At 72.0% G+C, this 54,725-nt stretch carries 60 protein-coding genes and 4 pseudogenes (2 of these 64 running past the window's edge); 24 read left to right on the top strand and 40 right to left on the bottom strand.

Annotation, left to right across the window (positions count from 1 at the left end):
* From FIV43_RS20850 to FIV43_RS04995, 6 genes are all read right to left on the bottom strand, one after another.
* Positions 1–296, bottom strand: partial view of a heme-dependent oxidative N-demethylase family protein gene (locus tag FIV43_RS20850; RefSeq protein ID WP_231123699.1) — the start only. Its footprint begins 787 nt before the window's first position; only the first 296 of its 1,083 coding nucleotides appear in the window; the start codon lies at positions 294–296; its stop codon lies beyond the left edge, outside the window.
* The gene (locus FIV43_RS05015) at positions 293–1,243 is read right to left on the bottom strand and encodes a PDR/VanB family oxidoreductase (RefSeq protein ID WP_141013250.1); all 951 of its coding nucleotides are present in this window, start codon (positions 1,241–1,243) and stop codon (positions 293–295) included. Before FIV43_RS05015 ends, FIV43_RS20850 begins: the two co-directional genes overlap by 4 nt.
* Positions 1,240–1,785 carry a dimethylamine monooxygenase subunit DmmA family protein gene (locus FIV43_RS05010; RefSeq protein WP_141013249.1) on the bottom strand — a complete coding sequence of 182 codons (546 nt, stop codon included), beginning with the start codon at positions 1,783–1,785 and terminating at the stop codon, positions 1,240–1,242. The genes FIV43_RS05015 and FIV43_RS05010 overlap by 4 nt, the downstream gene beginning before the upstream one ends.
* Positions 1,785–2,168 carry a cupin domain-containing protein gene (locus FIV43_RS05005; RefSeq protein WP_141013248.1) on the bottom strand — a complete coding sequence of 128 codons (384 nt, stop codon included), beginning with the start codon at positions 2,166–2,168 and terminating at the stop codon, positions 1,785–1,787. Before FIV43_RS05005 ends, FIV43_RS05010 begins: the two co-directional genes overlap by 1 nt.
* A gap of 118 nt (positions 2,169–2,286) precedes the next feature.
* Positions 2,287–3,024, bottom strand: a complete 738-nt coding sequence (gene eutC, locus FIV43_RS05000; RefSeq protein ID WP_141013247.1) for an ethanolamine ammonia-lyase subunit EutC — start codon at positions 3,022–3,024, stop codon at positions 2,287–2,289.
* On the bottom strand, positions 3,021–4,421 hold the full coding sequence (locus FIV43_RS04995; RefSeq protein ID WP_141013246.1) for an ethanolamine ammonia-lyase subunit EutB: 1,401 nt from the start codon (positions 4,419–4,421) through the stop codon (positions 3,021–3,023). The genes eutC and FIV43_RS04995 overlap by 4 nt, the downstream gene beginning before the upstream one ends.
* Before the next feature lie 75 nt (positions 4,422–4,496).
* On the opposite strand from FIV43_RS04995, the gene FIV43_RS21975 reads away from it, so the two are divergent.
* Genes FIV43_RS21975 through FIV43_RS04985 form a run of 3 tightly spaced genes read left to right on the top strand, consistent with a single transcriptional unit; the run spans position 4,497 to position 5,901 of the window.
* Entirely contained in the window at positions 4,497–5,063 is a 567-nt protein-coding gene (locus tag FIV43_RS21975) for an alpha/beta hydrolase (RefSeq protein WP_231123698.1), read from the top strand.
* Complete coding sequence (locus tag FIV43_RS21970; RefSeq protein ID WP_231123697.1) at positions 5,039–5,482, top strand: alpha/beta fold hydrolase; 444 nt, start codon at positions 5,039–5,041, stop codon at positions 5,480–5,482. The genes FIV43_RS21975 and FIV43_RS21970 overlap by 25 nt, the downstream gene beginning before the upstream one ends.
* Before the next feature lie 44 nt (positions 5,483–5,526).
* Positions 5,527–5,901 carry a DUF4267 domain-containing protein gene (locus tag FIV43_RS04985; protein ID WP_141013245.1) on the top strand — a complete coding sequence of 125 codons (375 nt, stop codon included), beginning with the start codon at positions 5,527–5,529 and terminating at the stop codon, positions 5,899–5,901.
* 29 nt (positions 5,902–5,930) lie between these two features.
* Here the strand turns inward: FIV43_RS04985 and FIV43_RS04980 are convergent, their stop codons facing one another.
* The 4 genes from FIV43_RS04980 to FIV43_RS04965 are packed head-to-tail and all read right to left on the bottom strand — an operon-like array spanning position 5,931 to position 9,195.
* Positions 5,931–6,716 carry a sulfite exporter TauE/SafE family protein gene (locus FIV43_RS04980; protein ID WP_141013244.1) on the bottom strand — a complete coding sequence of 262 codons (786 nt, stop codon included), beginning with the start codon at positions 6,714–6,716 and terminating at the stop codon, positions 5,931–5,933.
* A complete protein-coding gene (locus tag FIV43_RS04975; RefSeq protein ID WP_407938883.1) occupies positions 6,713–7,840 on the bottom strand; it encodes an SPFH domain-containing protein in 1,128 nt (375 codons plus the stop codon). The genes FIV43_RS04980 and FIV43_RS04975 overlap by 4 nt, the downstream gene beginning before the upstream one ends.
* Positions 7,841–7,845: 5 nt before the next feature.
* On the bottom strand, positions 7,846–8,352 hold the full coding sequence (locus FIV43_RS04970) for an NfeD family protein (RefSeq protein WP_141013242.1): 507 nt from the start codon (positions 8,350–8,352) through the stop codon (positions 7,846–7,848).
* A 48-nt stretch (positions 8,353–8,400) separates the two neighbouring features.
* Complete coding sequence (locus FIV43_RS04965; protein WP_141013241.1) at positions 8,401–9,195, bottom strand: ABC transporter ATP-binding protein; 795 nt, start codon at positions 9,193–9,195, stop codon at positions 8,401–8,403.
* Between the two features lie 45 nt (positions 9,196–9,240).
* Between FIV43_RS04965 and FIV43_RS04960 the strand changes: the two genes are divergently transcribed.
* Positions 9,241–9,993 (top strand): hypothetical protein, encoded by a 753-nt coding sequence (locus FIV43_RS04960; RefSeq protein ID WP_141013240.1) that lies wholly within the window; start codon positions 9,241–9,243, stop codon positions 9,991–9,993.
* An 11-nt stretch (positions 9,994–10,004) separates the two neighbouring features.
* The gene (serB, locus tag FIV43_RS04955) at positions 10,005–11,225 is read left to right on the top strand and encodes a phosphoserine phosphatase SerB (protein WP_141013239.1); all 1,221 of its coding nucleotides are present in this window, start codon (positions 10,005–10,007) and stop codon (positions 11,223–11,225) included.
* A gap of 75 nt (positions 11,226–11,300) precedes the next feature.
* On the opposite strand, the gene FIV43_RS04950 is transcribed toward serB, so the two are convergent.
* Complete coding sequence (locus FIV43_RS04950; protein WP_141013238.1) at positions 11,301–11,798, bottom strand: SixA phosphatase family protein; 498 nt, start codon at positions 11,796–11,798, stop codon at positions 11,301–11,303.
* 67 nt (positions 11,799–11,865) lie between these two features.
* On the opposite strand from FIV43_RS04950, the gene FIV43_RS04945 reads away from it, so the two are divergent.
* Positions 11,866–12,552, top strand: coding sequence for a YwaF family protein (locus FIV43_RS04945; RefSeq protein WP_141013237.1), 687 nt, complete (start codon positions 11,866–11,868; stop codon positions 12,550–12,552).
* A 24-nt stretch (positions 12,553–12,576) separates the two neighbouring features.
* Here the strand turns inward: FIV43_RS04945 and fabI are convergent, their stop codons facing one another.
* The 3 genes from fabI to FIV43_RS04930 all read right to left on the bottom strand — a co-directional run bounded on the left by fabI (position 12,577) and on the right by FIV43_RS04930 (position 14,514).
* Positions 12,577–13,356: an enoyl-ACP reductase FabI gene (gene fabI, locus FIV43_RS04940; RefSeq protein WP_141015748.1), complete on the bottom strand. Its 780-nt coding sequence runs from the start codon at positions 13,354–13,356 to the stop codon at positions 12,577–12,579.
* A gap of 13 nt (positions 13,357–13,369) precedes the next feature.
* A complete protein-coding gene (locus FIV43_RS04935; RefSeq protein WP_141013236.1) occupies positions 13,370–14,080 on the bottom strand; it encodes a beta-ketoacyl-ACP reductase in 711 nt (236 codons plus the stop codon).
* A gap of 218 nt (positions 14,081–14,298) precedes the next feature.
* Positions 14,299–14,514 carry a dodecin gene (locus FIV43_RS04930; RefSeq protein WP_141013235.1) on the bottom strand — a complete coding sequence of 72 codons (216 nt, stop codon included), beginning with the start codon at positions 14,512–14,514 and terminating at the stop codon, positions 14,299–14,301.
* 26 nt (positions 14,515–14,540) lie between these two features.
* On the opposite strand from FIV43_RS04930, the gene FIV43_RS04925 reads away from it, so the two are divergent.
* From FIV43_RS04925 to FIV43_RS04915, 3 genes are all read left to right on the top strand, one after another.
* Complete coding sequence (locus FIV43_RS04925) at positions 14,541–14,843, top strand: DUF3099 domain-containing protein (protein WP_141013234.1); 303 nt, start codon at positions 14,541–14,543, stop codon at positions 14,841–14,843.
* Positions 14,833–15,027 (top strand): acetone carboxylase, encoded by a 195-nt coding sequence (locus tag FIV43_RS04920; RefSeq protein WP_141013233.1) that lies wholly within the window; start codon positions 14,833–14,835, stop codon positions 15,025–15,027. The genes FIV43_RS04925 and FIV43_RS04920 overlap by 11 nt, the downstream gene beginning before the upstream one ends.
* 185 nt (positions 15,028–15,212) lie before the next feature.
* Positions 15,213–16,127, top strand: coding sequence for a type IV toxin-antitoxin system AbiEi family antitoxin domain-containing protein (locus tag FIV43_RS04915; protein ID WP_141013232.1), 915 nt, complete (start codon positions 15,213–15,215; stop codon positions 16,125–16,127).
* Positions 16,128–16,221: 94 nt separating this feature from the next.
* Here FIV43_RS04915 and moaA read toward each other — a convergent pair whose 3' ends face one another.
* The gene (gene moaA / locus FIV43_RS04910; RefSeq protein WP_141013231.1) at positions 16,222–17,232 is read right to left on the bottom strand and encodes a GTP 3',8-cyclase MoaA; all 1,011 of its coding nucleotides are present in this window, start codon (positions 17,230–17,232) and stop codon (positions 16,222–16,224) included.
* Between the two features lie 35 nt (positions 17,233–17,267).
* Here moaA and FIV43_RS04905 point away from each other — a divergent pair, with 35 nt between their 5' ends.
* Positions 17,268–18,188, top strand: a complete 921-nt coding sequence (locus FIV43_RS04905; RefSeq protein ID WP_231123696.1) for an SURF1 family cytochrome oxidase biogenesis protein — start codon at positions 17,268–17,270, stop codon at positions 18,186–18,188.
* Here the strand turns inward: FIV43_RS04905 and FIV43_RS04900 are convergent.
* From FIV43_RS04900 to glpK, 3 genes are all read right to left on the bottom strand, one after another.
* Positions 18,074–18,850, bottom strand: a complete 777-nt coding sequence (locus FIV43_RS04900; protein WP_141013230.1) for an SDR family oxidoreductase — start codon at positions 18,848–18,850, stop codon at positions 18,074–18,076. The genes FIV43_RS04905 and FIV43_RS04900 overlap by 115 nt on opposite strands.
* 10 nt (positions 18,851–18,860) lie before the next feature.
* Positions 18,861–20,624, bottom strand: coding sequence for a glycerol-3-phosphate dehydrogenase/oxidase (locus FIV43_RS04895; RefSeq protein WP_141013229.1), 1,764 nt, complete (start codon positions 20,622–20,624; stop codon positions 18,861–18,863).
* Between the two features lie 62 nt (positions 20,625–20,686).
* Entirely contained in the window at positions 20,687–22,210 is a 1,524-nt protein-coding gene (gene glpK, locus FIV43_RS04890) for a glycerol kinase GlpK (RefSeq protein ID WP_141013228.1), read from the bottom strand.
* 123 nt (positions 22,211–22,333) lie between these two features.
* On the opposite strand from glpK, the gene FIV43_RS04885 reads away from it, so the two are divergent.
* The 4 genes from FIV43_RS04885 to FIV43_RS04870 all read left to right on the top strand — a co-directional run bounded on the left by FIV43_RS04885 (position 22,334) and on the right by FIV43_RS04870 (position 27,638).
* On the top strand, positions 22,334–23,125 hold the full coding sequence (locus tag FIV43_RS04885) for an SDR family NAD(P)-dependent oxidoreductase (protein ID WP_141013227.1): 792 nt from the start codon (positions 22,334–22,336) through the stop codon (positions 23,123–23,125).
* Position 23,126: 1 nt separating this feature from the next.
* Positions 23,127–24,203: an S-adenosylmethionine:tRNA ribosyltransferase-isomerase gene (locus FIV43_RS04880; RefSeq protein ID WP_141013226.1), complete on the top strand. Its 1,077-nt coding sequence runs from the start codon at positions 23,127–23,129 to the stop codon at positions 24,201–24,203.
* A gap of 67 nt (positions 24,204–24,270) precedes the next feature.
* Entirely contained in the window at positions 24,271–25,089 is an 819-nt protein-coding gene (locus tag FIV43_RS04875) for an ABC transporter ATP-binding protein (protein ID WP_141013225.1), read from the top strand.
* 8 nt (positions 25,090–25,097) lie between these two features.
* On the top strand, positions 25,098–27,638 hold the full coding sequence (locus FIV43_RS04870; protein ID WP_141013224.1) for an ABC transporter permease: 2,541 nt from the start codon (positions 25,098–25,100) through the stop codon (positions 27,636–27,638).
* 83 nt (positions 27,639–27,721) lie between these two features.
* Here the strand turns inward: FIV43_RS04870 and FIV43_RS04865 are convergent, their stop codons facing one another.
* Positions 27,722–29,320: an ABC-F family ATP-binding cassette domain-containing protein gene (locus tag FIV43_RS04865; RefSeq protein ID WP_141013223.1), complete on the bottom strand. Its 1,599-nt coding sequence runs from the start codon at positions 29,318–29,320 to the stop codon at positions 27,722–27,724.
* 94 nt (positions 29,321–29,414) lie between these two features.
* Here FIV43_RS04865 and ypfJ point away from each other — a divergent pair, with 94 nt between their 5' ends.
* On the top strand, positions 29,415–30,368 hold the full coding sequence (gene ypfJ / locus FIV43_RS04860) for a KPN_02809 family neutral zinc metallopeptidase (protein ID WP_141013222.1): 954 nt from the start codon (positions 29,415–29,417) through the stop codon (positions 30,366–30,368).
* Positions 30,369–30,371: 3 nt separating this feature from the next.
* Here the strand turns inward: ypfJ and FIV43_RS04855 are convergent, their stop codons facing one another.
* The 4 genes and pseudogenes from FIV43_RS04855 to FIV43_RS23690 form a co-directional block, all read right to left on the bottom strand.
* Positions 30,372–31,277 (bottom strand): phosphotransferase, encoded by a 906-nt coding sequence (locus FIV43_RS04855; protein WP_141013221.1) that lies wholly within the window; start codon positions 31,275–31,277, stop codon positions 30,372–30,374.
* 11 nt (positions 31,278–31,288) lie between these two features.
* On the bottom strand, positions 31,289–32,947 hold the full coding sequence (locus tag FIV43_RS04850) for an ABC transporter permease (protein ID WP_141013220.1): 1,659 nt from the start codon (positions 32,945–32,947) through the stop codon (positions 31,289–31,291).
* On the bottom strand, positions 32,944–33,474 hold the full coding sequence (locus FIV43_RS23695; protein WP_407938882.1) for an AAA family ATPase: 531 nt from the start codon (positions 33,472–33,474) through the stop codon (positions 32,944–32,946). Before FIV43_RS23695 ends, FIV43_RS04850 begins: the two co-directional genes overlap by 4 nt.
* A pseudogene (locus tag FIV43_RS23690) lies at positions 33,472–33,819 on the bottom strand (ATP-binding cassette domain-containing protein); the annotation flags it as partial. The pseudogene FIV43_RS23690 and the gene FIV43_RS23695, both read right to left, overlap by 3 nt.
* 87 nt (positions 33,820–33,906) lie before the next feature.
* Between FIV43_RS23690 and FIV43_RS04840 the strand changes: the two are divergent.
* Positions 33,907–34,440 carry a GNAT family N-acetyltransferase gene (locus FIV43_RS04840; protein WP_141013218.1) on the top strand — a complete coding sequence of 178 codons (534 nt, stop codon included), beginning with the start codon at positions 33,907–33,909 and terminating at the stop codon, positions 34,438–34,440.
* On the opposite strand, the gene FIV43_RS04835 is transcribed toward FIV43_RS04840, so the two are convergent.
* The 12 genes and pseudogenes from FIV43_RS04835 to FIV43_RS04780 all read right to left on the bottom strand — a co-directional run bounded on the left by FIV43_RS04835 (position 34,400) and on the right by FIV43_RS04780 (position 43,285).
* Positions 34,400–35,050 carry an acVLRF1 family peptidyl-tRNA hydrolase gene (locus FIV43_RS04835; protein ID WP_141013217.1) on the bottom strand — a complete coding sequence of 217 codons (651 nt, stop codon included), beginning with the start codon at positions 35,048–35,050 and terminating at the stop codon, positions 34,400–34,402. The genes FIV43_RS04840 and FIV43_RS04835 overlap by 41 nt on opposite strands.
* Before the next feature lie 93 nt (positions 35,051–35,143).
* Positions 35,144–35,668 (bottom strand): ASCH domain-containing protein, encoded by a 525-nt coding sequence (locus FIV43_RS04830; RefSeq protein ID WP_196780980.1) that lies wholly within the window; start codon positions 35,666–35,668, stop codon positions 35,144–35,146.
* Between the two features lie 10 nt (positions 35,669–35,678).
* Entirely contained in the window at positions 35,679–35,957 is a 279-nt protein-coding gene (locus FIV43_RS04825) for a metal-sulfur cluster assembly factor (RefSeq protein ID WP_231123927.1), read from the bottom strand.
* Between the two features lie 133 nt (positions 35,958–36,090).
* Positions 36,091–36,561: a Fe-S cluster assembly sulfur transfer protein SufU gene (gene sufU, locus FIV43_RS04820; RefSeq protein ID WP_141013215.1), complete on the bottom strand. Its 471-nt coding sequence runs from the start codon at positions 36,559–36,561 to the stop codon at positions 36,091–36,093.
* 2 nt (positions 36,562–36,563) lie between these two features.
* Positions 36,564–37,831, bottom strand: a pseudogene (locus FIV43_RS04815) (cysteine desulfurase).
* Between the two features lie 79 nt (positions 37,832–37,910).
* On the bottom strand, positions 37,911–38,672 hold the full coding sequence (sufC, locus tag FIV43_RS04810) for a Fe-S cluster assembly ATPase SufC (protein ID WP_141013214.1): 762 nt from the start codon (positions 38,670–38,672) through the stop codon (positions 37,911–37,913).
* The gene (locus FIV43_RS04805) at positions 38,669–39,004 is read right to left on the bottom strand and encodes a Rieske (2Fe-2S) protein (protein WP_141013213.1); all 336 of its coding nucleotides are present in this window, start codon (positions 39,002–39,004) and stop codon (positions 38,669–38,671) included. Before FIV43_RS04805 ends, sufC begins: the two co-directional genes overlap by 4 nt.
* Complete coding sequence (gene sufD, locus FIV43_RS04800) at positions 39,005–40,183, bottom strand: Fe-S cluster assembly protein SufD (RefSeq protein WP_141013212.1); 1,179 nt, start codon at positions 40,181–40,183, stop codon at positions 39,005–39,007.
* A gap of 53 nt (positions 40,184–40,236) precedes the next feature.
* Positions 40,237–41,655, bottom strand: coding sequence for a Fe-S cluster assembly protein SufB (sufB, locus tag FIV43_RS04795; protein WP_141013211.1), 1,419 nt, complete (start codon positions 41,653–41,655; stop codon positions 40,237–40,239).
* Positions 41,652–42,389 carry a helix-turn-helix transcriptional regulator gene (locus FIV43_RS04790; protein WP_181407765.1) on the bottom strand — a complete coding sequence of 246 codons (738 nt, stop codon included), beginning with the start codon at positions 42,387–42,389 and terminating at the stop codon, positions 41,652–41,654. Before FIV43_RS04790 ends, sufB begins: the two co-directional genes overlap by 4 nt.
* 109 nt (positions 42,390–42,498) lie before the next feature.
* A complete protein-coding gene (locus FIV43_RS04785; RefSeq protein ID WP_141013209.1) occupies positions 42,499–42,927 on the bottom strand; it encodes a hypothetical protein in 429 nt (142 codons plus the stop codon).
* Positions 42,920–43,285, bottom strand: a complete 366-nt coding sequence (locus tag FIV43_RS04780) for a hypothetical protein (protein ID WP_141013208.1) — start codon at positions 43,283–43,285, stop codon at positions 42,920–42,922. The genes FIV43_RS04785 and FIV43_RS04780 overlap by 8 nt, the downstream gene beginning before the upstream one ends.
* Positions 43,286–43,358: 73 nt before the next feature.
* On the opposite strand from FIV43_RS04780, the gene FIV43_RS21965 reads away from it, so the two are divergent.
* The 4 genes from FIV43_RS21965 (at position 43,359) to FIV43_RS04765 (ending at position 46,058) form a co-directional block, all read left to right on the top strand.
* Positions 43,359–43,613 carry an ATP-binding cassette domain-containing protein gene (locus FIV43_RS21965; RefSeq protein ID WP_231123694.1) on the top strand — a complete coding sequence of 85 codons (255 nt, stop codon included), beginning with the start codon at positions 43,359–43,361 and terminating at the stop codon, positions 43,611–43,613.
* Positions 43,613–44,302, top strand: a complete 690-nt coding sequence (locus tag FIV43_RS04775) for an ABC transporter ATP-binding protein (RefSeq protein WP_231123693.1) — start codon at positions 43,613–43,615, stop codon at positions 44,300–44,302. Before FIV43_RS21965 ends, FIV43_RS04775 begins: the two co-directional genes overlap by 1 nt.
* Positions 44,303–44,348: 46 nt before the next feature.
* On the top strand, positions 44,349–45,059 hold the full coding sequence (locus tag FIV43_RS04770) for an ABC transporter permease (RefSeq protein WP_331251045.1): 711 nt from the start codon (positions 44,349–44,351) through the stop codon (positions 45,057–45,059).
* Positions 45,060–45,140: 81 nt separating this feature from the next.
* Positions 45,141–46,058 (top strand): COX15/CtaA family protein, encoded by a 918-nt coding sequence (locus FIV43_RS04765; protein WP_231123692.1) that lies wholly within the window; start codon positions 45,141–45,143, stop codon positions 46,056–46,058.
* Positions 46,059–46,080: 22 nt separating this feature from the next.
* On the opposite strand, the gene FIV43_RS04760 is transcribed toward FIV43_RS04765, so the two are convergent.
* Positions 46,081–47,061, bottom strand: a complete 981-nt coding sequence (locus FIV43_RS04760) for a heme o synthase (RefSeq protein ID WP_141013207.1) — start codon at positions 47,059–47,061, stop codon at positions 46,081–46,083.
* A gap of 123 nt (positions 47,062–47,184) precedes the next feature.
* Between FIV43_RS04760 and tkt the strand changes: the two are divergent.
* From tkt to pgl, 4 genes and pseudogenes are all read left to right on the top strand, one after another.
* A pseudogene (tkt, locus tag FIV43_RS04755) lies at positions 47,185–49,278 on the top strand (transketolase).
* A 49-nt stretch (positions 49,279–49,327) separates the two neighbouring features.
* A complete protein-coding gene (gene tal, locus FIV43_RS04750; protein WP_141013206.1) occupies positions 49,328–50,434 on the top strand; it encodes a transaldolase in 1,107 nt (368 codons plus the stop codon).
* Positions 50,435–50,463: 29 nt separating this feature from the next.
* Positions 50,464–52,132, top strand: a pseudogene (gene pgi / locus FIV43_RS04745) (glucose-6-phosphate isomerase).
* Positions 52,129–52,881: a 6-phosphogluconolactonase gene (pgl, locus tag FIV43_RS04740; RefSeq protein WP_141013205.1), complete on the top strand. Its 753-nt coding sequence runs from the start codon at positions 52,129–52,131 to the stop codon at positions 52,879–52,881. Before pgi ends, pgl begins: the two are co-directional and overlap by 4 nt.
* 58 nt (positions 52,882–52,939) lie before the next feature.
* On the opposite strand, the gene FIV43_RS04735 is transcribed toward pgl, so the two are convergent.
* The 4 genes from FIV43_RS04735 to FIV43_RS04720 form a co-directional block, all read right to left on the bottom strand.
* Entirely contained in the window at positions 52,940–53,299 is a 360-nt protein-coding gene (locus tag FIV43_RS04735) for an RNA polymerase-binding protein RbpA (RefSeq protein WP_141013204.1), read from the bottom strand.
* A gap of 62 nt (positions 53,300–53,361) precedes the next feature.
* A complete protein-coding gene (gene secG / locus FIV43_RS04730) occupies positions 53,362–53,598 on the bottom strand; it encodes a preprotein translocase subunit SecG (RefSeq protein WP_141015743.1) in 237 nt (78 codons plus the stop codon).
* A 50-nt stretch (positions 53,599–53,648) separates the two neighbouring features.
* A complete protein-coding gene (gene tpiA / locus FIV43_RS04725) occupies positions 53,649–54,461 on the bottom strand; it encodes a triose-phosphate isomerase (RefSeq protein WP_231123691.1) in 813 nt (270 codons plus the stop codon).
* A gap of 2 nt (positions 54,462–54,463) precedes the next feature.
* Positions 54,464–54,725 carry the 3' end of a phosphoglycerate kinase gene (locus tag FIV43_RS04720; RefSeq protein WP_141013203.1) on the bottom strand. Its footprint extends 944 nt past the window's final position, so only the last 262 of its 1,206 coding nucleotides appear in the window; its start codon lies off the right edge, out of view; its stop codon occupies positions 54,464–54,466.

Here is a 54,725-nt window from a genome sequence, read left to right as displayed (position 1 = left end):
GGCAGCACCGCGTGTCGGCCGGGGTCGCGACGCAGGATGGCGGCGCGTTCGGCCAGCTCGGCGCGGTACTCGACGTCGACCTCGACGACAGCGGCTCCCCACTGTCCGGCTGGGGTGGGCACACTCGTCCCGGCCGGCTCGACGTTGGTGCTGTAGCGGTAGCGGTCCGCGACGAAGGGGAACGGGAAGCCGGCGATCAGCGCGTCCTGGTGCGGCGTCAGCGCGGCCTCGGCGGATGCTGCGCTGGTCGGCGTGCTGGTCCGCGTGCTGGTCGGAGTGGCCGGTGCGGTCGTCACAGGGGTACCTCCAGGGTCGGGCCGAGGGAGCGCGAGACGCAGGCCATCACGGCGTCGCCGGCCCGTCTCTCCTCGTCGGTCAGGAACAGGTCGCGGTGCAGCGGGGTGCCGGCGGTGACCGGGATCCGGCACTCGCCGCAGACGCCCTGCCGGCACAGCCGGGGCACCGCGACACCCGCGCCGTCCAGGGCGTCGAGCAGGCTGACCCCGCTGGGGACGTCGACGGTGCTGCCGGAGCCGGTCAGCGTCACCGAGAACGGCTCACCCGGGTCGAGCGCGTCGACGCCGAACCTCTCGGCGTGGAGCCGGGAAGCCGGCCAGCCACCCGCCTGGGCCGCCGCGAGCACGGCGTCGATCATCGCGCCCGGCCCGCACACGTAGAGATGGGTGCCGAGCGGCTGGGTGCCGAGCACCTCGCCGAGCCGGCCCAGCAGGGCGGCCCGGTCGGAGAGCAGCTCGACGCAGCCGCCGGGCAGGGCGGCCACCAGCTCCTCGACGTCGGCCACGTGGGCGCCGTACCCGTCCCGGAACGCGTAGAGCAGCTGCACCCGGCGGCCCCACCGCCGGGCGGCGTGGAGGTGGGAGAGCATCGGCGTGACGCCGATGCCGCCCGCGATCAGCAGGTGCTTGGTCGCCGTGGCGACCGGCGCGAACGCGCTGCGCGGCGGCAGCGCACTGACGGTGTCACCCACGCCGAGGTCGTGGATCCATCGGGAGCCGCCGGCACCGTCGGGGACCCGCAGCACCGAGATCCGGTAGTGCTCGGGCAGCACTCCGTCACTGACCAGGCTGTAGGCGTTGGCCGGCCCCTCGCACTCCACGACCAGGTGGCTGCCCGGCACGAAGGACGGGAGCTCGCCACCGTCGGGGGTCGCGAGGGTGACCGTGCGGATGTCCCGGGCGGCGTCCTCGACCGCGGTCACCACCAGCTTGAGCGTGGCGATCATCGAGCGACCTCCTCGGCGTCGACCTGGAAGCCCAGGAAGCGACCGGTCCGGCGGGACACGTGGTGGTAGACGAGCAGCGATCGGTCGCAGCCCATGCACGGCACCACGTCGTCGATGGCGGCCGCGACGCGGGTCAGAGCACCGCAGTGGCAGCAGTGCACGTCGATGACGCCGCCGAAGACCGGAGCGACCTGCAGCTCGTCGTCCTCGATCCCGGCGCCCAGGGCGGTGCCCCGCAGCGTCAGGCAGTCCCCGACGGGCCCGGTGAGCGCCACCCGCACCCCCACCGAGGCACGACCCAGCGCCTCGGCGAGGCTCGCGGAGGCGCTGGCGGCGTCCGCAGCGGTGATCAGCCGGGCCGGCCGGGGTGCCGCCTGCGCGACCCAGGCCCGGGCCCGGCCCGCCGCCGGGCCGTCTGGAGGCCCGACAGCGACCACCAGGTACGACGCACCCGACCCGTCGAGCGCGGCCGCAGCATCCCCGGGGCCGGTCTGGTCCGGGACCGCCCAGCCGGGGACGCTGGTGTGCTCCAGCGCGGGCATCAGAGCAGGGTGGCGTCGCGGTGACCGGCGTAGAAGGCCAGCGCGTAGGAGGGGGTGCTGAAGTAGATCGTGGAGCCCTTCGGGAAGAAGATCGCGTCCTTGGCCCGGGCCGTCATGACCTGACCGGTCTCCCGGTTCTCCAGCAGGAACTCACCCTCGAGCACGACCTTCATCTCGTCGTACTCGTAGTGGTAGCGCAGCGGGGCGTCGGTGTGCTTGAGCTCGAAGTAGCCGCTGCACATCACGCTGCCCGCGGGGTTCTCGAAGACGTCGCCGATGAACCCCTCGGTGCCGGGGTAGTCGGCGTCCGGCATCTTCGGGAGGTCCTGCCACGCTCCCGGGACGACGTGGAACGGAGCCTGCGTGGTCGTCGTGCTGTCCATGGTCCAACCGTTCTCTGAGAGTTGACTCTGCCAACTCCTATGAAACAGTCGCGGTGTTTCGGCCGTGTTGAACCCACGTGCCGATCACGAGAAGCGAGCCGGCTCAGGCCGGACCGGCTCAGTCCAGCTCGTGGGAGCCGGCCTTGAGTCGCACCCCGGTCGCGCCCAGGGTGCGCGCACCGACGATGAGCGCGGCGATGGTGCGCGCGGCCTCGGCATGGCCGAGGCCGTTCGGCGGACGGATGTTGGACACGCAGTTGCGCGCCGAGTCCTGGATCCCGGGACGCGGGTGCCAGGTGAGGTAGGCGCCGAGGCTGTCGCTGGCCGAGAGACCGGGCCGCTCCCCGATCAGCACCAGGCACATCCGGGCCCCCAGCGCCGCACCCACGTGGTCGCCGAGCGCCACCCGCGCCTGGGTGGCCACCACCGGCGGCGCCACGACCGTGGCGGCGTCCAGGCGGGGCACCAGCTCCCCGAGCAACGGGACGGCATGCGCCTCCACGGCGGCGGAGGAGAGGCCGTCCGCGACGACCACCACGAGGTCCGGCCGGGTCTCGCCGGGCTCCGGCAGCGCGTCGAGCGCACCCGCCTCCGGCACCCGCCCCAGGTCCGGCCGGGTCAGGTACGTCGTCCGGTCGGGTGCCGCCGACCGCAGCACCGTGGCGCGGCCGAGCCCGAGCGCGGCCAGGTCGCCGGTGAGCCGGTCGACGTCCAGGGCACGGTGCACCGCGTCGCGGGCCACCGCGTGCGCGGCGCCGGCGGCGAGGAGCGCCTCGGTGCTGGTCGCGTTGCCGCGGCGCCCGAGACCGATCCGGGCGGGGGTGGTGGCGCGCAGCGGGGACCAGAAGTCGCTCATGCCAGCGCTCGCAACGGGCTCGTCGCAGGATCCACGGCGCGCACGCCGCCGTCGCCGTCGAGCATGCCGAGACCGTCCAGCCAGGCCTCGAACTCCGGTGCCGCGCGCAGCCCGAGCACCTGTCGCGTGGTCAGCGCGTCGTGGAAGGAGGTCGACTGGTAGCCGAGCATCACGTCGTCCGCGCCCGGCACGGCGATCACGAACGTGCACCCCGCCACCCCCAGCAGGGTCAGCAGCGTGTCCATGTCGTCCTGGTCGGCCTCGGCGTGGTTGGTGTAGCAGACGTCGACCCCCATCGGCAGTCCGAGCAGCTTGCCGCAGAAGTGGTCCTCCAGGCCGGCCCGGAGGATCTGCTTGCCGTCGTAGAGGTACTCGGGACCGATGAAGCCGACCACGGTGTTGACCAGCAGCGGATCGAACCTCCTGGCCACGCCGTACGCACGGGTCTCCAGGGTCTGCTGGTCCACCGGAGCGCCGTCGGTGCCCCGGTGCGCGTCCGCGGAGAGCGCGGAGCCCTGACCGGTCTCGAAGTACATCACGTTCTGCCCGACCGTGCCCCGCCGCAGCGAGCGGGCCGCCTCGTCCGCCTCGGCCAGCATCGCGAGCTCGACGCCGAAGCCGGCGTTGCCGCCCTGGGTGCCGGCGATGGACTGGAAGACCAGGTCCACCGGGTGGCCGGCGGCGATCAGGTCGGTGGTGGTGGTCACGTGGGTGAGCACGCACGACTGGGTCGGGATCGCGTAGCGCTCGCGGACGTCGTCGATGAGGTGCAGCAGGCGCGCCACGGTCCGCGGGTCGTCGGAGGCCGGGTTGACGCCGATCACCGCGTCCCCGCAGCCGAGCAGCAGCCCGTCCAGCATCGCCGCCGCCACCCCGGTGGGGTCGTCCGTGGGGTGGTTGGGCTGCAGCCGGGTGGCGAGGCGTCCGGGCAGGCCGAGCGTGGTCCGGAACGCGCTGTGCACCCGGGTCGCGGCCGCTACCGTGATCAGGTCCTGGTTGCGCATGATCTTCGAGACCGCCGCGACCATCTCCGGGGTCAGCCCCGGCGCCACCCCGGCCAGGACCCCACCGGCGTCGGCGCCGACGGCCGCCTCGAGCAGCCACTCCCTCAGCCCCCCGACCGTCAGGTGGGCGACGGCGGAGAACGCCTCGGCATCGTGGTCCTCGAGGATCAGCCGGGTGACGTCGTCGTGCTCGGGCGGCACCACGTGCTCGTGGAGGAAGGTGGCCAGCGGGAGGTCGGCGAGGACGAACCGGGCCGCCGCCCGCTCCGCGTCGGACGCTGCCGCGCAGCCTGCGAGGACGTCGCCCGAGCGCAACGGGGTGGCCTTGGCCAGCACGTCGACCAGGCCGGAGAACTCGTACGTGTGCCCGTGGAGGGCCTGGCGGTACTTCACGCGGCCGACCCTAGCCGCGAAATGTTTCGTCACCGTGGCTCCGGCAGCGCCGCCGGTTGCGGCACACTGGGATCCGTGACGAACGAGCCCTCCACCCCGGTCACCGACGTGCTCGGCGAGCCGTGGACCGCAGAGACGATCACGTTGGCCCCCGACGAGGAGGGGCAGGTGGTGGCGACCCTGGTCCACGCTCCCTCGGTGGGCGGGAGCGAACGCGCCGTGCTGCACGTGCACGGCTTCTCCGACTACTTCTTCCAGGCCGACTTCGGCCAGTGGTGGCTGGATCGCGGTCACGACATGTACGCCCTGGACCTGCGCAAGTACGGCCGGTCCCTGCGCCCGCACCAGTCGGCGACCTACGTCGCCGACCTGGACACCTACTTCGAGGAGCTGGACGCCGCCTGGCAGCGGATCACCGAGCGCGACGGGCACCGCGAGGTGGTGATCTCGGCGCACTCCACCGGCGGCCTGGTCGTCGCGCTGTGGGCCGACTCACGCCAGCCCCGGGCGCTGGCGGGGATGTTCCTCAACTCGCCGTGGCTCGACCTGCAGGGCCCCCGGTGCTGCGCACCCGAGCCGCCAACCTCGCCGTCGACGTGCTCGGCCGGAGGCGACCGATGTCCGAGCTGGGTCGCGACGTGAGCGGCTTCTACGCCCGCGGTCTGCACCGCGACCACGATGGCGAGTGGGACTTCGACCTCACCTGGAAGCCGGTCGACTCCTTCCCGGTCCGGTTCGGGTGGCTCCGCGCGATCCGGGCCGGTCACGCCCGGCTGCAGCGGGGCCTGGACGTACCGGCGCCGGTGCTGGTCGTCTCCTCGGACCGGTCCAGCCACCCCAAGGAGATGACCGAGGACGTCTTCCGCACCGACATCGTGCTCGACGTCCGCCAGATCCGGCGCTGGTCGACCGCGATCAGCAGCTGCACCACCTACGTGGCGGTGCCCGGCGCGGTGCACGACGTGGTCCTCTCCCGGGAGCCCGTGCGTGCCAAGGTCTATGCCGAGCTCGACCGCTGGTTGGGCGCCTACGTCGACAACGCGGTCGACGCCACGCCGTAGCGCGGCGGGGCCCTCGGCCACCGCCGCAGAATAGGGTCCTGCCCATGGACCCCGTCACCGGACTCTCGATCGGCCGCATCGTCATCGGCGCCGCGGCTCTCGCCTCGCCCGAGCAGGCAGCCAGGGCGAGCGGACTCTCCCCCGCGGAGAACCCGCACATGGACTACTTCACCCGGATGTTCGGCGCCCGCGAGGTGGCCCTCGGCGCGATCACCCTCGTCGCCCGCGGACCGCTGCGCCGCAACCTGACCATCGTCGGCATCGCGGTGGACGCGGCCGACGCGGTCTCCGCCGGTCTCGGACTCACCGGACAGCGGGTGCCCAAGCCGGCCAGCGGTGTACTGCTGGGCGCGGCCCTGGGCGCGGTCGGGGCCGGCGTGGTGTCGCTGGCCCGCCGTCGTCGTACCGCGACCGCCTGAGACTCAGCCCGGGATCGGCCGTACCGGGCTCAGGTCAGCAGGGTCACCAGGGCGACCAGGCCGACCACCACGATCGCCGCGCGCAACGCGGTCGGCGGCAGCTTGCGGCCGACCGCGGCGCCGAGGAACCCGCCGATCACCGCACCGACCCCGATCAGCAGCACCAGCAGCCAGTCGACCTCGGCGTCGGTGCCGAAGAGGTTCAGCTCGGCGACGATCACGAAGAGCACCCCCGCCACCCCGTTCGCGGCCGCCACCAGCACGTTCTTGACCGCGTTGAGGCGCTGCAGGCCCTCGGCGATGCCGATGCCGAGCACCGCCATCAGGATCACGCCCTGCGCGGCGCCGAAGTAGCCGCCGTAGATGCCGGTGCCGAACACCGCGGGCGCCACCCACCACGCGCCGTCGCCGTCCTGGCCCTGCTCGGCCTGACGGCGCGCCACCCGTGCCGAGAGCCGCGGCTGCACCACCACCAGGACCAGGCCGAGCGCGATCAGCACCGGGACGACCGCCTCGAACGCCCCCGCAGGGAGCACCAGCAGCAGGATCGCGCCCACGATCGCGCCGCTGACCGAGCAGACCAGGAGGCGCTGCACGCGGCGGCGCTGGCCGACGAGCTCGCGGCGGTAGCCCACCGCCCCGGCGACCGAGCCCGGGACCAGGCCCAGGCTGTTGGAGATGTTCGCCGTCAGCGGGGGCACGCCGACGGCCACCAGGGTGGGGAAGGTGATCAGCGTGCCGGACCCCACGACGGCATTGATGGTCCCGGCCGCGACCCCTGCGAGCAGGATCGCGACCGCCTCGATCAAGCTCACCGACCAGGAGCCTCCGGGTCGGCGTCGGAGGGGTCGACTCCGGTGTCGAGCGTGGTCTCGCCGGTCGAGGACGTGCCGCGGCCCGGGTGGGCCGCGCTCTCCGCCTCGGCGATCGCCTGCTGCACGGCGGCCTCGACCGCGCTCACCTCGTCGTCGGAGCGGCGCTCGGTGATCGGCTCGCTCGGCCCCATGTCGACCCTGGTGCGAGGTCCGGAGGTCTCGGTGGGGATCCCGGGAAGGTCGGCGATCGTCGACCCGAGCCCCTTCAGGGCCTCGCCGATCTCGCTGGGGATGATCCACAGCTTGTTGGCGTCGCCGTCGGCGATCCTCGGCATCATCTGCAGGTACTGGTAGGCCAGCAGGGACTGGTCAGGACGCCCGTCGTGGATCGCCTGGAACACCGTCTGGATCGCCTGACCCTCACCCTGGGCACGCAGGATCGCCGCCTCGCGGTCCGCCTGGGCGCTGAGGATCGCGGACTCCCGCTGGCCCTCGGCGTTGAGGATGGCCGACTGCTTGTTGCCCTCGGCGGTGAGGATGGCGGACTGCCGCTGACCCTCCGCGGAGAGGATGAGCGCACGCTTGTCGCGGTCGGCGCGCATCTGCTTCTCCATCGCGTCCTTGATCGAGACCGGCGGGTCGATCCCCTTGATCTCCACCCGGTTGACCCGGATCCCCCACTTGCCGGTGGCCTCGTCCAGGACACCGCGCAGGCCGGAGTTGATCTGGTCGCGGCTGGTGAGCGTCTGCTCCAGGTCCATACCGCCGATGATGTTGCGCAGCGTGGTCATCGTGAGCTGCTCGATCGCGGAGATGTAGTTGGCGATCTCGTACGTCGCCGCGATCGGGTCGGTGATCCGGAAGTAGATCACCGTGTCGATGTCGACGGAGAGGTTGTCCTCGGTGATCACCGACTGCGGCGGGAAGCTGACCACCTGCTCGCGCAGGTCGATCTGGTAACGCACCGTGTCGACGAACGGGACGACGAAGTTCAACCCGGCCGACAGCGTCTGCTTGTACTTCCCGAAGCGCTCGACGATGCCGGCTCGTGCCTGCGGCACCACCCGGACGGTCTTCGCCAGCACCACCACCACGAAGATGAAGAGCAGGGCGAGCAGGATCAGCAGGATCACGGGGTCTCCTTGTCGTCGGTGTTGCCGAGGTCCTCGAAGCCCTCCGAGGAGGGCGGTTCCGGCAGCGCTCGAGGCCGTACGACGGCCGTCGCGCCGCGGATCTCGAGCACCTCGACGCGCTCGCCGATCCGCAGGTCCGTGTCGGCGCTGGCCGTCCAGATCTCACCGTCGAGCTTGACCCGCCCCGGCCGCACCGAGCTGATCGGCTCGGTGACCACGGCCTCCAGGCCGACCACCCGGGCATTGCCCAGGACCAGGTCAGGCCCGCCGTGGAAGCGCCGGGCCAGCGAGGGTCGCACCACGGCGAGCATCGCCACCGAGACCACCGAGGCGACCAGCACCTGCACCCCGACCGAGTCGGTGACCAGCGCCGTGCCCATGCCGGCGAGGGCGCCGGCGGCGAGCATCGCCAGGATCAGGTCGAGCGAGAACATCTCGGCCACGCCCAGCAGGATGGCCGCACCCAGCCAGGCCTCCCACAGGTGATCGCGGAGCCAGTCCATGTCCCGACCCTATCCGGCCACCGGTCGCGAGACGTCGGTCACGTCCGGTCAGCCCCGACGGCGTCGCCGGCGAGCCGCCCACCTGCCGTCGTGGTGCTCGAGCTCGAGAGGCATCCCGAAGGTCGCCGAGAGCCCCGCCGCCGTCAGCGTCGACTCGATCGGCCCGGCGTCCACGACGGCGCCGTCGCGCAGCATCAGCACGTGGGTGAAGCCCGGCGGGATCTCCTCGACGTGGTGGGACACCAGCACCGTCGCCGGCGAGTCGGGGTCGTAGGCGAGCACCGACAGCGTGGAGACCAGGTCCTCGCGACCACCCAGGTCGAGGCCGGCAGCGGGCTCGTCGAGGAGCAGCATCTCCGGGTCCGTCATCAACGCACGCGCGACCAGGACCCGCTTGCGCTCGCCCTCGGAGAGGGTGCCGTAGGTCCGGTCGGCCAGGCGGGTGACACCGACCTCCTGCATCAGTGACTCCGCGCGCTTGATGTCGACGTCGTCGTACTGCTCACGCCAGCGGCCGACCACGGCGTGCGAGGCGGAGATGATCACGTCGCGGACCTTCTCCTCCCGCGGGATGCGCTCGCCGAGGGCGGCGCTGGTCACCCCGATCCGCGGGCGCAGCTCGAAGACGTCGACCGTGCCGATCAGCTCGCCGAGCACGCCCACCGCACCGCCCGTCGGGTGGATCTGGGCGCCCGCGACCTGCAGCAGGGTGGTCTTGCCGGCGCCGTTGGGCCCGAGCACCACCCAGCGCTCACCGTCCTTGACCACCCAGGTCACACGGTCGAGCAGCGTCGCCCGTCCTCGCCGGACGGTCACCTCTGCGAGTTCCAGCACAGCGGGCATGCGGGCCACCCTAGCCGCCGCTCCTGCGGGTATCGTCACCGCCTCGTGAGCCCTGAGACCGCCGACCTCCCGGCCGCCGTCCGCCTGTCCTGGTGGGGCACCGGCTGGCTACGCGCAGAGGTCTCCGAGGGCGTGCTGGCCGCCGCCGTGGCCGGCGCCGAGGTGCGCCACCTGGTCGTCGGCGCGCCCAACGACGACCCGTCGGTCGGCAGCCTGACCACCTTCCTGGAGGCGGAGCGGGCGGCCGGCGGCGAGAGCGTCGCCGCCGCGTTCCCCGGCGCCGGGGACCCCGTCGGCCTTCGCGGCCCGCGGACGCTGACCGCCGCGGCGATCGAGGCCGGTCAGGCGGTGGTGCTGCCGGCGCTCGGCAAGGGCCTGGTGCCGGTCCAGGTCGGACCCGTCGTCGAGTGGCACGAGTACGACGCCCACCGCCCGCTCCCCCCGGACCTGGGCGAGGCCGACCGCACCCTGCGCGGAGCGCTGCTCGCCGCCGCCGACGGCCTGGCCGCGCTGGACGTCGCGTCCTGGAGCCCCGAGGTCGCCGACGACCTGATCGACCTGCGCGCCGGGAGCGTCGTACCGGGGGTGTCCTGGGTCCCCGAGCGGAGCCGCGTGCTGCTGGCCCGGGCGCTCCACCTGCGCGACGTGGTCGACCTCGCGCTGAGGGACGACGGCGGCGCGCTCGGGGTCACCGAGGCCGCCCGGCGACGTGACCTGCTCGAACCGCTGGGCGCGGCCGTACGGCGGGCACTGACCGCCTGCTGTTCCCCTGACGGCTGGCCGCCCGTGGCGCGATAGCCTCCTCCGCGATGAGCGCTGCGCACGACGCCAAGGACACGCTGCTGATCACCGTCACCGGGAAGGACCGGCCCGGTGTGACCTCAGCGGTGTTCGCGACCCTCGCGCAGGCCGGTGTCAGCGTCGTCGACCTCGAGCAGATCGTGGTCCGCCGCCGGCTGGTGCTCGGGGTCCTGGTCACCGCGCCCCGGGACACCCGGAGGCTGCGCAGCGCGATCGAGCACACCATCACCGAGCTCGGCATGGCGGTGGAGATCGAGAAGGGCTCGGGCGACAACCGATCGCGGCGCGAGGGGCGCACCCACGTCACGGTGATCGGCGCCCCGCTCCGCGCCGCCGCGATGGCGGCGGTCGCCGGCAGGATCGCCGACGCCGGCGGCAACATCGACCGGATCGAGCGGATGGCCCGCTATCCGGTCACCGCGATCGAGCTGCACGTCTCCGGCGCGCTGCCCGACCGGCTCCGGAGCCTGCTCGCGGCCGAGGCGACGGCCAGCGGCATCGACATCGCGGTCCAGCCGGTCAGCATCCTGCGGCACGGCGTCCGGCTGATCGTGATGGACGTCGACTCGACCCTGATCCAGGGCGAGGTGATCGAGATGCTGGCGCGCCACGCCGGTCACGGCGACGAGGTCGCGGAGGTCACCGAACGGGCGATGCGGGGCGAGCTCGACTTCGAGGAGTCGCTGCGGGCGCGGGTGGCCCTGCTGAGGGGCCTGGACGCGTCGGTGCTGGACGAGGTCTACGGGTCCATCGTGGTCAACCCGGGAGCGCGCACCCTGGTCCGGACGCTGCGCCGGCTGGGCTACCGGTTCGCGATCGTCTCCGGAGGGTTCAGCCAGATCACCGACCGGCTCGCCGCCGACCTCGGGATCCACCGCGCCCGCGCCAACACCCTGGAGATCGTCGACGGACGTCTCACCGGACGGGTCGTCGGCGAGGTGGTCGACCGGGCGGCCAAGGCCCGGGCGCTGCGGGAGTTCGCCGCCGACCTCGGGGTGCCGGAGGCGGCCACCATCGCGATCGGTGACGGCGCCAACGACCTCGACATGCTGGCCGCGGCCGGTCTCGGCATCGCCTACAACGCCCGCGCGGTGGTCCGGGACGCCGCCGACACCTCGCTCAACGTGCCCTACCTGGACACGATCATGTATCTGCTCGGGATCACCCGCGAGGAGATCGAGGCGGCCGACGCCGAAGCCGGCATCGTCACGCCCGCTCCCCCGATATGAGCCGCCCCGGGGTCCGGGCTCAGCTTGGATTCACCGATGGGGGCGCGCAGTAGCCGAGAATCGGTGAATCCAAGCTCAGGCCCGGCCGACCTCGAACAGCCGCAGCCTGCTGCTCGCCGGACCGAGGTCCGCCCAACCGCCGTCGTGCTCGAGGACCGCGGCGGTCGCGGTCGGGAATCCGCCGGCCAGCTCGGAGGAGGCCGGGCCGTGGCCGTCGTCGAGACCGTGGGCGAGCATGCCCATGGTCGGGTTGTGGCCGACCACCGCGACCGTGCCGACGACGTCCTCGGTGACCCGCAGCAGCTCCAGGACCGACTCCTCGTCGGCTCCGTACAGTCCCCGGTCGGTGTGCGCGGAGACGTCCCAGCCGGCGGCCGCGCGCACCCCGTCCCAGGTCTGCTGCGCACGCCGGGCGCTGGAGACGTACACCAGGTCCGGGGACACCCCGAGGGCTCGCAGTCGCCGGCCCAGCTCGGCGGCGTCCTGCCGGCCGCGTTCGGTCAGCCGACGGTCGTGGTCGCTGGCCGCGAAGGACTCGGCCTTCGCGTGCCGGACCAGCACGACACTGCGCATCTGCTCACCTTAGCGACCCCGGCGCCGGCACCGCCCACGGTCGCCGACGGCATGGGAGACTGCGGCCGTGACGCCGTACGGGGTCAGCCACCTGGTGCCACTGGCCGTCTTCGCGGTCGGCCTGCTGGTGGTGGTCCTGCTCGGCCGTCGGCCTCGCCGGAGCCGGCGACTCCGTGTGGTCGAACGGTGCTGGGCAGTGGCGATCGTCGCCTGCACGGTGCCCTTCCAGCTCTACGACGCTGCGACCGACTTCGAGCTCGGCGTCTCGCTCCCCCTGCACCTCTGCGACCTGGCGTGGGTGGCCGCAGCGGTCGCGTTGTGGACCCACCACCGGATCGCCGTCGCACTGACCTTCTACTGGGGCCTGGTGCTGACCGTGCAGGGCCTGGTCACGCCGTCGCTGGGCGAGGACTTCCCCGAAGGGCGCTACTTCGCCTTCTGGGCGCTGCACATCCTGATCGTGTGGGCAGCGGTGCACCTGGTGATGGACCCGTCGCTGCGCCCCGGGTGGCCCGAGTACCGAGCCACCCTCGCGATCACCCTGACCTGGGCCGGGGCGGTCTACGTGTTCAACGTGGTGGCCGACACCAACTACGGCTATCTGCGCGCCAAACCGTCGTCCGGGTCACTGCTGGACCTGCTCGGGCCGTGGCCGCTCTACGTGGCCCTCGAGATCGCGATCGTCGCGGCGGTGTGGGCGGCGATGACCGCCGTCCTGCACCGGCCGGCCGAGCGGCGTGCTGCGGCGTCGTGATCTGCGGGGCGTGCTCCGGCGGTCTCAGGCGCCCATCGCGTGGAAGCCGCCGTCGACGTGCACGATCTCGCCGGTGGTCGCGGGGAACAGGTCCGACAGCAGCGCGCACACGGCGCGCGCGGTCGGCTCCTGGTCGCCGTTGTCCCAGCCGAGCGGAGCCTTCGACTCCCACAACGAGTCCAGCTCCTCGAAGCCGGGGATCGCCTTGGCGGCCAGCGTCTTGAGCGGGCCGGCCGAGACCAGGTTGACCCGGATCCCGTCGGCACCGAGATCGCGGGCGAGGTAGCGCGACGTCGACTCCAGCGCGGCCTTGGCGACCCCCATCCAGTCGTAGACCGGCCAGGCGACGGAGGCGTCGAAGGTCAGGCCGACGATCGACCCGCCCTCCGACATCAGCGGACGGGTCGCGTTGGCCAGCGACTGCAGGGAGTACGCCGAGACCTGGACCGCCTGCGCGACGTCCTTCCAGGGCCCGGTGAGGAACTTGCCGCCGAGCAGGGTCTCGGGGTTGCCGTAGGCGATCGAGTGGACCACGCCGTCCAGGCGGGCGTCGGGTCCGAGGTGCTCGCGCACCTGCGCGGCCAGGCCCTCGAGGTGCTCCTCGTCGGTGACGTCGAGCTCCAGCACCGGCGGCATCTCGGGGAGCCGCTTGGCGATGCGACGGGTGATCCGCAGCGCTTGGCCGAAGTTGGAGATCAGCACCGTCGCGCCCTGCTCCTGCGCGAACTTCGCCACCGCGAAGCCGATCGAGGTGTCGAGGGTGACACCCGCGACCAGGATGGTCTTGCCGTCGAGGATCTTCATGCCGCTCATCCGTTCAGTGCCCCATTCCGAGTCCGCCGTCGACCGGGATGACGGCCCCGGTGACGTATGCCGCTCCATCTCCGGCCAACCAGGTGACCGCGCCCGCGACCTCCGTCGGGTCGGCGTACCGACCGAGCGGCACCTGTCCGCGGATCGCCGACTTCTGCTCGTCGCTGAGCACGGCGGTCATGTCGGTGTCGACGTAGCCCGGCGCCACCACGTTGGCGGTGATGTTGCGCGAGCCCAGCTCGCGCGCCATCGACCGTGCCATCCCGACCAGGCCCGCCTTCGAGGCGGCGTAGTTGACCTGGCCCGGCGAGCCGAGCAGCCCGACGACGCTGGAGATGAAGATGATCCGGCCGCGCTTGAGGCGGAGCATGCCCTTCGCCGCCCGCTTGGCCAGGTGGAACGAGCCGGTGAGGTTGGTGTCGATCACCGAACTCCAGTCGGACTCCGACATGCGCAGCAGCAGGGTGTCGGCGGTGATCCCGGCGTTGGCGACCAGCACCTCGACCGGGCCGTGGGCCGCCTCGGCCTCCTTGAACGCCGCGTCGACCGAGGCGGCGTCGGTGACGTCGGCCTTGATCTCCAGCGCTCCGTCCGGAGCGCCCCCGCTGCGGGTGGTGACGGCGACCTTGTCGCCCTGGGCGACGAAGGCCTCGGCGATGGCGCGGCCGATGCCGCGGTTGCCGCCGGTGATCAGGACGGATCGGGGCTCGTTCACGGCTCCGACGCTAGTGGCGCGGGCGGTGCGGTCTCGCTGCCCGTGGGCCCGAAGATGCCGGACCTTCTTTGTGGGATCCCTACAAGCGCGGGTGGCGTCGGCCTCAGCCACCCGCGCTCGTGCCGAGAGGTCGCCCGGTCACCGCCGAGAGGTCGCCCGGTCACGGCCGAGAGGTCACCCGGTCACGGCCGAGAGGTCACCCGGTCACGGCCGAGAGGTCACTCGTCGTCCTCGAGGCGGAAGCCGACCTTGATCCCCACCTGGAAGTGCTCGACCTCGCCGTCCTTGACCTGGCCACGGACCTGGGTGATCTCGAACCAGTCGACGTGGCGCAGGGTCTGGCTCGCTCGGGAGATGCCGTTGCGGACGGCCTGGTCGATCCCCTCGGGAGAGGTGCCGACGATCTCGGTGACACGGTAGGTGCGGTTCGTCATGCAACGGAGCCTAGTACGCTGATCAGGTGGCGGGAGCAGACGCCGGACCGATCCGGATCACCACCGCGGGCACCAGCCCGCAGGCGGACCTCGCACGCCGTCAGCAGCGCTATCTCTTCTGGATGGGCCTGCGCACGATCTGCTTCATCGGTGCCGCAGCGGCCGGCGTGGCCGGCATCCACTGGCTGTGGCCGTTGCTGATCGTGGGCGCCGTGGTGCTCCCCTACGTGGCGGTGGTGATGGCCAACGCCAACGACAGCCGCGACACCACCCTCCCGCTGACCGGAGCCGGTGACGCCCAACGCCAACTGGGGTCCCGTGGAACCTGACGTCTGCTCCGCCAAGGGGTGCCGCGCACCCGCGACCTGGCAGCTGCAGTGGAACAACCCCAAGCTGCACACGCCCGACCGACGCAAGATCTGGCTGGCCTGCGACGAGCACCGCGCTTCGCTGGAGTCCTTCCTCGGCGCCCGGCAGTTCCTCAAGGAGACGGTCCCGCACACCCCCGCCTGATCGTCGAGTTGGGGTTTCGGCCCCGTCGAGTCGGGGGCTCGGCCCCGTCGACTCGACGCCACACCAACCCCAGGCGTCCCGTGCCGGCGTAGCTCTAACGGCCTCGCGCTGAGGACGAACGGCGATCCACCGTGCCATGCGTCACCGCCCCCGAACGGTCGGCGCGCGGCGCATCGTGCAGCGGCATGGATCTCTCAGCCCTCCCCCGCCGCCCGTTCACCCTGCCCGAAGCGGAGGCACTCGGCGTCAGCCGACGCCAGGTCGCCAAGGTGGCCGAGCGCGGTCTCCTGATCCGCTACGCCCGTGGCGTCTACGCCGTCCCCGGGCTGCCGGACACCATCGAGCTCCGCACCGCGGTGGTGGAACTGGCGACGTCGCAGCACCACGTCATCACCGATCGCACGGCCGCGTGGCTGCACGGCGTCGACGCCTACGCCATGGACGAGCACGACCTGCTCCCGCCGATCGAGACGTGCGTCCTGCGCGGCCGCAACCCGACGAGGCGCGAGCAGGCGGACGGGCGCACCCGCGACCTGGCGGCCGAGGATCTGATGCGCCTCGGCGGGCTACGAGTGACCACGCCCCTGCGGACCGCGCTCGACCTGGGCTGCCACCTGCGGCAGCGCGATGCTTTCGCCGCCATGTGCGCCCTGGCCGGGAAGGGCGGCTTCGAGGCCGGCGACCTGCTCCGGGAGCTGCCGCGCTTCCGTCGTCGGCGGGGCGTGGTCCAGTGCCGACAACTGGCACCTTGGACGGAGCCGCGGACGGAGTCGGCCCGCGAGGCGTGGGTGCTGTTCGAGCTGCGCTCCGCCGGACTGCCCGCTCCGGTGGCCCAGCTCTGGGTCGAGGTCGAGGGCGTTGCGAGGTACCGGCTGGATCTGGCGTACCCGCATGCCCGGGTCTGTGTCGAGTACGACGGCGAGCACCACCTCGATCCCGCGCAGAGGCGGCGCGACCTGGAGCGTCGTACCCACCTCGCCGCACTCGGCTGGACGGTCATCGTGGTGCGCCGCGGTGACTTCACCGGGCCCCGGCTCGACCGCTGGGTCCGGGAGGTGCGTCAGGCGCTGCAGCCGACGTACGGGACCCGGCGCTGGTGACGGCGGCTGTGATGGCCGTCGCTCCTCCGCCGAGGAGCCCGAAGCGCGCTTTCGAGGGCGCGAAGACCCAACTCAAGAGGGCGCAAACCCCAACTCAACCACCGATGGCGGACATGGGGCGGTCGGGCTGGAGGAAGGTGGGGTCGTCGATCCCGTGACCGGCGGCCTTGGGGCGGACGGCGGCGCGCCAGCGGTCGGCGAGCTCGGCGTCGGTGGCGCCGGCGCGGAGCGGGCCGCGCAGGTCGGACTCGGTGCGGGCGAAGAGGCAGTTGCGCACCTGGCCGTCGGCGGTGAGCCGCACCCGGTCGCAGTCGCCACAGAACGGGCGGGTGACCGAGCCGATCACCCCCACCGTGGCGGGACCGCCGTCGACGCGGAACAGCTCGGCGGGCGCGCTCCCCCGCGGCTCCCGAGCCGGGGTCAGGGTGAATCGCGCCTCCAGGCGCTCGATGATCTCGTCCGCGGTGATCATCTGCTCGCGCGACCAGCCGTGCTGGGCGTCCAGCGGCATCTGCTCGATGAAGCGCAACTGGTAGTCGCGTTCCAGGCACCAGGCGAGCATCTCCGCCGCCTGGTCGTCGTTCACCCCGCGCAGCAGCACCGCGTTGACCTTCACCGGACCCAGGCCGGCAGCGGCCGCGGCCTCCAGGCCCGCCACCACGTCGGTGAGCCGGTCGCGTCGGGTGATGGTGGCGAAGGTCTCCGGGCGCACCGTGTCCAGCGAGACGTTGACCCGGTCCAGGCCGGCCGCGGCGAGGGTGCCGGCGGTGCGGGCCAGACCGAGGGCGTTCGTGGTCAGGGACTGCTCCACCGGGAGCCCGAGCTCGTCGGCCAGCGCACGGGTGCGGGCCACGATGTCGACCAGGCCGCGTCGTACCAACGGCTCTCCGCCGGTGAACCGGACCTCGGTGACACCGAGCTGTCCGACGGCGACCCCGATCAGGCGCACCACCTCGTCGTCGGTGAGCTGGTCGTCGGTCGGCATCCAGTCCAGGCCCTCGGCCGGCATGCAGTAGGAACAGCGCAGATTGCAGCGATCGGTCAGCGAAACCCGGAGATCGGTGGCCACGCGGTCGTATCGGTCGACCAGACCTTGCACCTGCATACGACCAGCATAGGCACGCGATCTACCGTTGCCCCGTGAAGAACGACGGGTTGCTCGGCTCGTGGCGGTTCCTGCTGAGCCGCCGCTGGGTCCTTTTCTTCCTGGCCGTGATCCTGATCGGGTATGCGACGTGGTGGCTCGGCGAGTGGCAGTTCGGCCGGCTGGAGGACCGCAAGGACCGCAACGCGATCGTCCGCGCCAACGAGACCAAGGACCCTGCGCCCGTCGAGGAGGTCCTCGCCCCGGACCAGCCCGTCGACGCCGGCGAGGAGTGGCGGGTGGTCACGGCCACCGGGACCTACGACGCCGACGACACCGTGATCGTGCGCTACCGCACCGATGAGAACGGGGTGCCCGGGGTGGACGCGGTGGTGCCCCTCGTCACCGCCGACGGTACGGCGCTCCTGGTCGACCGTGGCTGGTACGGGACCGACGACCCGGGCACCTCCGGCGCCGACGTACCGGGGCCGCCCGAGGGCGAGGTCACCGTCACCGGATGGGTCCGCGCCGACGGCACCGGCAGCAGCACGCAGGTGACCGACCAGTCCACCCGCGCCATCTCGAGTGTCGCGATCGGCGAGGCCCTCGATCGGGAGGTCTACGGGGGCTTCGTGGACCTGCGGTCGGAGGACCCCGAGCCTGCCGAGCCGCTGACCCGTGCCGAGCTGCCCGAGCTCGACGAGGGTCCGCACTTCTTCTACGGCCTGCAGTGGTGGTTCTTCGGGGTCCTCGCCGCGGTCGGCTTCGGCTACCTGGCCTGGGACGAGCGGCGCCACGGACGTCGTGGCGAACGCCGTCCCGTGCGGGGCAGCGGTCCGTTCGGCCGTGGCCGGGCGTCGGCTCAGAGCGAGCGGGTCATCCCGCCGTCGACGGGCAGCGCCACCCCGGAGAGGAACGATGCAGCCGGCGAGAGCAGGAACGCCGCGGCCCGTCCGAACTCCTCCGGCTCGCCGTAGCGTCCGAGCGGGATCTGGCCGATCGCGGCCGCCCGAGCGGCGTCGGCGTCGCCGGTGGCGGCGTCGAGCTCGGCGACCCGGTCGGTGCCGATACGTCCGGGCAGCAGCGTGTTCACCCGGATGCCGGCGGGACCGAGCTCGTCGGCCAGGGTCTTGGCCACCATCGCCAGTCCCGGCCGCAGGCCGTTGGAGATCGCGAGCCCGGCCACCGGCTGGCGCACGCTGCTGGACAGCACCATCGCCAACGCTCCGCCGCGCCCCAGGCGGGTGCCGATCTCACGGGCGAGGCGCACGCCGCCCAGGAACACGGTCTCGAACGCGCCGCTCCACTGCTCGTCGGTCATCGCGGTCGCCGGGCCGGCCGGCGGTCCGCCGACGCTGATCAGCGCCCCGTCCAGGCGACCCCAGGCCGCCTCGGCCTCCGCGACGAGACGGGCCGGCGTCTGCGGATCCCCGTTGTCGGCCGCCGTACCGCGCACGGCGCCACCGCCCTGGTCGGCCACCGGTGCGAGGTCGGCGACGGCCGCGGCCACGCCGTCCTCGGTGCGGCCGGTGAGCAGCACCCGGGCGCCGTCGGCGACGAGCTCGGCCGCGGTGGCCCGGCCGAGGCCGCGGGTGCCTCCGGTGACGATGTAGACGCGGTCGCGCAGCTGGAGATCCATGTCGGCAACGCTAGCCGTCGACCGCGGCGTCCCCGACCCGGGAGCCTCCGACCTGGGTCACCGGCACCACGTCCGGCGCACCCTTGCGCGCCGCGTCCGCGGTGTGGTCGTCCGGCTGCCGCTGGCTCTCCCGCTCGGCCTCCACGCGTTTGAGGTAGTGCTCGATCTCGCGCTCCTTCTGGTCCGCGTCCCAGCCGAGGTGTCCACGCACCAGGTCGGCCACGTACGGCGCCGCTGCGACGCCGCGGTCGAAGGTCTCGAAGGAGACCCGGAGCCGCCGGGTCAGGATGTCGTCGAGGTGCCGCGCCCCCTCGTGCGTCACCGCGTAGAGCACCTCGGCCTGCAGGTAGTCCTCGGCACCGGGCAGCGGCTCGGCCAGGTCGGGCTCGGCGGCGACGATGTCGAGCACCTCCAGCACCAGGGAGCCGTACCGGTCGAGCAGGTGCTCGATCCGGTTGACGGCCAGCCCCGAGTTGGCCGCCAGCTGGCGTCGCTGGTTCCACAGCGCTTGGTAGCCGTCCGCGCCGACCAGCGGGATGTTCTCGGTGACGCAGCTGCCGACGGTGCGCCCCTGCACCGCCTCCAGACCGTGCACGGCCTCGTCGACCGCGTCCGCGGCCATCACCCGGTAGGTCGTGTACTTGCCTCCGGCGACCACCACCAACCCGGGCACGCTGTGCGCCACGGCGTGCTCCCGGGAGAGCTTGGAGGTGGCGTCGCTCTCGCCGGCGAGGAGCGGCCGGAGCCCGGCATAGACGCCCTCGACGTCGTCGCGGTTGAGCGGCACCTCGAGCACCTGGTTCACCCGCTCCAGCAGGTAGTCGATGTCGCGGGAGCTCGCCGCCGGGTGGTCCTTGGACAGCGCCCAGTCGGTGTCGGTGGTGCCGATGATCCAGTGCCGCTTCCACGGGATGACGAACAGCACCGACTTCTCGGTGCGCAGGATCAGGCCGGCGTCGCCACGGATCCGGTCCCGCGGCACCACCAGGTGGATGCCCTTGCTGGCGCGCACCTTGAACTGGCCGCGCTCGCGGGCCATCGACTGGGTCTCGTCGGTCCACACGCCGGTGGCGTTGATCACCTGGGAGGCGCGGATCGCGAAGGTGTGCCCGGTCTCCAGGTCGATCACCTCGGCGCCGACCACCCGCTCGCTCTCCTTGATCAGCCCGGTGACCCTGGTCCGGGAGGCCACCGCGGCTCCGTAGGTGGCGGCGGTCCGGGCCAGGAACATCGTGTGGCGGGCGTCGTCGACCTGGGCGTCGTAGTAGCGGATCGCCCCGACCAGGGCGTCCTTGCGCAGCGAGGGGAACAGCTTGCGGGCGCCGCGCCGGGTGAGGTGGCGGTGCAACGGGGTGGTGTCGCCGTAGCCGCTGGCCCGGGACATGGCGTCGTAGAGCGCGACGCCGCTCCCGGCGTACCACCGCTCCCACCCGCGGCCGGTCAGCGGGTAGAGGAACGGCACCGGCTTGACCAGGTGCGGGGCGAGGCGCTGCAACAGCAGCCCGCGCTCCTTCAGCGCCTCGGCGACCAGCCGGAAGTCCAGCATCTCCAGGTAGCGCAGGCCGCCGTGGATCAGCTTGGAGCTGCGGCTGGAGGTGCCGGAGGCGAAGTCGCGGGCCTCGACGAGGCCGACCGCGAGCCCCCGGGTGGCCGCGTCGAGGGCGGCGCCGGCGCCGACCACGCCTCCCCCGATCACCAGCACGTCGAGTCGTTGGTTGGCCATCCGGCGCAGTGCGGCGCTGCGGGCGCGGGGCGAGAGTGCGGCGGGTTCCATCGGTCCCCCTGATGGTCGGGAGCGGTACGGCGACGGCGCTGTCGCCCGGGCACGGGTGCTGCTCAGACGTCCACCCAGTCCAGGGTGCGCTGGACGGCCTTCTTCCACTGGCGGTAGCCCTCGTCGCGCTGTTCGCTGCTCCATGCCGGGGACCAGCGGGCGTCCTCACGCCAGTTCTGTCGCAGCTCGTCGGTGCCGGCCCAGTAGCCCACCGCGAGTCCGGCGGCGTAGGCGGCGCCGAGCGCGGTCGTCTCGGGGACCTCGGGGCGGCTCACATCGACGCCGAGCACGTCGGCCTGGATCTGCATGCAGAGGTCGTTGAGGGTGACGCCGCCGTCCACCTTGAGCGTCTCCAGCCGCACCCCGGAGTCGGCGGACATCGCCTCCACCACGTCGCGGGACTGGTAGCAGATCGCCTCGAGGGTGGCTCGGGCGAGGTGCGCGTTGGTGTTGAACCGGGAGAGTCCGACGATCGCGCCCCGGGCGTCCGAGCGCCAGTAGGGCGCGAAGAGTCCGGAGAAGGCCGGCACGAAGTAGACCCCGCCGTTCTCCGCGACCTGACGGGCCAGGGCCTCCGACTCGGCCGCGCCGCTGATGATGCCGAGCTGGTCGCGCAACCACTGGACCGCCGATCCGGTGACCGCGATCGATCCCTCCAGCGCGTAGACACACGGCTCGTCGCCGAACTTGTAGGCGGGCGTGGTGAGCAGGCCGGCACGGGAGCGGACGATCTCGGTGCCGGTGTTGAGCAGCATGAAGTTGCCGGTGCCGTAGGTGTTCTTCGCCTCGCCGGGGGCGAAGCAGACCTGGCCGACGGTGGCCGCCTGCTGGTCACCGAGGATCCCGGTGATCGGCACCTCGCCCCCGAACGGCCCGGTACGACGAGTGGTGCCGTAGGGCACCGCCGCCGACGACTCCCGGATCGTCGGCAGCATCGCGCGCGGGACGTCGAAGACCGCCAGCAGCTCGTCGTCCCAGTCGAGGGTCTCCAGGTCCATCAGCATGGTCCTGCTGGCGTTGGTGACGTCGGTGACGTGCACCCCGCCGTCGACTCCGCCGGTGAGGTTCCACAGCACCCAGGTGTCGGGGGTGCCGAACAGCACCTCGCCGGAGTCGGCCCGGTCGCGCAGGCCGTCCACGTTGTCCAGCAGCCAGCGCAGCTTGCCGCCCGAGAAGTAGGGCGCCGGTGGCAGCCCGGCCCGCTCGCGGATCAGGTCGCCGTGGCCGTCCCGCTCGAGCCGGGCGGCGATCGCGTCGGTGCGGGTGTCCTGCCACACGATCGCGTTGTGCAGGGGTCGACCGGTGGCACGGTCCCAGACGATCGTGGTCTCCCGCTGGTTGGTGATGCCGACCGCGGCCAGGTCGTCGGCCTCGAGGCCGGCCCGGCCGAGGGCGGTCTGCACCACCGCGGAGGTGCGCTCCCAGATCTCCACCGGGTTGTGCTCGACCCAGCCGGCCCGCGGCAGGATCTGCTGGTGCTCGAGCTGGTGCCGCGCCACCACCGCGCCCGCGTGGTCGAAGACCATGAACCGAGTGCTGGTGGTCCCCTGGTCGATCGCTCCCACGTAGCGCCGCTGTCCAGCCATGCGGCCACTGTCGCACACCGGTCCGACGCGGAGCGGCGAATCTGTCGGACGTCTCACCGCCCCAGCAGATCGACCGCGTGTAGCCCTTGACTTCAACTTCACTTGAAGTTGAAGCCTTGTCCCATGACCCACCACGACACGACCCCGTCTCCTCACTCCGACCTCGCGAACCGCCCGATCGCGGTGGTCACCGGTGGCAGCGCCGGCCTCGGCCGCGCTCTCGTCGCGGCCCTCGCCGCCGACGGCTGGCAGGTGATCACCGACGGTCGGGACGCGGACCGGCTCCGGGCGGCGGCAGACGCGATCCGCGCCGGGCTCCCCGGCGCACGGATCACCGCGCTGCCCGGGGACGTCACCGACTCCGAGCACCGGGCGGCACTGCGCGCCGCGGTCGAGGACCACGGCCGGCTCGACCTGCTGGTGAACAACGCCAGCGTGCTCGGCCCGGCCAGCGGCGAGCACCGCTACCGCCGCCTCGACCAGGTGACACCCGCCGACCTGCAGCACGTCTGGCGGCACAACGTGGGCGCACCACTGGTGCTCACCTCCCTCCTGCTCGGCCACCTGGTCGCCGGGCACGGCACGCTGCTCTCCCTCTCCTCCGACGCCGCCGTCGAGCACTACCCGGGGTGGGGCCTCTACAGCGCCTCGAAAGCCGGCCTCGACCACCTGACCGCCACCTTCGCCGCCGAGAACCCGGAGATCACCGCCTACGCGGTCGACCCCGGCGACATGCGCACCGCGCTCCACCAGCAGTGGTTCCCCGACCAGGACATCTCCGACCGGCCGCTGCCCGAGGCGGTCGTGCCACACCTGATCGGTCTGCTCGCGAGCCGGCCGCCGTCGGGTCGCTACCGGGCGACCGACCTCCCCACCGCCACCACCACCCGTCGTCCGAGCGCCCAGGAGGCCTGAGATGAGTGCGCAGCCCACCACCGAGCCGACCTTCGCCCCCGCTCCCGCCGAGCGCCGCGGGCTCGCCCGGGACGCCGTCCGGCTCCTGGTCGCGGATGGCACCTCCGGTACCGACCGGATCCGGCACCGCACCTTCCGTGGGCTCGCCGCGGAGCTCCGCGCCGGGGACGTCGTCGTGGTGAACGACTCCGCGACCGTGCCCGCCCAGCTCGACGCCCACAGCGACCGCCAGGGCCCCGTGGTGCTCCACCTGGCCACCCGGCTCGACGACGGCCACCGCGTCGTGGAGGTACGACGCGCCCCCGATGCCGCCCGCGCCGTGCTGGACGCCCGGCCCGGCGACCTGCTCACCGTCCCCGGCAGCGATCTCCGGGTCCGGTTGCTCGCCCCCTACCCCGACGGCGCCTCCTCCCCGACCGGACGTGGCAACCGGCTCTGGCGCGCCGAGGCCACCGGCGACCTGGCGGACACCCTGCTGCGGGTCGGACGCCCGATCTCCTACGGCTACCTGGAGCGCCCGTTCGAGATGCACGACTACCAGACCCTGTTCTCCCGGCGTCCCGGCAGCGCCGAGATGCCGTCGGCGGGCCGCCCGTTCACCCCGGCGGTGGTGGCGGACCTCGTCGCCTCCGGCATCGTCACCGCGACGATCACCCTGCACACCGGGGTCTCCTCCCAGGAGGCCGGCGAGGGTCCGCAGCCGGAGCGGTTCGCCGTACCCGAGGTCACCGCGGCGGTGGTGAACGCAACCCGTCGCTCGGGCGGCCGGGTGGTGGCGGTGGGCACCACGGTGACCCGCGCGCTGGAGTCCGCCGTCCGCCACCGCGACGGCTCCCCGACGGTGCACCCCAGCGCGGGCTGGACCGACCGGGTGGTGACGCCGGCCGAGCCGCCCCAGGTCGTCACCGGACTGGTCACCGGGTGGCACGACGCCGGCGCCTCCCACCTGCAGCTGGTGCGCGCGGTGGCCGGCGACGAGCTGACCGACCGGGCCTACGCGGCGGCGCGGGCCTCGGGCTACCTGTGGCACGAGTTCGGCGACGCCGCGCTCTTCCTCCCCGCGCTGGGGCCGGGATGAGGCCGTCGGGGTGGGATCAGGGGTGCCCCTGATGGCGGGTGTCGGCGCGCTCGGGCAGGCTGGTGCCATGACGAGCGCACCCGCCAGCCCGCCCGCCGTCGCCGCCCGGGCGGTCGACCTCCGCAAGACGTACGGGACCGGGGGCGCCACCGTGCACGCTCTGGACGGAGTCACGCTCGATCTCGAGGCCGGACAGTTCACCGCGATCATGGGTCCCTCGGGGTCCGGCAAGTCCACGCTGATGCACTGCCTGGCGGCGCTGGACACCCCCACCGCGGGCGAGGTGGAGGTCGACGGTACGGCGCTGAGCCAGCTCAAGGACAAGGCGCTCACGCAGCTGCGCCGGGAGCGGATCGGGTTCGTCTTCCAGGCGTTCAACCTGATCCCGACCCTGACCGCCCAGGAGAACATCCTGCTCCCGCTCAACCTGGCCGGGAAGAAGCCCGACCAGGCATGGTTCGACACGGTGGTGGACACCGTGGGTCTGCGCGACCGGCTGGGTCACCGTCCCAACCAGATGTCCGGCGGCCAGCAGCAGCGGGTGGCCTGTGCCCGGGCGTTGGTGAGCCAGCCGTCGATCGTCTTCGCCGACGAGCCCACCGGCAACCTGGACAGCACCTCGGGGGCCGAGGTGCTCTCCTTCCTGCGGCGCAGCGTGGACGAGTTCGGGCAGACCATCGTGATGGTCACCCACGACGCCGTCGCCGCGTCGTACTGCGACCGGGTGGTGTTCCTCGCCGACGGCCGCGTGGTGGACGAGTTCCGCAACCCCGACCGGGACCAGATCCTCGAGCACATGACCGCCCTGCAGACCCTTGCCGCCGCCGGAGCCGCACCCGCCACCGACGCGGGCACCGGTGGCGGCACGGGCAACGGCGAGGCCTGAGGCCGGCGATGATCAAGCTCACCCTGCGCAACCTGTTCGCGCGCAAGATCCGGCTGCTGATGAGCGGCCTGGCGATCGTGCTCGGTGTCGCCTTCCTCTCCGGGGTGCTGGTCTTCAGCAACGGCCTCTCCTCCACCTTCGACGGCATCATCTACGGCTCGACGCCCGACGGCGTCGTGCGCGCCGAAGACTCCGGGTCCTTCGACGCGGCCCCGGCGGCCACCGACGCGGTGGTCACCCCGGACCAGATCGCGGACCTGGCCGCGCTCCCGGAGGTCGAGCGGGCCGACGGTGACGTCGTGGGTTTCGGCATGAGCCTGCTCGCCGAGGACGGCACCGTGGTGGGCGGCACCGGCGCACCCACCCTCGCCTTCAACTACCACGACGCCCCGAACATGGAGGGCGACACGATCCTGCAGCTGCTCGACGGCGACTGGCCCACCGCACCGGACCAGATCGTGATGGACGAGGCCGCCGCGGACAACGGCGGCTACCAGATCGGCGACGAGGTCGGCCTGCTGGTGCCGTTCGGCGAGCCCGAGCGCACCGCCACCCTGACCGGCATCGCGGAGTTCAACGGGGGCGGGACCGCCGGCGCCACCCTGCTGATCTTCGACACCGAGGGTGCGCAGCAGATCTTCCTCGGCGGCGAGGACGTGTTCAACCAGGTCACCCTGACCGCTGCCCCCGGCGTCAGCCAGACCGAGCTCGCCGACGCGGCCGCGGCGGTCGCACCCGACGGGTTCGAGGCGGTGACCGGGGACGCGGTGGCCGAGGAGTCCCAGGACGCGATCGGCCAGTTCCTCGACGTGATCTCCACCTTCCTGCTGGTCTTCGCGATCATCGCGGTCATCGTCGGCGGCTTCATCATCGTCAACACCTTCAGCATCCTGGTCGCCCAACGCAGTCGCGAGCTCGCCCTGCTCCGCGCGCTCGGCGCCTCCCGCCGCCAGGTGGTCCGCTCGGTCCTGCTCGAGGCGTTCGTGCTCTCGGTGATCGCCTCGACCGTCGGGATCGCGCTCGGCCTGCTGCTGGCCCGCGGCCTCGCCGCCGTCTTCCGCAGCGTCGGCCTCGACATCGCCGGCGAGGCGCTGACCCTCGACGTCGGCGCGGTCGTCACCAGCTATGTGGTCGGCATCCTGGTGACCATGGTCGCGGCCTACCTGCCGGCGCGCCGGGCCGGGCAGGTGCCGCCGGTGGCCGCGATGCGCGCCGACATCACGCCGGAGCGCGGGTCGCTGCGGCGCCGGGTCCTGATCGCCACGGTGCTGCTGGTGATCGGCGCGGCCGTCGCCGCGGCCGGGGTGATCGGCGCGCCCGGCTCCGACGCCGCCTGGATCGGCGTGGGAGCCGTCATCTGGATCCTCACCGTCGCCGTGATCGCCTCCGTGGTCGGACACCCGGTGCTGGTGGCCTGCCGTGCCGTCTTCGGTCGCCTCTTCGGCACCACCGGGCGGCTGGCCGGCGAGAACGCGCTGCGCGACCCTCGTCGTACCGGTGCGACCGCGTCCGCGCTGATGATCGGGATGGCGCTGGTCTCCACCATCGGCGTCCTGGCGGCGTCGCTGAACACCTCCCTGGACGACGTCGTCGACGAGGAGTTCACCGCGGACTTCCTGGTGCAGAACACCACCTTCACCCCCTTCACCACCGAGGTCGGCGACGACCTCGCCGCCGTCGACGGCGTGGACGTGGTCAGCCGACAGCAGTGGGTCGGCACCCAGTACGACGGCGACGCGCTCTTCGTCTCCGGCCTCGACGACGAGTTCGACCGGATCTACGACCTCGACGAGGTGGACGGGTCCGCCGTGGTCAGCGGGGACGACGCGGTGGTGAGCGACGACTTCGCCACCGAGCACGACCTCGAGGTCGGCTCACCGCTCTCCCTGGCGCTGCCCGGCGGGAAGACCCTCGAGCTGCGGGTCGGCGGCATCATCGAGCCGAGCGAGGCGGTCTCGGCGGTCAACGTCTCCCTCGACGCGCTGGTCGAGGCGGGGATCCAGCGTCAGGACAACTCGATCAGCATCCTGGCCGCGGACGGCGCCGACCTGGGCGCGGTCGGTGAGCAGCTGGACGAGGCCGCCGCGGCAACGCCGACCGTGGCGGTCTACGACAAGGAGGAGTTCGCCGACTCGATCCGCGACCAGGTCAACCAGCTCCTGTTCATGATCTACGGCCTGCTGGCGCTCGCCATCGTGATCGCCGTGATCGGCATCATCAACACGCTGGGGCTCAGCGTGATCGAACGGACCCGCGAGATCGGGCTGCTGCGTGCGATCGGCATGAACCGGCCCAAGGTCCGCCGGATGATCACCCTGGAGTCGGTGGCGATCGCGGTGCTCGGCGCGGTCCTCGGGATGGCGCTCGGCCTGGTGATCGGCGTGCTGCTGCGCGAGTCGCTGAAGGAGGACCTGACCAGCCTCGGCCTGCCGCTGACGCAGCTGGTGGTCTTCCTGGTGATCGCCGTGATCGTGGGCGTGCTGGCCGCGGTGATCCCGGCGATCCGGGCCTCCCGGCTCAACGTCTTGGAGGCGATCTCCACCGAGTAGCCGCGAGCGTGGCGCTGGTCGCGTCGAGCGCGGGCTGACGACAGCCCGCGCTCCCGCTCAGCCTGGATTCACCGATTCTCGGCTCAGGCCAGCGCCACGAGGTCGGCGTACTCCTCGTTCCAGTGGTCCTCGACCCCGTCGGGGAGGATCAGCACCCGGTCCGGCTCCAGCGCGTGCACGGCTCCCTCGTCGTGGGTGACCATGATGATCGCGCCCTCGTAGCGCCGGATCGCGTTGAGCACCTCCTCCCGCGAGGCGGGATCGAGGTTGTTGGTCGGCTCGTCGAGCAGCAGCACGTTGGCTGCGGAGACCACCAGCGAGGCGAGCGCCAGCCGGGTCTTCTCGCCACCGGAGAGCACGCCGGCCGGCTTGTGCACGTCGTCGCCGGAGAAGAGGAAGGAGCCGAGCACCGATCGTGCCTCGGTGTCGGTGAGCGACGGCGCGGAGGACTGCATGTTCTCCAGCACCGTCCGGCCGACGTCGAGGGTCTCGTGCTCCTGGGCGTAGTAGCCGGTCTTCAGCCCGTGACCGGGCACGACCATCCCGGTGTCCGGCGCGTCCACACCGGCGAGGATCCGCAGCAGGGTGGTCTTCCCGGCACCGTTGAGCCCGAGGATCACCACCCGGGAACCCTTGTCGATCGCGAGGTCGACCGCGGTGAACACCTCGAGCGCGCCGTAGGACTTCGACAGGTCACGGGCGGTGAGCGGCGTCTTGCCGCACGAGGCCGGCGTGGGGAACTTGATCGCCGCGACCTTGTCCGCCTGGCGCTCCCCCTCGACGCCCTCGAGCAGCCGCTCGGCCCGCTTGAGCATCTGCTGGGCGGCGCTGGCCTTGGTGGCCTTGGCACGCATCTTGTTGGCCTGGTCGGTGAGCGTCTTCGCCTTGTTCTGGGCGTTCATCAGCTCACGTTTGCGGCGGGCCTCGTCCGTCTCCCGCTGGGAGAGGTAGTTCTTCCAGCCCATGTTGTAGACGTCGATGACGGCCCGGTTGGCATCGAGGTGGAAGACCTTGTTGACGGTCTCCTCGAGCAGGTCGTTGTCGTGCGAGATCACGATGAACCCGCCCTTGTAGGACTTCATCCAGTCCCGCAGCCAGTTGATCGAGTCCGCATCGAGGTGGTTGGTCGGCTCGTCGAGGATCAGCACCTCGGCGCTCGAGAACAGGATCCGGGCCAGCTCCACGCGCCGCCGCTGACCACCGGAGAGCGTGCCGAGCGGCTGATCCATCAGGCGGTCGGGGATGCCCAGGCTCTGGGCGATCTGCAGCGCCTCGGTCTCGGCCGCGTAGCCGCCACCGGCGTCGAGCTCGTCCTGCGCACGCTGGAACCGACGGAACGCCTTGTCGCGCTCGTTCGGGTTCTCCGAGCCCATCGCGATCTCGGCGGCCCGCATCCGTCGTACCGCGTCGTCGAGGCCGCGAGCGGAGAGGATCCGGTCGCGGACCAGGATCTCGGGGTCGCCCACGCGGGGGTCCTGCGGCAGGTAGCCGATCTCCCCGTTGTTGCTGACTGTGCCGGACGCGGGTAGTACGTCGCCGGCGAGCACCTTGGTGAGGGTGGTCTTGCCGGCGCCGTTGCGCCCGACCAGACCGACCTTGTCACCGGGACCCACCCGGAAGCTGACGTTCTCCATGAGGAGCCGCGCACCGACCCGAACCTCGACCTGGTGCACCGTGATCATGACCTGCCGATTCTCCCATGCACCGGGCCGGCGACCCGCATTCGCGGCGTTCCGCCGGACGCTGCCGGACGGCGGCTGACCTAGGCTCTGCACCGTGGTCCGCTTCAACCCGAAAGCCCGGCTGGACACCTCGCGCATCCGCGACGTCGGACGCCGCGGTGGCTCGGCCGGTGCGGGCCGCTCGGCCGGCTCGGGTGCACGGCGCCCGGTGCCGGGCGGCGTCGCCGTCGGCGGCGTCGGTGCGGTCGTGGTCGCCGTGCTGCTCTACGTGGTGCTGCAGGCGATCGGCGGCGACGGGGACACCGACAGCGGCCCGCTGTCGGCCACCCGGGTCAGCGACGCCCAGCAGGGCACCGACCGGTACGCCGGGTGCGAGACGGGTGCGGACGCCAACGAGAGTCACGACTGCGCACGGGTCGCGGTGGAGAACTCGCTCACCGACTACTGGGCCGATGCGCTCGGCGCCTCCTTCCGGCCCATCGACGCGCTGGTCACCTTCACCGGACAGGTCGCCACCGCGTGCGGCACCGCCACCTCGGCCGTCGGCCCGTTCTACTGCCCGGCCGACGAGTCGATCTACCTCGACACGACCTTCTTCGACGAGGTCCTGGAACGCGAGCTCGGGGGTCCCGACGGTGACTTCGTCGAGTGGTACGTGCTCGCCCACGAGTACGGCCACCACATCTCCAACCTGATCGGCGACATGGCACGGGTGAGGGACCAGCAGACCGGCCCGCAGAGTCTCGGCGTCCGGTTGGAGCTGCAGGCGGACTGTTTCGCGGGAGCGTGGACGGCCAACGCCGACGGCTCCACCGACGCCGCCGGCGAGCCGCTCTTCGCCGAACCGGTCTCCGCCGAGGAGGTCCAGCTGGCCCAGGACGCCGCCGCGGCGGTCGGGGACGACGCGATCCAGCGCCGGACGCAGGGTCAGGTCACCGAGGAGTCCTGGACGCACGGGTCCTCGGAGCAACGGGCCCGTTGGTTCCAGGAGGGCTATCGCACCGGCTCGCCCGAGTCCTGCGACACCTTCGACGTGCCCCGGGTCTGAGGATCAGGCGTCGAGCAGCGCCTCGATCAGCGGGAACGTGCGCTGCAGCGTGCGCAGGTGCGGCGCCACCGCGGGGTGGCGGTACTTCGAGGCCAGTGCGCCCTCGCCACCAGCCACCCTGGCCAGCGCCCACTCGGCGCGGTTGAGCGCCGTCAGCACCGCGACCACCCGCGCCCCGGCGATCACCTGGTCGCGGTCGGCGACACCCCGCCCGAGCCCGAGCAGGTAGGCGTCCAGCAGGGGTTCGAACTCCTCCCGCGCGGAGAGCGAGAGGAAGCCCAGGTCGCCCCCGACCGGGCCCAGGCCCAGCGTGCCCCAGTCGATCGCCACCGCGTCGTCCCCGGCTCGACCGGGCAGGTTGGACGCGGTGGGATCCCCGTGCTGCGGCACCTGCGGCAGGGCGTCGAGCCCCTCCAGGAACCCGGTACGACGCCGCCACAGGTGGTCCGCGACGTCGGCCACGGTGGTGCGGGCCAGCGTGGGCCACCCACCGTGGCGCTCCACCCGGGCCATCCGGTCGCCCAGCAGGTGTCGCGCCAGGAACCGAGGTCGTGGCAGGTCGGCGCCGGCGAAGCGCCCGAGCGCGAGCGCGAGGAACAGCCCACTGGTGGCGTCGTCCTCGATCCAGGCGCGGGTGATGGTGATCCCGTCGGCGTCCTCCTCGATCTCGGCCGGCGCCGCGCGCAGCCCGACCGTCGCCGAGACCACACCGGTCAGCAGGACGTCCGCCTCCCGCCGCCAGTAGCCGCCGTGCGCCGGGTCGGAGAGCTCGCCGGGGTCGCCGTCGGTGGGTGCGGCCAGCCGCTTCACCACCAGCGGTTCGCCGCCGACGGCGGTGCGCCAGACACCGACCGTGGACGTGCCGGAACCACCCGGGAGGGCCACCCAGTGGGGCTCCGGCTGCCACATACCGCCTGAAACTAGCCGATGTCGCGCCGGCGGAACGCCATTTGCCCCGCCGCGGAGAGCCCGGCGGCGACCAGTCCCACCACCAGCACCGGGAGCGGGTCGGCATCCTCGGCAGGCACCAGCGGGAGGTGGTGGAACGGAGACACGTCCTGCAGCCACTCGGGGAACTGCAGCACCTCACCGAACATCAGCACGACCACGGCGAAGGCGAGACCCGCCCAGGCCGCGGTCACCAGGCGGGGCCGCAGGCCGTACAGGAGGCGGGCGAGACCGGACAGCACCAGCACCGGTGCGACCTGCAGCAGTGTCGGGCCGGTGTAGCGGAGCACGGCGGCGCCGTCCCCGGTGGTCACCGCATAGCCGGCGCCCATCCCGAGGCCGCCGCCCGTCAGCACCGCGACGGTCCCGAGCACGGTGACCGCCACGTGTCCGGCCAACCAGCGGGAGCGATCCAGGCCGGTGGCCAGCAGCGCCTCCAGGTGCTGGGCGCTCTCCTCGGCCCGTGGGCGGATCGCGGACGAGATGGCGAAACCGGCGCCGATCAGCGCCAGGATGACCGCGGCGGTCGAGTAGAAGCCGTCGACCAGGTCCGAGGTCGCGCCGCCGGCCATCGCGTCGACGGCGAACTCGCTGTCGCCGAGAAGATCCTCGACGCTGTCCCCCATCGCGCCGTAGGCGAGGCCGGTGAAGGCCAGCGCCGCCGTCCACCCGATCACCGCGCCGCGCTGCAGCCGCCAGGCGAGCCCGATCGAGCTGCGCAGTCCGGCGCCGGCCCCGGCCGGTCCCGCACGGTCGGCGAGGAGCCCGCTGCCGACGTCGCGTCGCTCGAAGAGCAGCGAGGCGATCACCAGGTTGACCAGGCCAGCGACGACCATAATCCCCAACGGCCACCAGCGAAGCCCGGAGTACGGGTACATCGCCTGGTACCAGCCGATCGGCGAGAGCCAGGTGAGGGCGTTCTCCCCCAGGTCCCCCGCGGCGCGGAGCAGGTAGGCGGCACCGATGCCGATGCCCGCGATGCCGTACATCGCGCGGGTGCTGCGGGTGAGCTGGGCGGCCGCGAGCGCGACACCGGTGAAGACCCATCCACAGGCCGCGAGGCCGACCCCGGTCGCGACGTCGTCGGCCGCCGCCAGCGGCAGTCCGGCCAGCGGTCCGGTGTCGCGGATCGTCAGCAGCAGCACCGTCGTCGTCGCGCCGAGCACGACGTTGGCCAGACCGGCGAGGAGGGCCGCGGCCACCAGGGGGGCGTGACGTCCCACCGCGCCGCTGCGGACCAGCTCGTCGCGACCCGACTCCTCCTCGGCCCGGGTGTGCCGCCCGACCAGGAACATGCTCATCAGACCGGCGACGACGGCGCCGAACGCACTGCTCTGCCAGAAGATCTGCCCGCCCACCGTGTCCAGGGCCCGGGCCGGACCCAGCATCGCGATGAAGGCGGCGTTGCTCTCCAGGCTGGCCGCCGCCCGGTCGAGCTCGTCCTGGGTGCGGTAGACGCCGGCCAGGCCGACCCCCTGCGACCAGTACAGCAGCGCGCCCCCGAGCGACCAGGCGAGGATCATCCACCGGTCACGGCGCAGATGGCTGCGGAGCAGGATCCCGACGCCGGTCAGGTCGCCGCCGCGAGCCGCCGTCTCCCGGTGCGCCGGGGCGTCCCGCACCGCGGTCACCGTGTCGATCCGCCCGCGCCCGGGACGGCCGGGCCCGGGTCAGGCTGGCCCGGCTCAACCGCGTCACCGTAATGCCGCAGGAACAGCTCCTCCAGCGTGGGCGGTTGGCAGGTCAACGTCCGGATCCCGTGCGCGTGGAGCAGTCCGACCACCTCGTCGAGGGCGTCGGTCTCCACCTGGAACCGGACCCGGGTCTCCTCCTGGTCGAGGTCGTGCACGGCGGACACCGCGTCCAGGCCGGTCGGTGCGGACGCGAGCACCGCGTCCACGCTGGTCCGGGTCAGGTGCCGGAGATCGGCCAGCGTCCCGGACTCCACGATCCTGCCGTTGCGGATGATGCTGACCCGGTCCCCCAGCTTCTCCACCTCCGCGAGGATGTGGCTGGAGAGCAGCACGGTGCCCCCGGACTCGCGGAAGCTGCGCACGCACTCGGTGAACACCTCCTCCTTGAGCGGGTCCAGGCCCGACGTGGGCTCGTCGAGGAGCAGCAGCTCGACATCGGCAGCCAGCGCGGCGACCAGCGCCACCTTCTGCCGGTTGCCCTTGGAGTAGGCCCGGCAGCGCTTGGTGGGGTCGAGCTCGAAGAGGTCGATCAGCTCCCCGCGCCGCGTCGGGTCCAGTCCGCCGCGGAGGCGACCGAGCAGGTCGATGGCCTCACCACCGGTGAGGTTGGCCCAGAGATTGACGTCGCCGGGCACGTAGGCCAGCCGCCGGTGCAGTCCCGCCGCTCCGGCCCACGGGTCGCCGCCGAAGAGCCGCACGGATCCGGCGTCCTTGCGCAGCAGTCCGAGCAGGACCCGGATCGTCGTCGACTTGCCGGCGCCGTTCGGCCCGAGGAAGCCGTGCACCTCGCCGCGGGTCACCGTCAGGGAGAGCTCGTCGAGTGCCCGGAACGACCCGAACCGCTTGACCAGCCCCTCGATCTCGACCACCACGTCGGCACTCATAGCATCGACCCTATGCCCACCAGCGCCCCCATCAGCGAGGACGATCCTCGGCGCGCCGAGGTGCTCGATCTGCTCTCCGAGCACCTCGCCGACATGTACGCGACCTCGCCCGCGGAGAGCGTGCACGCGCTGGACGCCGACGCCCTCGCCGGTCCCGGGATGGCCTTCTGGACCTGGCGCGCCGAGGACGGCTCGGTGCTCGGTTGCGTCGCGCTGAAGGAGCTGGACCCGCAGCACGGCGAGCTCAAGTCGATGCGGACCACTGCGGCGTCGCGCGGCCGCGGGGTCGGTACGGCGCTGCTCGGCCACGTCCTCGAGGTCGGACGCGCGCGTGGTTACCGGCGGATCAGCCTGGAGACCGGCAGCCAGGACTTCTTCGCCCCCGCCCGCTCGCTCTACCTGCGGCACGGCTTCGTGCCGACGACACCGTTCGCCGACTACACCGAGGACCCGGCCAGCGTCTTCCTCACCCTCGATCTCGCCGGCGCTCCGGACGGCGGGGCCGTCACGGCGCCGACGACGTCCGGTTCTGCACCGTCACACTGAGGGCGCAGGCGTCCACCACCGCCTGCTCGAGCACCCGGCGTCGCGGATCGACCACCGCCACGCCCAGGTCGGCCACCTCCAGTCCGGCCAGCCGTGGATCGGCCAGCACCTCGCGGAGCGCGACACCGTCGCCACCGGTGATCACCACCTCGGGCATCGCGTGCGGGTCGGCGGCGAGGATCCGGGCGGCGTGGTCGGCGGCCGCCTGGTAGGCGCCGCGCGCCTGGTTCTCCCGGCGTCGCGCGAAGCGCTGCTGCGACTGGCCACCGGCCTTGGTGCGTCCCTGCACGTGTCGCTGGCCGACCTTCGAGTCGACCATCGTCCCGCCCTCCAGCCGGGCGACGGCGAACCCGCCCTTGCGGACCAGCAGCACGCCCCAGCCGGCGGGCGGCTGTGCGGCGTCGACCAGGCCGCTCGCCACCGGCCCGGCGTCGTACCGGCGGGCGAAGGGGAGGGCAGCGCGGAACCAGGAGCCGTCGCCGCCGTGCCCGACGAGCACGCCGTCCTCGACGCCGAGATCGATGCTGCCGTGCCGCTCGGCGAAGCCGGCGACCCAGCGCTCCCACCGCGACGTCGGAACCCGGACGGTGCGGACCGCTTCCTCGCTCACCCCAGGACCGTAGCGGTGCGTCCGCGCGACCGCGGGCGTCGCCTCACCCCGGCCACTCGTCCCGGCCATTCACCCGGACGGCGGGTCGGCGACTCACTCGTCGGTGTAGAGCACCGCGAAGGTCTCCAGCACGACCGGCATGTCGCTGGTGAAGCCGCGGTCGTGGCCGGCGAACCGCGTGAAGAACTCGCGGTGCGCGGCGCGCCAGTGCTCCAGGCTGAGGTCGCCCTCGCCCTCGGCGCGGGCGTGGGCCTCGTCGACCTCGTCGAACGGCACCACCTGCACGCCGGTCGTCGCGATCAGCGCACGCGGGTGGCCCGCGCCGTCGAGCACGATGGACAGACCGCCCTCCTCGGGCAACGGATCGTCGTCGGCCTGGTAGTCCCAGAGGGCCGAGGCGGTGGCGGTCTTGGTCCCGTCCAGGACCAGGCCGAGCAGCGCGTCGGCCTGCTCCGGCGTACCGCCGAAGGCCCAGGCGGGCGGCATCAGGGACTCCAGCGCGCCCGGGCCGAAGTAGCCCGGCAGCGCCGCGAGCTTCGCGCGCCGCTTGGCCACCTCCCAGAAGGCGACGATGTCCGGGTCGGTCCGCTCCTCGGGGTCCACCTGTGCCGGATCCACCTGTGCCGGGTCAGACGTTGAAGCCGAGGGCGCGCAGCTGCTCGCGCCCGTCCTCGGTGATCTTGTCGGGTCCCCACGGCGGCATCCAGACCCAGTTGATCGCGACGTCGTTGACCAGGCCCTCGAGCGCGCTCTCGGTCTGGTCGGTGATCACGTCGGTCAGCGGGCAGGCCGCGGACGTCAGCGTCATGTCGATGACGGCGTTCGTGGACTCGTCGAGGTGCACGCCGTAGACGAGTCCGAGGTCGACGACGTTGATCCCGAGCTCGGGGTCGACGACGTCCTTCATGGCCTCGGTGACGTCCTCGACGGACGTGCCGCCGCCGGCCGGTGCGGTGGGCACCTCGGGGAGGTCGCTGTTGTCGACCGCGGTGGCGGTCTCGGTGTTGTCGTTCATGTTGATTCCTCCGAAGGTCGGTCGGTCAGCCGCGGGCCTGGACGGTGGCGTCCTTCCACGCCATCCAGGAGAGCAGGGCGCACTTCACGCGCGCGGGGAACTTGGCCACGCCGGCGAAGGCGATGCCGTCCTCGAGCACGTCCTCGTCGGGTTCGACGGTGCCCTTCCCCTGCATCAGGGCGAGGAACTCGCCGTGCACGTCCATCGCCTCGTCCACGGTCTTGCCGACGAGGAGCTCGTGCAGCACCGAGGCGGACGCCTGGGAGATGGAGCAGCCCACGGAGTCGTAGGAGACGTCGGCGATCCGCTCCTCCCCGGCTGCGCCCTCGACGTGGACGCGGAGCGTGATCTCGTCACCGCAGGTCGGGTTGACGTGGTGCACGTCCGCGCTGCGCTGGCCGTCGCCCGGCTCGCGCAGACCCTTGCCGTGGGGGTTCTTGTAGTGGTCGAGGATGATCTCCTGGTAGAGCGCATCCAGATCCTGTGCGGCACTCATGGTCACCCCAGCTTGAAGTAGGAGCGGGTGTAGTTCAGCGCGTCGACCAGGGCGTCGATCTCGGCCGGCGTCGTGTAGAGGTACGACGACATCCGCGTCGAGCTCTGCACCCCGAACCGGGCGTGCGCGGGCTTGGCGCAGTGGTGCCCGGCGCGGACCGCGACGCCGCGGCTGTCCAGCACCTGCGCCACGTCGTGCGGGTGGACGCCGTCGAGCTCGAAGGAGATCGCTCCCCCACGCTCGGAGGCGTCGAGCGGCCCGAGCACGGTGAGGCCCGGCACCGTCGCCAGTCCCTGCAGTGCGTAGCCGGTGACGGCCTGCTCGTGGGCGTGCACCGCGTCCAGACCGATGTGGCCGAGGTACTCCACCGCCGCGCCCAGACCGACGGCCTCGGCGATCGGCGGCGTACCGGCCTCGAACTTGTGCGGGATGCCGGCGAAGGTCGAGCCCTCCATCCGGACGGTCTCGATCATCTCGCCGCCACCGAGGAAGGGCGGGAGCGACTCCAGCACCGCGCGGCTGCCCCAGATCACGCCGATACCGGTCGGGCCGACCACCTTGTGTCCGGTGAAGACCAGCACGTCGGGACGCTCCTCGACCAGCATCGCGGCCAGGTCGATGGGCAGCTGCGGCGCGGCCTGGGAGGCGTCGACCACGACGATGGCGCCGACCTCGTGGGCCTTCCGCGTGATCTCCGCGATCGGGTTGACCGTGCCCAGCATGTTCGAGACCCAGGTCAGCGAGACCACCTTGGTGCGCTCGTTGACCAGGTCGTCGATCCGGTCCAGGTCGAGCCGCCCCTCGTCGGTGATCCCGAACCAGCGCAGGGTGGCGCCGGTGCGCTCGGTGACCAGCTGCCACGGCACGATGTTGGAGTGGTGCTCCATCTCGGTGATCACCACCTCGTCACCGGCCCGCAGCTGCCGCTCCCCGGCAAACGACAACGTGTTCGCCACCAGGTTGAGACCCTCCGAGGCGTTCTTGGTGAAGACCACCTCGTCGCGCTCGGGGCTCCGATGAAGGCGGCCACCTTGTCCCGGGCGGACTCGAACGACTCGGTGGCCTCGGCGCCCAGCTGGTGCATCGCTCGCGCGATGTTCGCGTTGTGCCGCTCCAGGTGGTCGACCATCGTGTCGATCACGATCTGCGGCTTCTGCGAGGTGTTCGCGCTGTCGAGGTAGACCAACGGCAGCCCGCCCGCGAGCGTGCGCTCGAGGATCGGGAAGTCCTTGCGGATGACTTCCAGCTCGGGGAGCAGTCCCTCGATCATCGGAACCCCTTTCACGGAGTGCGGTGCGGTGGTGCGAGACGTGGTGGTCAGGCCCGGTGGTCGGGCTCGGTGGTCAGGCCTATCGGGCCGCTGCGCCGAGGTACTTCTCGTAGCCGTTGGCCTCGAGCTCGTCGGCCAGCGCGGGGCCGCCGGACTCGGCGACGCGGCCGTCGACGAAGACGTGCACGTGGTCGGGCTTGATGTAGCGCAGGATCCGCGTGTAGTGGGTGATCAGCAGGACCGCCTTGTCGTCGCGCTCCCGGAACCGGTTCACGCCCTCGGAGACGACCTTCAGCGCGTCGATGTCCAGGCCGGAGTCGGTCTCGTCGAGAATCGCCACGCTCGGGTCGAGCAGGTCGAGCTGCGCGATCTCGTGGCGCTTCTTCTCACCGCCGGAGAAGCCCTCGTTGACCGAGCGCTGGGAGAAGGTGGAGTCGAGGTTCATCCGCTCCATCACGCCGTTGACGTCCTTGACCCAGGTGCGCAGCTTGGGTGCCTCGCCGTCGATCGCGGTCTTCGCGGTGCGCAGGAAGTTGGCCACCGAGACACCGGGCACCTCGACCGGGTACTGCATGGCGAGGAAGAGACCGGCGCGCGCCCGCTCGTCGACCGACATCTCCAGGATGTCCTCGCCGTCGAGGGTGACCGTGCCACCGGTGATCTCGTACTTGGGGTGACCGGCGATCGAGTACGCGAGGGTCGACTTGCCCGAGCCGTTGGGGCCCATGATCGCGTGGGTCTCGCCGGAGGTGATCGTCAAGGTGACTCCCTTGAGGATCTCCTTGGCGCCGTCGTCGGTGCTGACCGAGACGTGCAGGTCGTTGATCTCGAGGGTGCTCATGCTGGGGTGACTCCGTTCAGGGTGGTGTCGACATCGACGTAGACGTCTCCGTCACGCAGGTCGACGGGGAAGGTGGCGACCGGCTCGGTGGCCGGGAGGTTGGTGGGCTTGCCGGAGCGCAGGTCGAACATCGACCCGTGCAGCCAGCACTCGATCTGGCAGTCGGCGACCTCGCCCTCGCTGAGCGGGACCGCCGCGTGCGAGCAGAGGTCCTGCAGGGCGTAGACGTCCTCGCCGTCACGAGCGAGCACGACCGTCAGCTCCTCGAGGTCGACGGCCAGGCCCTCGTCCTCGGGGATGTCGGTCAGCGCGCAGGCGCGGTGGAAGGTCACTCAGATCTCCTTGAGGACGTTCTTGGCGAGCTCGGCCTCCACGGTGGTCAGCAGCCGCTCCTCGAGGGAGGCCACGCCGACCTTGCGGATCAGGTCGTTGAAGAAGCCGTGGACGACGAGGCGCTGCGCCTCCTTCTCCGACACCCCGCGGGATCGGAGGTAGAAGAGCTGCTCGTCGTCGAACCGGGCGGTGGCCGAGGCGTGCCCGGCACCCTCGATCTCCCCGGTCTCGATCTCCAGGTTGGGGATGGAGTCCGCCTGGCAGCCGTCGGTGAGCACCAGGTTGCGGTTCTCCTCGTAGGTCTCGATGCCCTCGGCCACCTTGCGGATCAGCACGTTGCCGACCCAGACGGTGTGCGCCTTCTCGCCCTGCAGCGCACCCTTGTAGACCGCGTTCGACTTGGTGCGCGGCGCGTTGTGGTCGGCGAAGATCCGGTGCTCGATGTGCTGACCTGCGTCGGCGAAGTAGAGCCCGAGCAGCTCCGCGGAGCCGCCGGGGCCGTCGTAGGTCACGTTCGCGTCCATCCGGACCAGGTCGCCGCCGAACGAGATCGCGGCGTGCTTGAACGTCGCGTCGCGCCCGACCCGGGTCTGGTGGTGGCTGAGGTGCACGGCGTCGTCGTTCCAGTCCTGGATGGAGACGAACGTGACGTCCGCGCCGTCGCCGACCACGATCTCGGCGACCGCGGCGACCGCGGCCGAGCCGGTGTGGTTGACCACCACGACCGCCTTGCTGTGCGCGCCGAAGCGGAAGACCAGGTGACCGCCGGTCGTCTGGCTGACGTCCTGGCCGACCATCTCGAGCACCAGCGGCTCGTCCAGCTCGGTGTCCGCGGGCACGTCGACCAGCACGGTCGGCTCGACCTCGTCGAGGATCCGGGCCGCGAACCGGGTGTTCGGGACCAGCCCGCTCACGCCGCGCAGCGCGCGTGCCCGGTCGCCGGTCACGATGTCGACCTCGACGCCTTCGGGCTCGTTCCAGCTGAGCTTGGAGGTGCGGGCGTCGAACGGCGCGTCGGCGTGCAGGCCGCGCAGGCGCTTGAGCGGGGTGAACCGCCAGATCTCCTCGCGCCCCACGGGCACGGGGTGGTCGGCCACGTCGAAGGAGCCGACGGGGTTGAGGTGGCTCTCGACCTTCTCCTGCTCCAGCGCGGAGCGGACGGAATCGGTGACTGTCACTGCTTCTCTCTCTACGTACGACGAGTGCGGGGTGCGGGTGCGCCGGGCGGCGGTCAGCCGACCGCGCCCTCCATCTGCAGCTCGATCAGGCGGTTGAGCTCCAGGGCGTACTCCATCGGCAGCTCCTTGGCGATCGGCTCGACGAAGCCGCGCACGATCATGGCCATCGCCTCGTCCTCCTCCATGCCGCGCGACATGAGGTAGAAGAGCTGGTCGTCGGAGACCTTCGAGACGCTCGCCTCGTGGCCCATGGAGACGTCGTCCTCGCGGATGTCGACGTAGGGGTAGGTGTCCGAGCGGCTGATCTGGTCGACCAGCAGCGCGTCGCAGAGGACGTTGGACTTCGAGCCGTGCGCGCCCTCGTTGACCTGGATCAGACCGCGGTACGACGTACGACCGCCGCCGCGCGCCACCGACTTGCTCAGGATCGAGGACGAGGTGTGCGGCGCGGCGTGCACCATCTTGGCGCCGGCGTCCTGGTGCTGCCCCTCGCCGGCGAAGGCGATGGAGAGGGTCTCGCCCTTGGCGTGCTCGCCCATCAGGTAGACGGCCGGGTACTTCATGGTGACCTTGGAGCCGATGTTGCCGTCGACCCACTCCATGGTGGCGCCGGCCTCGCAGACCGCCCGCTTGGTCACCAGGTTGTAGACGTTGTTCGACCAGTTCTGGATGGTCGTGTAGCGGCAGCGACCGCCCTTCTTCACGATGATCTCGACCACCGCGGAGTGCAGCGAGTCCGAGGAGTAGATCGGCGCGGTGCAGCCCTCGACGTAGTGCACGTAGGCGTCCTCGTCGACGATGATCAGCGTCCGCTCGAACTGGCCCATGTTCTCGGTGTTGATCCGGAAGTAGGCCTGCAGCGGGATGTCGACGTGCACACCCGGCGGGACGTAGATGAAGGAGCCGCCGGACCACACCGCGGTGTTCAGCGCGGCGAACTTGTTGTCGCCGACCGGGATCACGGTGCCGAAGTACTCCTGGAAGAGCTCCGGGTGCTCCTTGAGCGCCGTGTCGGTGTCCAGGAACAGCACGCCCTGGGCCTCGAGGTCCTCGCGGATGGAGTGGTAGACCACCTCGGACTCGTACTGCGCGGCGACACCGGCGACCAGGCGCTGCTTCTCCGCCTCCGGGATGCCGAGCTTGTCGTAGGTGTTCTTGATGTCCTCGGGCAGCTCCTCCCACGAGGTGGCCTGCTTCTCCGAGGAGCGCACGAAGTACTTGATGTTGTCGAAGTCGATGCCGCCGAGGTCGGAGCCCCAGGTCGGCATGGGCTTGCGATCGAAGAGCTTGAGGCCCTTGAGGCGCAGGTCGAGCATCCAGTCCGGCTCGCTCTTCTTGCCGGAGATGTCGCGCACCACGGCGTCGTTGAGGCCGCGCTGGGCGGCGGCTCCGGCGACGTCCGGGTCGGCCCAGCCGAACTCGTAGCGGCCGATGCCCTTCAGCTCGGGGTTGAGTTCCTCGATGGAGGTCATGAGTTGACCCGCTCCTTCTTGTCGGCGGTCTCTTCGGTGGACGCGGGGTGCGCAGTCACCCCGGTGTCGGGAATGCAGGTGGTGCAGACGCCGTCGCCGTGGGCGATGGTCGCCAGCCGCTGGACGTGCGTGCCGAGCACCCGGCCGATGGCCGCGGTCTCCGCCTCGCACAGCTGGGGGAACTCGTGGGCGACGTGGGAGACCGGACAGTGCTGCTGGCACAACTGCTCGGCCGCCTGGCCTCCGGCGCCGCCGATCAAGGGCAGCTCCCGCACCGAGGCGGCGTAGCCCTCCTCGGAGAAGACCCGGGCGAGCACCTCCGCCGGTGAGGCGTCCGGGTGCGCGGCGGCGACCTTCGGGAAGCGCTCCTCGATGAACGCGGCCCGCTGCTCGGCGAACGCCTGCACCGCTCCGTCGCCGGCCGTGTCGGCCAGGAAGCGCAGTGCGGCGGCGGCGAGGTCGTCGTACTGGGCCTCGAAGCCGTCGCGACCACGCTCGGTGAGCGCGAACGCCTTGGCCGGGCGGCCACGCCCCCGATTGCCGCTCGGTCGCGGCTCACGGTGCTCGACGAGGCCGTCGGCCAGCATCTGGTCGAGGTGGCGACGGACGGCCGCCGGCGTCAGGTCCAGCCGGTCCGCGAGGTCGGCGGCGGTCGACGGGCCGTTGACCAGGATCGACTGCGCGACGCGCTGACGCGTCGGCTGATCTCCTGTCCCCGGTGCTCCGTCCACGATTTCCACAACATCAGTGTGGCGTTATTGATTCCGATGCTTCAAGCAAGGCCCGCCTTACCTGCGACCGCAGCGTGAGCCGGGCCACAGCCGCACCGGGGAGGTCGCGGGGCTACTCCGCGGGCCTGGTGGCGCGCAGCCACGCGATGCCGAGGACGGGCAGCACCAGGGGCAGGAAGCCGTAGCCCTGCCCGAAGTGCGACCAGACCGTCTTGTCCGGGAACAGGTCGGTGGCGACATAGCTCAGTGTCCCCACGGTGAGCACCCCGATCAGCTCGATGGTCACCGCGACCACCGCGATCCGCCAGCCCAGCCGACCGCCGAGCAGCAGGCAGGTGGTGGCGACCAGGTAGAGGATCGCGGCGAGCAGTGAGAGCGAGTACGCCAGCGGGGCGCGGTCGGGGTCGGTGCCCAGCTGTACCGCCGAGCGACCGGTCGCCGCGACCGCGAAGACGCCGTAGACGAAGACCAGGGCGCGGCCCCACCCGGCCGAGAGCTGCTCCGGCTGCGTCCTCGCCGGCTCCCGGCTCGGCTCAGCCATGGCTGCCCGACCAGATGTCCCAGAGCCGGACCTCCATCCCGGCCACGGTCGCCACCGCGAGCAGCAGGACAGTGGTGCCCACCCGGGAACGCTCGGCCAGCGAGAAGAGCGCTCCGGCGACCGGGGCGAGGGCGACGGTGACCAGATAGCTGATGAAGACCGCCCCCTCGACGTCGCGCTCGGTCCGCGCCAGCGCGACGCACCCGGCGACCAGCTGCAGCAGGACCGCGACCTCGATCACCGCGAGTGCCAGGTAGTGGCTGTCCTGCGTGGATCGGTCGCGGATCAGGTCCACCAGCAGGAGCACCGCCGTCGCGCCGGCCAGCACGAGGATCAGTGCGTAGGACCAGGTCGTCACGGCGGCCAGCGTAGGCGGCCCCGGGTGGGGACCGGGGCCCGGCCCCGGACACCTCCTTCCTAGACTGAGCGCCGTGTCCGCCCCCCACCACCCTGCCGTCGTGATCGACGGCCTGGTGATGAGGTACGGCGACAAGAGCGCCGTGGACGGCCTGAGCCTGGACGTCGAGTCGCACACCATCACCGCCGTGCTCGGGCCGAACGGCGCCGGGAAGACCACCACCCTGGAGACCTGCGAGGGCTATCGGCGGCCGCACCAGGGCACGGTCCGGGTGCTCGGCCTGGACCCGATCCGCGACCGCAAGGCCCTGCTCCCCGGATCGGCGTGATGCTGCAGTCGGGCGGTGCCTGGAGCAGCGCCCGGCCGGCGGAGATGCTGCGCCACCTCTCCCGGCTGCACGCCCATCCGGTGCCGGTGACCGAGCTGATGGACCGGCTCTCGCTGCACGAGTGCGCGCGGACGCCGTACCGGCGGCTGTCGGGGGGCCAGCAGCAGCGGCTCGGGCTGGCGATGGCGCTGGTCGGTCGACCCGAGCTGGTCTTCGTCGACGAGCCGACCGCCGGGATGGACCCGCAGATCCGGCGTACCGTCTGGGAGCTGCTCGAGGAGCTGCGCGCGGCCGGGGTGACCGTGGTGCTCACCACGCACTACCTCGAGGAGGCGGAGCGGCTGGCGGACCGCGTGCACATCATCGACCGCGGCCGGCTGGTCGCCAGCGGCTCACCCCTGGAGCTGACCCGGGGCGGCACCGTCGCCACGATCCGGCTGGTCGTCACCCAGCCGTTCCCGCCGGGCGCGCCGGAGGGTCTGGCCACCGACCTCGGCCCGGGCACCGAGCTGCACGTGCTCGACGAGTACAGCCTGCGCCTGTCCGGGCCCGCCGACGCGAGCACGCTGGCCCGGGTCTCCGCGTGGTGCGAGAAGCACGAGGTGCTGCCGGAGTCGCTCAGCCTGGGTCAGCGCAACCTGGAGGACGTCTTCCTCGAGCTGACCGGACGCGAGCAGGAGACCCCGTGAGCAGCACCTTCTCCCCCGCCCCGGCGCCGCACCGCTGGTCCGCCAGGTGCTCGCCCAGGCCGCCATGGAGGCGCGGCTGATGCTGCGCAACGGCGAGCAGCTGCTGCTCGCCGTGGTGATCCCGGTGGTGGTGCTGGTGGGCGCGGTGCAGGGCTCCGAGCGCGTCGGCATCTCCTTCGACGACCCGATGGTCGACGTGATCACGCCGGGTGTGCTGGCGCTGGCGGTGATGTCCACCTCCTTCACCTCGTTGGCGATCGCCACCGGGTTCGAGCGCCGCTACGGCGTGCTCAAGCGCCTCGGCACGGCACCGCTCTCCCGGGCCGCGCTGCTCGGCGGCAAGATCGGGGCGCTCTTCGCCGTCGAGCTGTTGCAGTTCGCCGTGATCGGGGCGGTGGGCTTCTCCCTGGGCTGGGCGCCGACCCTCCAGGTGGCAGGTCTGCTCCTCACGCTGCTGCTCGGTACGGCGGCGTTCGCCTCCCTCGGCCTGCTGCTCGCCGGCGCGCTGCGCGCCGAGGCGACGCTGGCGGCGGCGAACCTGGTGTACCTGCTGCTGATGGCGGGCGGGGCCGTGGTCCTTCCCGCCTCCGCGTACGGCGACCTGGGCACGGCGATGACCTGGCTGCCCTCAGGTGCGCTCGGCGAGGCGATGCGCTCGGCCTGCGACGGCGCGCTGCCCTGGCGCGACCTCGCGGTGCTCACCGGGTGGGCCGGCCTCGGGTCGCTGCTCACCGCGCGCACCTTCCGGTGGGAGTGACCCGGCCGACCGAGCGCGCGCAGCAGATCACATCGCACGCGATGCGGCCGAGCGCCGCGTCACCGAGCAGAATGAGGAACCGTGACACAGCAGGTGGACATCCCGGCCGGTGAACGACGAGGCGCGGTCGACCGCGCCGCAGCCGTGCTGTGGCCGGCCGCGATAGCGAACCTGGTCGCCAACATCGCGATCGTGGTCACCGGTGGCGCGGTGCGCCTGACCGGGTCCGGCCTGGGCTGCCCGACCTGGCCCCGCTGCACCGAGGAGTCCTACGTCGCGCACGGCGCGCTGGGCTGGCACGGCGCGATCGAGTTCGGCAACCGCATGCTCACCTTCGTGCTGGTCGCGATCGCGATCGGCTGCTGGCTCGCCGCGCTGGCGTCGCGTCGCCGCGGGGACGCCGGCGGTGGCCGATCGGTCCTGCTGTCCACCGTGATCGCCCTGGGGATCCCGGCGCAGGCCGTGATCGGCGGCGTCACGGTGCTCACCGACCTGAACCCGTGGGTGGTCGCGCTGCACCTGCTGGTGTCGATGGCGATCATCGGTGTCTGCGTCGTGCTGCTCGACCACCTCCGCCCGGTCCCCCGGCCGGCCGCCTCACCCGGTCTGTGGTGGACGGTCGTGGCGACCTACGTGGTCGGGTGGGTGGTGCTGTACCTCGGCACGGTGGTGACCGGCTCCGGCCCCCACTCCGGCGACCTGGACTCCCGGCGCACCGGCCTGGACCCGCAGGTCATGTCGCACGTCCACGCCGCGGCCGTCTACGCGTTGGTCGCGGTGACCGTGGCAGTGCTGTTCCTGGCCGTCCGCAGCCGCCTCGCCGTGCTGCGCCGCGCCGCGACGCTGCTGCTGGCGGTGGAGCTGCTGCAGGGAGTGATCGGCTTCGTGCAGTACTTCAACGACCTTCCCGAGCTGCTGGTCGGCCTGCACATGCTGGGCGCGGCCCTCACCTCGGCCGCCCTCGCCTGGCTCGTCCTCGCGGCCCGTCAGCGCGACTGACCGCGCCGCGGACGCGGCCCGGTCAGTGCAGCAGCGGGTCGATCGCGACGGCGACGAAGAGCAGCGAGAGGTAGAGGTTCGAGGAGTGGAAGAGCCGCATCGGCTGGATCACGCTGAGCTCGTCGCTGCGTGAGGCGCGGTGCAGCATCCGGTGCGCCTCGACCAGGAACACCCCACCGAGCACCACCGCGGCCGCGGGGTAGAACCAGCCGGTGCCGGCCACCGGCCACAGCAGCAGCGAGACGCCGACCATCACCCACGAGTAGGCCACGATCTGGCGGGCCACCGCCTTGGCCGGTTTCACCGCCGGGAGCATCGGGACGTCCACCTGCGCGTAGTCCTCGCGGTAGCGCAGCGCCAGGGCCCAGGTGTGCGGGGGCGTCCAGAAGAAGACCACGGCGAAGAGCACGATCGGGACCCAGGACATCTCCCCGGTCACCGCGGTCCAGCCGATCAGCGCGGGGAAGCAGCCCGCGATGCCTCCCCAGACGATGTTCTGGGTGGTCCGTCTCTTCAGCAGCATCGTGTAGACGAAGACGTAGAACGCGTTCGCGCCGAGCGACAGCGCCGCCGACAGCGGGTTCACCCAGAGCAGCAGGATCGCCGTCGAGAGCGCGGCGAGCACGACGCCGAAGACCAGCGCGGCGACGGGCGTCACGATGTGCCGCGGGAGCGCACGGCGACGGGTACGTCGCATCTGCTCGTCGATGTCGCGGTCGTAGACGCAGTTGAAGACCGATGCCGAGCCGGCCGAGAGCGCGCCACCGGCGACGGTCGCGGCGACCAGCCCCAGGGGCGGGACGCCGCGCGCGGCGAAGAACATCACCGGAACGGTGGTCAGCAGCAGCAGCTCGATGACCCGCGGCTTGGTGAGACCGACGTACGCCATCACGACGTCCTTCGCGCTCGCCTTGGGCAGATCGCCCTCGGGGAGCACACCGTTCACACCGCGCTGGGCGCCCCGGCTGCTCAGCTCGGGGCTGGCGGGGTCGACGTACGTCACGGAGATCCTCACTGCAGCAGAGGCCCGGTCGGGGCAGAGCGCATCGATTGTAACGGGACCGGACCGATCCGTGGGCACCGAGGCGATGTGCCCGGTGTCGGGCCTCTCGATAGGCTCGGGATCATGATCCCGGACCTGGAGTGGACCGACCTCGACCGCAAGGCGGTCGACACCGTTCGAACGCTGGCCATGGACGCCGTCCAGAAGGTCGGCAACGGCCATCCCGGCACGGCCATGAGCCTCGCGCCGGCCGCCTACCTGCTCTTCCAGAAGGTGATGCGGCACAACCCCGCCGACCCGGACTGGGCCGGGCGCGACCGGTTCGTGCTCTCCGCCGGACACTCCTCGCTCACCCTCTACCTCCAGCTCTACCTCGGCGGTTGGGGCCTCGAGCTGGAGGACATCCAGGCGCTGCGCACCTGGGGCTCGAAGACCCCGGGACACCCCGAGCACGGCCACACCGCCGGCGTCGAGACCACCACCGGCCCCTCGGCCAGGGAGTCGGCAACGCGGTCGGCATGGCGATGGCCGCCCGGCGCGAGCGGGGTCTGCTCGACCCCAACGCCGAGCCCGGTGCCTCCCCGTTCGACCACCACGTCTACGCGATCTGCTCCGACGGCGACATCGAGGAGGGGATCAGCGCCGAAGCCTCGGCCATCGCCGGCGTGCAGGCGCTGGGCAACCTCACCGTCATCTACGACGACAACCAGATCTCCATCGAGGACGACACCAACATCGCCCTCGCCGAGGACGTCGCGGCACGCTACGAGGCCTACGGCTGGCACGTCCAGACCGTCGACTGGACCGCGGGCGCGAACGGCTACCAGGAGGACGTCCAGGGCCTCTTCGACGCGATCCGCGCCGCCGAGGCGGTCACCGACCGCCCCTCCTTCATCGTGCTCCGCACCGTCATCGCCTGGCCCGCGCCCAACGCGCAGGGCACCGGGAAGGCGCACGGCTCGGCCCTCGGTGCCGACGAGGTCGCCGCGACCAAGGAGATCCTCGGCTTCGACCCGGAGCAGTCCTTCGAGGTCCCGGTCGGCGTGCTCGAGCACACCCGCGAGGCCGTGGAGCGGGGCAAGGCGGCCCAGGCGGAGTGGGACCGGGCGTTCCAGCACTGGACCACCAAGCCGTCCGCGGACGTCGCCGCCTTCGAGCGGATGCGCACCCGCACCCTCCCCGACGGCTGGGACGCGGACCTGCCCACCTGGCCGGCCGACGAGAAGGGCATCGCCACCCGCAAGGCCTCCGGCGCGGTGATCAACGCGGTCGCCCCGAAGGTCCCCGAGCTCTGGGGCGGCTCGGCCGACCTCGCCGAGTCGAACAACACGACCATCGAGGGCGTCCCCTCGTTCCTGCCGGCGGAGCGCTCCACCGACATGTGGAAGGGCGACCCCTACGCCGGGCGGGTGCTGCACTTCGGCATCCGCGAGCACGCCATGGGCGCGATCATGAACGGCATCGCGCTGCACGGCGGCACCCGCGTGTTCGGCGGCACGTTCCTGACCTTCTCCGACTACATGCGCCCCTCCGTGCGGCTGGCCGCCCTGATGCAGCTGCCGGTGACCTACGTGTGGACCCACGACTCGATCGGTCTCGGTGAGGACGGCCCGACGCACCAGCCGGTCGAGCACCTCGCGGCCCTGCGCGCCATCCCCGGCCTGGACGTGGTCCGCCCCGGTGACGCCAACGAGGTCGCCGCGGCGTGGGCGACCGTGCTCGGCCACTCCGACCGCCCCGCCGGCCTGGCACTGTCCCGCCAGAACCTGCCGATCTACCCGCGGGGCGAGCAGGGCTACAGCGACACCTCGAACGTGCACAAGGGGGCTACGTCCTGCTCGACTGCGAGGGCGGCCTTCCCGAGGTGGTCCTGATCGGCACCGGCTCCGAGCTCCAGCTCGCGGTGGCGGCCTACCACCGGCTCACCGAGGCGGGGGTCCGCGCCCGGGTCGTCTCGATGCCCTGCCGCGAGTGGTACGACGCCCAGCCGGCGTCCTACCGCGAGACCGTGATCCCCCGACCGTCCGCGCCCGGGTGTCGGTGGAGGCCGGCATCGCCCAGGGATGGCGCGAGGTCGTCGGCGACCACGGCCGGATCATCTCGATCGAGACCTACGGTGCCTCCGCCGACCATCAGCGGATGTTCACCGAGTACGGCTTCACCGTCGACGCCGTGGTCAATGCCGCCCACGACAGCATCGCGGCCGCCGCGGGCTGAGATCCGCGCGAACGGGCACGATGCACCCACCGTCCAAGGAGGAAGTTCCATGAGTGATCGCTTGAAGGCCCTCGCCGACGCGGGGGTTTCCATCTGGCTCGACGACCTGTCCCGGGAACGGATCGAGACCGGCAACCTGGCCGCCATGGTGGACCAGAGGTCGGTGGTCGGCGTGACCACCAACCCGACGATCTTCGCCGGCGCCATCGCCGACGGTGAGCGCTACGACGCGCAGGTCCGCGGACTGGTGGCCGACGGTGCCGATGTGGCCCGCACCATCTTCGAGCTGACCACCGAGGACGTGCGCAACGCGTGCGACATCCTGGGCCAGGTCGCCGCGGCCACCGAGCACGACGGCCGGGTGTCGATCGAGGTCGAGCCGGCACTCGCCCGGGACACCGACGGCACCATCGCCAGCGCGCGAGCGCTGTGGGCCGCGGTGGACCGGCCGAACGCCCTGATCAAGATCCCCGCCACCGCCGAGGGACTGCCGGCGATCACCGCGGCGATCAGCGAGGGGATCAGCGTCAACGTCACGCTGATCTTCTCCACCGACCGTTACCGGGAGGTGATGGAGGCCTACCTGCTCGGGCTCGAGCGGGCCCGCGCGGCCGGCAAGGACGTCTCGGAGATCCGCTCGGTGGCCTCGTTCTTCGTCTCGCGGGTCGACACCGAGATCGACAACCGGTTGGAGAAGATCGGCAGCGACGACGCGCTGGCGCTGCGCGGCAAGGCCGCCGTGGCCAACGCCCGCCTCGCCTACGCGGCGTTCCAGGAGGCCTTCGCCGGTCCTCGCTGGGAGTCGCTCGCCGCCGACGGTGCACACGCCCAGCGGCCGCTCTGGGCGTCCACCGGGGTGAAGAACCCGGACTACCCGGACACCCTCTACGTCACCGACCTGGTGGTCGCCGACACGGTCAACACGATGCCGGAGAAGACGCTCGACGCGTTCGCCGACCACGGCGAGGTGAGCGGCGACCAGGTGTCCGGACGGGGCGCGCAGGCGCAGCAGGTCTTCGACGCTCTCGCCGCCGTCGGCGTCGACCTGGCCGACGTGTTCACGGTGCTCGAGGACGAGGGCGTCGACAAGTTCGCCGCCTCCTGGGACGAGCTCACCGAGACGGTGCAGCAGCAGTTGGACCGCGCCGCAGGCTGACCCGCCACCCCATCGGAGGAACCACGCCCATGCCCCAGCACCCGGTCGACCCGACGACGACGAAGGCCTGGGCGCGGCTCGCCGAGCTCGCCGCCACGCGCGAGCCCGACCTCCGGGCGGCCTTCGACGCCGACCCGGAGCGGGCCAGCCGGCTCAGCGTCACCGCGGCCGACCTGCACGTCGACCTCTCCAAGAACCTGATCGACGGCGAGATCCTCGCCGCGCTGGTCGACCTCGCCGACGAGGTGGGTCTCGCTGCGCGGCGCGACGCCATGTTCACCGGCGAGCCGATCAACGTCACCGAGGACCGCGCGGTGCTGCACACCGCGCTGCGCGCTCCGGCGGGGACCTCGGTCACCGCGGACGGTGAGGATGTGGTGCCCGGCGTGCACGAGGTCCTCGAACGGGTCTACGCCTTCGCCGACCGGATCCGCTCCGGCGACTGGACCGGGGTCACCGGCGAACGCATCCGCACGGTGGTCAACATCGGGATCGGTGGGTCGGACCTGGGCCCGGTGATGGCCTACGAGGCGCTCAAGGCCTATCGGGCCGAGTCCCTGGAGTGCCGCTTCATCAGCAACATCGACCCGACCGATGTCGCGGAGACGCTCGCCGACCTGGACCCGCGCAGCACCCTCTTCATCGTCGCGAGCAAGAGCTTCGGGACGCTGGAGACGCTCACCAACGCACGGCTGTGCCGCACCTGGCTGCTCGACCGGCTCCGCGAGCTCGGCGCCCTCGGCGAGGACGACGGCGACACCGTGGCCCGTCACTTCGTCGCCGTCTCCACCGCGTTGGACAAGGTGGCCGACTTCGGCATCGACCCTGCGAACGCGTTCGGCTTCTGGGACTGGGTCGGCGGCCGGTACTCGGTGGACTCGGCGATCGGCACCTCCCTGGTGGTCGCGATCGGGCGGGAGGGGTTCACCGACCTGCTGGCCGGGTTCCGGGCGATGGACGAGCACTTCCGTCGTACCGAGCACGGGGCGAACGTCCCGGTGCTGATGGGCCTGCTGAACGTCTGGTACACCAACTTCCTCGACGCGCAGACCCACGCGGTGCTCCCCTACGCGCAGTCCCTGCACCGCTTCCCGGCGTACCTGCAGCAGCTGACGATGGAGTCCAACGGCAAGGGGGTGCGCTGGGACGGCACCCCGGTGACCACCGACACCGGCGAGGTCTTCTGGGGCGAGCCCGGCACCAACGGCCAGCACGCCTTCTACCAGCTGCTGCACCAGGGCACCCGGCTCGTCCCGGCCGACTTCATCGCCTTCGCCCAGCCGGCGCACCCGCTCGTCGACGGGGAGCACGACGTCCACGAGCTCTTCCTGGCGAACTTCTTCGCCCAGACCCAGGCCCTGGCCTTCGGCCGGACCGCCGACGAGGTGCGGGCGGCCGGGGTCGCCGAGGAGCTGGTCAGCGCGCGGACGTTCACCGGGAACCGTCCGACGACCTCGATCATGGCTCCGCTTCTCACCCCGAACGTGCTCGGCCAGCTGATCGCGCTCTACGAGCACATCACCTTCACCCAGGGCGTGATCTGGGGGTCGACAGCTTCGACCAGTGGGGGTCGAGCTCGGCAAGAAGCTCGCCCTCGACCTCGCCCCGGCCGTGGCCGGCGACGAGGACGTGCTGGCCGGCCAGGACTCCTCCACCCGCGCCCTCATCGCCTACTACCGGGAGCACCGCGACCGATGAACCTCGACAGCTTCGACCAGCCGCGGATCGAGGTCCACCCCGACGCGGACGCCCTGGCCACCACGATCGCCGGTGAGCTGCTCAACCGGATCGCCGACGCGCAGGCGGCCGGTGCCGTGCCGCACATCGGACTGACCGGCGGCACCATCGCCCGCAAGGTGCACGCCGAGGTCGCCCGGCTCGCAGACGGGTCCGGCGTCGACTGGGGAGCGGTGCACTTTTGGTTCGGGGACGAGCGCTTCGTCCCCGCCGCCTCCCCCGACCGCAACGCCGGTCAGGCACGTCAGGACTTCCTCGACGCCGTCGGCGCACGGTTGGTCCACGAGGTGCCCGCCTCCGACCAGGTCGCCACCGCGGAGGAGGCCGCCGACGCCTACGCCGCCGAGGTACGACGAGACGGCGGCGGCGCCTTCGACGTACTGATGCTCGGTGTCGGACCCGACGGCCACATCGCCTCGCTCTTCCCGCACCACCCCGGACTGGCGGTCGTGGATGCCATCACCACGGCGGTCCACGACTCCCCCAAGCCGCCGCCGGACCGGGTCACCTTCACCTTCGAGGCGCTGACCCGTTCCCGCTCCGTGTGGTTCCTGGTCTCCGGCGAGGGCAAGGCGGACGCCGTCTCGCGGGGGTTGGCCGCCGAGGGATCCCGGGACGGCACCAGCCTCGCCGACACCCCGGCCCGGGGTGTGCACGGCGAGGAGGAGACCGTCTGGTTCCTCGACCAGGACGCCGCGTCGCTCCTCTGAACGGCCAACGGCGCGCAGCCCGGACCCCGGGCTGCGCGCCGTGCGGCAGGTCAGCGCGTCAGAAGATGATCTCGCCGGTCTTCCGGCGAGTGCGCAGCAGCTGGATCGCCTCGTCCAGGATGACCTCGGCCTCCTGGTCGGAGCGGCGCTCCTTCACGTAGGCCAGGTGCGTCTTGTACGGCTCGTTCTTCGGGGCCGGGGGCGGGTTGTCGGAGTCCTGGGACGCCGGCAGTCCGCACTTGGGACAGTCCCACGACTCCGGGACAGCAGCCTCGACCGAGAAGGTGATCACCGAGCGGTGCTCGTGCGCGCAAAAGTAGGTGATCGCCTGGCGGGGAGCAGCCTCGCCACGCTCGGCCTCCCCCATCGGGCCCGCGCCCACTCGGCTACCACGGATCGCGTTACCGCCTCCGGCCAACGGATTCTCCTCAAGACTCGTCGTGCCGGCCCGCTGTCGGGCCGGTCGTGTGCGGGGTCAGATCAGCTCTGGTAGGCCAGCAGGAGGCCGAGTGCGATGACGCAGGCGAACCAGATCACGCCGATCCCGACCGTGAACCGGTCGAGGTTGCGTTCGGCGATCGATGAGCCACCGAGCGAGCTGGAGACGCCGCCACCGAACATGTCCGAGAGGCCGCCGCCCCGCCCCTTGTGCAGCAACACCAGGAGGATCAGCAGCAGACTCGTGATCACGAGCAGGACGGTCAGCAGGGTCGACAACACGTGCGTGATCCTACGTCAGAGGGTTGGTCGGGACCGCACCGCGGGGGTCACCCGAGGCTCGGCATGTCGTAGTAGCGGCACACGCCGCCGAACTCGTCGGCCTGCAGGCTGGCGCCGCCCACCAGACATCCGTCGATGTCGGGCTGCGCCATGATCCCCGCGACGTTGGCCGCCTTCACCGATCCGCCGTAGAGCACGCGCACCGCCGAGGCCGCCTCCTCGCCGTACGACGCACCGACCTGCTCGCGGATCGCCGCACAGACCTCCTGGGCGTCGTCGGGCGTGGCGACCTCTCCGGTGCCGATCGCCCAGACCGGCTCGTAGGCGATCACCAGACCGGCCACCTGCTCCGCCGTCAGGCCCGCGAGCGAGCCGACCAGCTGCGCGGTCGTGTAGGCCACGTGCTCTCCGGACTGACGGACCTCGAGCCCCTCGCCGACGCACACGATCGGGGTGATGCCCTCCTTCAGCGCGGCACCCGCCTTCGCCGCGACGACCTCGTCGCTCTCCGCGTGGTACTGGCGCCGCTCGGAGTGCCCGGCCAGCGCATAGCTGCAGCCGAGCTTGGCCAGCATCGCAGCGCTGACCTCGCCCGTGTAGGCCCCGTTGGCGTGCACGGACACGTCCTGCGCGCCGTACCGCAGCTGCAGGCGGTCGCCGTCCACCAGCGTCTGCACCGAGCGGAGGTCGGTGAACGGCGGGATCACCGCGACCTCGACCCGGCCGTAGTCGTGCCGCTTGTCGGACAGGGTCCAGGTCAGCTTCTGGACGAGCACCACCGCTTCCTGGTGGTTGAGGTTCATCTTCCAGTTGCCGGCCATCAGCGGCACGCGGCCGGCCGGGCTCTTCTTCGTGGCCATGGTCAGTTCGCCTCCAGAACGGTGATGCCGGGCAGTTCCCTGCCCTCGAGGTACTCCAGGCTCGCGCCGCCCCCGGTCGAGATGTGGCCGAACGCGGCCTCGTCGAAGCCGAGGGTGCGGACCGCGGCCGCGGAGTCCCCGCCGCCCACGACGGAGAGCCCTTCGACGTGGGTCAGCGCCTCGGCCACCGCACGGGTGCCCTCGGCGAACGCCGCCACCTCGAAGACACCCATCGGGCCGTTCCAGAAGACCGTCCGCGCGTCG

It is taken from the genome of Nocardioides sambongensis, from assembly GCF_006494815.1.
GTDB classification, from domain to species: Bacteria; Actinomycetota; Actinomycetes; order Propionibacteriales; family Nocardioidaceae; genus Nocardioides; species Nocardioides sambongensis.
This window is presented reverse-complemented; position numbering and strand designations above follow the sequence as displayed.

Excerpts from the sequence above, each read along its gene's own strand:
- FIV43_RS05015 (WP_141013250.1), bottom strand. The coding sequence starts at position 1,243 with ATGATCGCCACGCTCAAGCTGGTGGTGACCGCGGTCGAGGACGCCGCC.
- FIV43_RS05010 (WP_141013249.1), bottom strand. The coding sequence starts at position 1,785 with ATGCCCGCGCTGGAGCACACCAGCGTCCCCGGCTGGGCGGTCCCGGAC.
- FIV43_RS05005 (WP_141013248.1), bottom strand. The coding sequence starts at position 2,168 with ATGGACAGCACGACGACCACGCAGGCTCCGTTCCACGTCGTCCCGGGA.
- eutC (WP_141013247.1), bottom strand. The coding sequence starts at position 3,024 with ATGAGCGACTTCTGGTCCCCGCTGCGCGCCACCACCCCCGCCCGGATC.
- FIV43_RS21970 (WP_231123697.1), top strand. The coding sequence starts at position 5,039 with ATGTCCGAGCTGGGTCGCGACGTGAGCGGCTTCTACGCCCGCGGTCTG.
- FIV43_RS04985 (WP_141013245.1), top strand. The coding sequence starts at position 5,527 with ATGGACCCCGTCACCGGACTCTCGATCGGCCGCATCGTCATCGGCGCC.
- FIV43_RS04970 (WP_141013242.1), bottom strand. The coding sequence starts at position 8,352 with ATGGACTGGCTCCGCGATCACCTGTGGGAGGCCTGGCTGGGTGCGGCC.
- FIV43_RS04965 (WP_141013241.1), bottom strand. The coding sequence starts at position 9,195 with ATGCCCGCTGTGCTGGAACTCGCAGAGGTGACCGTCCGGCGAGGACGG.
- serB (WP_141013239.1), top strand. The coding sequence starts at position 10,005 with ATGAGCGCTGCGCACGACGCCAAGGACACGCTGCTGATCACCGTCACC.
- FIV43_RS04950 (WP_141013238.1), bottom strand. The coding sequence starts at position 11,798 with ATGCGCAGTGTCGTGCTGGTCCGGCACGCGAAGGCCGAGTCCTTCGCG.
- fabI (WP_141015748.1), bottom strand. The coding sequence starts at position 13,356 with ATGAAGATCCTCGACGGCAAGACCATCCTGGTCGCGGGTGTCACCCTC.
- FIV43_RS04930 (WP_141013235.1), bottom strand. The coding sequence starts at position 14,514 with ATGACGAACCGCACCTACCGTGTCACCGAGATCGTCGGCACCTCTCCC.
- FIV43_RS04915 (WP_141013232.1), top strand. The coding sequence starts at position 15,213 with ATGGATCTCTCAGCCCTCCCCCGCCGCCCGTTCACCCTGCCCGAAGCG.
- moaA (WP_141013231.1), bottom strand. The coding sequence starts at position 17,232 with ATGCAGGTGCAAGGTCTGGTCGACCGATACGACCGCGTGGCCACCGAT.
- FIV43_RS04900 (WP_141013230.1), bottom strand. The coding sequence starts at position 18,850 with ATGGATCTCCAGCTGCGCGACCGCGTCTACATCGTCACCGGAGGCACC.
- FIV43_RS04895 (WP_141013229.1), bottom strand. The coding sequence starts at position 20,624 with ATGGAACCCGCCGCACTCTCGCCCCGCGCCCGCAGCGCCGCACTGCGC.
- glpK (WP_141013228.1), bottom strand. The coding sequence starts at position 22,210 with ATGGCTGGACAGCGGCGCTACGTGGGAGCGATCGACCAGGGGACCACC.
- FIV43_RS04885 (WP_141013227.1), top strand. The coding sequence starts at position 22,334 with ATGACCCACCACGACACGACCCCGTCTCCTCACTCCGACCTCGCGAAC.
- FIV43_RS04880 (WP_141013226.1), top strand. The coding sequence starts at position 23,127 with ATGAGTGCGCAGCCCACCACCGAGCCGACCTTCGCCCCCGCTCCCGCC.
- FIV43_RS04875 (WP_141013225.1), top strand. The coding sequence starts at position 24,271 with ATGACGAGCGCACCCGCCAGCCCGCCCGCCGTCGCCGCCCGGGCGGTC.
- FIV43_RS04870 (WP_141013224.1), top strand. The coding sequence starts at position 25,098 with ATGATCAAGCTCACCCTGCGCAACCTGTTCGCGCGCAAGATCCGGCTG.
- FIV43_RS04865 (WP_141013223.1), bottom strand. The coding sequence starts at position 29,320 with ATGATCACGGTGCACCAGGTCGAGGTTCGGGTCGGTGCGCGGCTCCTC.
- FIV43_RS04855 (WP_141013221.1), bottom strand. The coding sequence starts at position 31,277 with ATGTGGCAGCCGGAGCCCCACTGGGTGGCCCTCCCGGGTGGTTCCGGC.
- FIV43_RS04840 (WP_141013218.1), top strand. The coding sequence starts at position 33,907 with ATGCCCACCAGCGCCCCCATCAGCGAGGACGATCCTCGGCGCGCCGAG.
- FIV43_RS04825 (WP_231123927.1), bottom strand. The coding sequence starts at position 35,957 with ATGAAGGACGTCGTCGACCCCGAGCTCGGGATCAACGTCGTCGACCTC.
- sufU (WP_141013215.1), bottom strand. The coding sequence starts at position 36,561 with ATGAGTGCCGCACAGGATCTGGATGCGCTCTACCAGGAGATCATCCTC.
- sufC (WP_141013214.1), bottom strand. The coding sequence starts at position 38,672 with ATGAGCACCCTCGAGATCAACGACCTGCACGTCTCGGTCAGCACCGAC.
- sufB (WP_141013211.1), bottom strand. The coding sequence starts at position 41,655 with ATGACCTCCATCGAGGAACTCAACCCCGAGCTGAAGGGCATCGGCCGC.
- FIV43_RS04785 (WP_141013209.1), bottom strand. The coding sequence starts at position 42,927 with ATGGCTGAGCCGAGCCGGGAGCCGGCGAGGACGCAGCCGGAGCAGCTC.
- FIV43_RS04775 (WP_231123693.1), top strand. The coding sequence starts at position 43,613 with ATGCTGCAGTCGGGCGGTGCCTGGAGCAGCGCCCGGCCGGCGGAGATG.
- tal (WP_141013206.1), top strand. The coding sequence starts at position 49,328 with ATGAGTGATCGCTTGAAGGCCCTCGCCGACGCGGGGGTTTCCATCTGG.
- pgl (WP_141013205.1), top strand. The coding sequence starts at position 52,129 with ATGAACCTCGACAGCTTCGACCAGCCGCGGATCGAGGTCCACCCCGAC.
- tpiA (WP_231123691.1), bottom strand. The coding sequence starts at position 54,461 with ATGGCCACGAAGAAGAGCCCGGCCGGCCGCGTGCCGCTGATGGCCGGC.